The organism is Antrihabitans spumae (genome assembly GCF_043944905.1).
Classification (GTDB): Bacteria; Actinomycetota; Actinomycetes; order Mycobacteriales; family Mycobacteriaceae; genus Antrihabitans; species Antrihabitans spumae.
Genome location: NZ_JBIMSN010000057.1, coordinates 1 through 57,671 on the forward strand (window position 1 = coordinate 1; position 57,671 = coordinate 57,671).

A 57,671-nucleotide genomic window follows, 5' to 3' on the forward strand; every position below is an offset into this window, starting at 1 on the left:
CACCATTCTTTGTCTGCGACACAGTCCTCTGCCGAATTAGCGTGAAAGCGCGAGGCTAGGGATGTCTCACGAGAGGCTTAGCCGCTACAGCTCTATAAGCCCACCGTCGAGCACTCGTCGCACCAGCGTTGCGCGCTTCTGATTCTGCGGCAGGTCGCCGAGGCCGAAGATCGCGAACGCTGCCTGCAGGTGCCGTTTGACGGTCTCGACGCCGATGCCGAGTTGGTCCGCTATCTGCTGATTCGACGCTGGATTGGCGAACTTCGGGTTGTCCTTGTAGGGCTTGCACAGGGCGAAGACCACCGACAGTTGCGCTCGGGTCAGGGTCGGTGCCGCCTGGCCGCCGACCCAGGGTCGGCAAGCCCTCCGACGATGCCGCGTCCGAGGGCTCGTGGTGTCGGCTCACGTAGAACGTCAAGGTCGAATTCCCGACGAAGATGCGGTCGCCCGGATCGAGGCGCTTGCGTCCCGTGAGCCGTGTTCCGTTGACGAACGTGCCGTTCGTCGACATGCCGTTGTCGGAGATGGTCCATTGCGTGCCGATCCACTCGATCACCGCATGCAACCGCGACGCCTGAGCATCGGTCACCAGTGCGACTGTGGCGTCGGGCGAGCGTCCGATCACAACAGGTGGATCGTGGGGGGACAGCGCCAGCGTCTGCTCGGGTCCGTTTTCACACGAATAGCGCAGCACCGCTTCGGGGGGTGCAGACTCGGCCGGTGGCGAGCGATCGATGTGGTCTGTCATGGAACTCCTGCTCTCCAACGCGTGCATAGCCTAGTCGATGCCTACCGCCTGGGCATTGCACAAGACTGGCACTGCACAAGACTGGCATTGCACAAGCTCAGTCACGGAGATCGTGCAGACGATCGATCCCCATGCCGAGTCGTTCAGGCGCGTGCATACGTGTGAAGATCCTGTTCACATCGGCGGGCAGCCGGCGTTGCGTGCACAGGCTGACGACGACCATCGATGCGAACGCAAGCGGAACACTCACTGCGGCAGGTGATCCGAGTACGGCAGCCAGCCAGCCGCCCCACATTTCTTCGGGTGCGCCGCCGAGTGCAGATGCCGTCGCAGCCCCGACCGCAGTCACACCGCCGACGATCAACCCCGCTGCGGCGCCGGCAGTCGTCAGCCGCCGCCACCAGATGCCGAGCACCAACAGAGGACACAGTGTGGACGCGGCAACGGCGAACACGAGACCGACGGTCCGCGAAAGATCAAGCGACGCAACGGCAAGCGAGAGTGACAACGGCACGCCGCCTGCAAGTATCGCCGCGATGCGGAAGTCCCTGATCCGCCCGCGAAGGACGTCGGTGCTCAAAACACCCGCGACGCTGACGAGTAGACCGGACGAGGTGGAGAGAAACGCTGCGAGCGCACCGGCAGCGACAAGAGCGCCGAGCAACTGCCCCGGCAAACCAACGAGGACCGACCCTGGGAGCAGCAGCACGGCGGCGTCCGACGTTCCCGTTATCAGTAGCTGCGGCACGTAGAGCCGGGCGAACACACCGAGCAGTGTCGGAAACACGTAGAACACACCGAGCAGCGCGATGACAGCCAAAGCGGTTGTCCTGGCAGCCTTACCGTCGGGGTTGGTGTAGAACCTGACGAGCACGTGTGGCAACCCCATGGTGCCGAGAAAGGTCGCAAGAATGAGGGAGTAGACCTGGAAGAGTGCATGCGGACCACCGAAGCCGCCGCCCGGACGTAGCCAGTCTGCTCCGTTGGTCGGTGCACCTGCGACGACCGGCACGGTCGCGCCGGCCTCCAGCGTCAGCGTGGACCCAGCACTCAGTTCGTGCTCGCCGGGGAGCAGTGTGATCGGGCCGCTCATCGCTCGTCCGTCCAACACGCCGTCGACAGCGGCTCGTTCCGCTTCGCTCACGACGACAACGACATCCGTCGTGATGTCGACCGTCGTTTCTTGGCTCAGAATCGGTGGTGCGGGCGAACCCAGGTCCCGTCGGTCGTCGAGGAAATGGACGCACAGCACCAACGCCGGTATGGCGATCGCAGTGAGCTTGAGCCAGAACTGGAATGCCTGCACGAAGGTGATCGACCGCATCCCGCCGCCTGCAACGTTGGCGATCACGATCGCGCACACTGCTGCAGCACCGAGCCAGCTCGGCACGCCGAGCAGAATGTTCAATGTCAAACCCGCACCCTGGAATTGGGGGACGAGGTACAGGATGCAGACGATGACAACGACGATCATGGCGAGGCGTCGAATCTTTTCCGAGCCCAGCCGAAACTGTGCGAAGTCAGGAACCGTGTAGGCGCCCGAGCGTCGCAACGGCGCCGCGACGAAAAGTAAAAGCCCGAGATAGCCCGCAGTGAAGCCGACCGGATACCACATCGCGTCCGCGCCGTACTTTGCGATCAGGCCCGCGACGCCGAGAAACGATGCTGCGGAGAGATATTCGCCGGAGATGGCAGCGGCATTCCACCTCGGACCGACACTGCGCGACGCGACGAGGAAGTCCGACGTCGTGCGGGCGAGTCGGACGCCGTAGACCCCGATCGCAACCGTAGCGACGGCAGCGAAGAGCAGTGCGACGGCAGTGAGCGCGGGAGCTTGGGTCGCCACGTCAATCCTCGACCAGGTCGAAGAAATCCTGCTCGTTGCGCTCGGCGAGACGGACGTAGCGGTGGCCGATAACCCACAGCAGCGGATACGCGATCACACCGAGCGCGAGCCACGTCACCCGGATACCTGCGATCGACGTGGTCGCCATTGCGGGAAAAGCCGCACCCAGCAACGGAATCAGGCCGAGTGTGCACACGACGACCAGTGCAAGCCTGATTGCCAGGCCAAGCTGCGCCCTGACGAGCCCGCGAACGAGCGCGTCACCGATCGCGGTCTGCTCCTGCACCTCGACGCGGGTCCGGACCATACGGGCTCCCCGTCGATCCGCCAGGACAACCCGCTGTCGGGGCTCGCGCCCAGTCGGGCTGCTCATCGGCCCGACCACTTCTGCATCGGGTCCCTGATCAGTCGGTCCTTGAGTTGCTTGACGTGCCTTCGGCTTACGGGCAACTGCGCTTCGGGTGACGAGCCGTTCGCTCGCACGACGACGACGTAACCGGTCCCTTGGCTCCGAATACCGGTGACCAGGGGGAGCGATACAAGATAAGAGCGGTGCACCCTGACGAATCCGGCGTCGGCCCAACGGGTCTCGAGCGACGAGATCGGAATACGCACGATGTGACTACCGTTGGCGGTGTGCAGGCGGGTGTAGTCGCCTTCCGCCTCGACCCAGCCGATGGACGACCGCGGCACGATTGTCGTCATCCCCCCGAGTTCGACGGGAATCGACTCGGTGTTCTCCGTCGCGCGAGTCGGTTCCTGAGCCGTACGCGACCTCTGCGCGACGATGCGCTGCACCGATTCGGTCAATCGTGCAACTCGGATCGGCTTCAGTAGATAGTCGACGGCGCCGAGGTCGAACGCGGCGACAGCCCGATCGTCGTGTGCGGTCACGAACACGACTGCTGGGGGAGCCGCGAACTCGGTGAAGATCCCCGCCAGCTCCAGACCGTCCAGCCCAGGCATGTTGATGTCGAGGAAGACGGCGTCGATCGAGTGGGCGCGCAACACCCGCAGCGCCGTCGTCGCGTCCCGCGCTGCATGGACCCGCTCGATGCTGTCCTGCCCGTCGAGTAGGTAACACAGCTCGTCCAGTGCGGGTCGTTCGTCGTCGACGGCGAGCACAACGAGGCGATCGCCGGTTGGCGGCGAACCATCTGACCGCGATGGGTTATCTGACACAGTGCACCAACCTTGCCACGTTCACACCTCGATGCCCGGCCGAAATTTGGGAACTCGAACGAAGACTTTCGTTCCCGAGCCCGGCGCCGTCTCGACTACAAGCCCGTAGTCGTTGCCGAATGCCGCCCGAAGTCTGTCGTCGACGTTCGCGAGCCCGACATGAGCAATTTCTATCGTCGCACCCCCACCACTCCGCTCGACGGCGTCGAGAGCACCGAACCGTAGTAGGTCGGGATCCATGCCGACGCCGTCGTCCTCGATCGTGATCACGCAGTCCGTACCTTCGTCGGCGGCGACGATGGTGATCGTGCCACCCGCAACGTTGGGCGCGAGACCGTGGCGGACCGCGTTCTCGACCAGGGGCTGCAATGCCAGAAACGGCAGAACGACGTTGAGGACCTCTGGGGCAACCTGCAATTTGACCTGCAGAGAGTCGCCGAATCTGGCGCGCTCGAGCGTCAGGTAGCGGTCGATGTTGTGCAGTTCCTCGGACAACACCGTGAATTCTCCCGCCGACCTGAACGAGTAGCGGGTGAAGTCGGCGAACTCGAGCACCAACTCACGTGCGCGTTCCGGATCCGTCCGGACGAACGACGCAATCGTGTTGAGCGCGTTGTAGATGAAATGCGGGCTGATCTGCGCACGGAGTGCCAGCACTTCGGCACGGTCGAGACGAGCCCTCGACGCGTCCAGTTCGGCAAGCTCGAGCTGCCCGGAGACGTATCTCGCGACCTCGGCCACAGCGCCGAGCAGACCAGGACCCGGTTTGGACGTCGTCACGACGCCGAGCACGCCGGCGGTACCCGAGTCCTCGACGATCAGCGGCTGCGCGACGATGACCAGCACCTGCGCGTCGGCCCCACTGGTATCGGAGACGAGGACGCGGCGGCCACCGTCGACGGCCTGCCGTGCGGCTGCCTCGAACGGTCCCGCCAGTTCGGTGTGTGGCCCGGTCCAGGCCAGCACCCTGCCGTCCGTGTCGGCGATCCCGACTGCAGCGCACCCGATCAGTGCGTGCAGGTGTGGTGCAGCCTGCTCGGCCGATTCCTCGGTGAGACCACCCCGCAGAGCGCGAGCGGCAAGCGAAGCCGTCGACAATGCCGCGTGCACCGCCCGCTCGGCCGGGGTGGTAACCACACGTCTGATCCGCAGCGACACGAAAATTGCGGACGCGACGATCAGCACGAGCGCGACACTGAGGACGGTGTTGGTTGACACGCACTCATGGTCCACCATGCGCGCGCCGCCGTGCCTACATCGATCGAACTCGTTCGCGACGGTAAGGTCGTTGTTCGAGCGGGAGGCGAACGGCGCCCTGCGGAGAGCGAGTGAGTATGTCGGACCGAACGGGGTCGAAGCAGAGCAGGGCGACGCAACGCGTCCGTGCTGGAGCAGTCAGCACGTTGATCGCCACCGCGGCGGTGCTGTCGGCATCATTGCTCGCCCCCGCGACCGGTTCTGCGGTTCCGCTGGGAAGCACGGAATCCGCGCTGGGTACCGGCGGACTGAATCCGGCGCTCGCGTTGGCGTACACACTCGCCGAAACCGAAGCACACAACGTGGGCGTCCCGCTGTCCATCACGTCGGGTTACCGCACGTACGAAGAGCAGGAACAGCTCTGGATCAACGGGATCAACACCTACGGCGGTCCTGACAATGCGCGCCGCTGGGTGCTGCCGCCGAACGAGTCCTCGCATGTCGCGGGAGACGCCGTCGACGTCGGACCGATCTCCGGGGCGCAGTGGTTACAGGCGAACGGCAATCGCTGGGGTCTGTGCCGGATGTACGAGAACGAGTGGTGGCACTTCGAACTCGCCACCATCCCCGGTGGCGTCTGCCCGGCGATGCTCCCCGACGCGAGCTGGGGCTGAATCGGCGTCGCATCCCACTCGCCGATCAGGCGGTTGCTGGAACAAAAGGCGAGTAGCGACCGCGACAAGTGCCTGATCGGCCGCTAGCTCGGGCCCGGCCCTATGGTCTGCTCGAGGACGCCGAGGACGGCTGGATCTTCGATCGTCGACGGCACTGTGTAGTCCTCGCCGCCGACTATCTGCCGCATCGTCTTTCGCAGAATCTTGCCTGAGCGTGTTTTCGGCAGTGCCGTGACGACCGTGACGTCCCGGAAGGTCGCAACCGCGCCGATCTCGTCACGAACTCGCTGTACCAGCTCCGCCCGCAGCGTGTCCGGCTCGATGTCGACGCCGGCCTTGAGCACTACGTAGCCGCTGGGGCGCTGCCCTTTGATGTCGTCGTGAATGCCGATGACAGCGCACTCGGCTATCGCCGGATGGCCCGCAAGCACAGCTTCCATGCCGCCGGTCGAAAGGCGATGCCCGGCAACGTTGATGACGTCGTCGCTGCGTCCGAGCACATAGACGTAGCCGTCGTCGTCGGTGTAGCCGGAGTCGCCAGTGAGGTAGTAGCCGTCGTAGGTCGACAGGTACGACCGCACGAAACGGTCGTCGTCGCGCCACAGACCGACGAGCGTGCCCGGTGGAAGCGGTAGTGCCAGCACGATGTTGCCTTCCGCGTTGGCGCCGACGGACGATCCGGTGTCACCGAGTACGTCGAGCTGATAGCCGGGAACCGGGACGGTGGGCGACCCCGGCTTGATCGGCATCGGTTCGAGGCCGCGAAGATTCGCGCAGATCGGCCAGCCGGTCTCGGTCTGCCACCAATGATCGACGACAGGAACCCCCAGAACGGTCGACGCCCATTCGTAGGTACTCGGATCGAGTCGCTCACCCGCGACGAACAACGTCTGCAGCGACGAAACATCGTATTTCGCCAGCTCTTTCGCCTCCGGGTCGACTTTGCGGATCGCGCGCAACGCAGTCGGTGCGGTGAAGAGTGCACGCACTTTGTGCTCGCCTACAACTCGCCAGAAGGCCCCGGCGTCGGGTGTCCCGACCGGCTTTCCCTCGTAGAGCACCGTCGTGGCACCCACGAGCAGTGGGGCGTAGACGATGTAGGAGTGCCCGACCACCCAGCCGACATCGGATGCGGTCCACATGACCTGACCTGGTCCGATGTCGTAGATGTTGCGCATCGACCAGGTCAGCGCGACAGCATGACCACCATTGTCGCGGACAACTCCCTTAGGCTTTCCGGTGGTTCCCGACGTGTAGAGAACGTAGAGCGGGTCTGTGGCCGAAACCGATACCGGCGCAGCGGGTTCGGCTATGGCGAGTGCTTCGTCCCAGTCGATCCACGCTATCGCCGGGTCGGCGTAGTCCGCCGCGGAACCAGGGATCGGCTCCCGCTGCTTCACCAGAACGGTTGTGGTCGAATCAGTTTGCGCGAGCTCGAGCGCCTTCGCGACGATCGGCAGATACGCGACTGTCCTACCGGGCTCGAGCCCACCCGACGCGGTGACGATCAGTTTCGGCTCGGCGTCCTCGATCCTGGCCGCGAGTTCTTTGGCTGCGAAGCCGCCGAACACCACGGAATGCACCGCACCGAGACGTGCGCAGGCGAGCATGGCAATCGCGGCTTCCGGGATCATGGGCAGGTAGACGATCACCCGATCGCCTTTGGAGACCCCATGTGCTGCAAGCACTCCCGCGAACAACGCAACCTGCTCCAGCAGTTCCGAATAGGTGTAGGTGCGCTGCTTGCCGAGCATCGCCGAGTCGTAGATCAGCGCGGCCTGGTCACCGCGGCCAGTGGCTACATGCCGGTCCAGCGCATTGGCGCACGTGTTGAGCGTCGCGTCGGGGAACCAACGATAGATCGGGGCAGTGGAGTCGTCGAGTGCGCGTGAGGGTGGCGAGTCCCAGTCTATTGCCGCTGCCGCGTCCAGCCAGAACCGTTCCGGATCGTCCACACTCGCCCGGTACTGCTGCAGGTACTCGCCTGGACTGGCCATGAGTGAACTCCCTAACTACATCGTCGTATGCAGTTCCACGCTAGTCCCTCACGACGCTGACCAGTCATAGCGCAGCGAGTTCCCTGGTCAACGTCGCAACGGTGTAGGTGATCTGTTCTTCGGTATGGCACGACGTCACGAAGAAGCGCAGTCTCGCCAGATCCTCGGGGACAGCGGGATAGAGGATCGGGTTGACGTTGATGCCTCGCTCCAACAGCCGGTTCGACAACCGCAGTGTCTTCAGCGAATCTCCGACGATGCACGGGATGACGGGAGTGTCGAGCGTGTCGCCGGTGTCGATACCCGCTTCCTTGGCAAGGCGGAGAAACAGTTGCGAGTTCTGTCGCAACACGGTGAGCACCTCTGGTTCTTCGCGAAGTTGCCGAATCGCTGCGAGCGACGCCGCCGCGTTCATCGGCGTCATGCCGACGCTGTAGACGAAGCCGGGCGTCGTGTACTTGAGGAACCGCACGAGTTCGGCACTGCCGCAGACGTATCCGCCACATCCGGCGAGTGCCTTCGACAATGTTCCCGACCACAACTCGACGTCGGATCGATCGATTGCGAAGTGCTCACCGATACCGCCGCCGGTTGCGCCGAGGACGCCGATGCTGTGTGCTTCGTCGATCATCAGCATCGCCCGGTGCTTCTTCTTGATGGCGACGAACGACGGCAGATCCGGAATGTCGCCGTCCTGGCTGTAGACGCCCTCGATGAGGATCAGCACACGGCGATATCGGGAACGAAGTTCGGTCAACATAGCGTCGAGAGCGGCAATGTCGTTGTGGGGAAAAGGCCGACGAGTCGCTCCGGAGAGTTTGCAGCCCTGCAGAATGCTGTCGTGCGCGAGCGCGTCGTGTACGACGAGATCGTCCTCGCCGACGAGATGACCGATCACGGTGACGTTGGTGGAATGGCCACCGACGAGAGTGATCGCGTCCTCGGTGCCGAGTAGCACCGAAAGCGCTTCCTCCAACTCGCGGTGGACGGGCTTGTCGCCGGAGAGCAACCGACTCGCCGATACCGAGCTGCCGTAGCGGGCAACCGCGTCCTGCACCGCCGCAACGACGACAGGGTGCCCGGACATCCCGATGTAGTTGTAGCTGGAGAAGTTGATCACCGTCTCGCCACCGATCACGGAGGTATCGCGGGTGACACCGTCGTTGATCAGAAAGTACGGATTGCTGACGCCGATCGCCTCGCCCATCGTCAGTCTGTCGGCGAGTGCTTTCACCTCGGCGAATTCCCCGATCGTCGACTCTGGTTCCACGGTTCGGGCCGGCGGTGCGACGACTGGGTCGGGAGCTGCGACCTCGTGCAGCGGCGAGCCGTCGAGTTGGTGGGAAACATAGGCGATCACATCGTCGAGGGACCGTCCCGGTGTCAGCCAGCCGGGCTCGAAAGCCAATCCTGGAAAGGTCCGCCGCAACCCGCCGAGCAGGTCGGTGACCATGATCGAATCGAAGCCGAGTTCCTCGATCAGCGGTTTGTCGGTGATCAGCGACGAAACCGGGAATCCGCTGACTCGCGCTGCCGCCGTGCGGACCGCAGTCGCGATATCGTCGCGCTGGACCTGCGGTCGCGTGATTCGCTGTGTCGTTACCGGGTCTGTTGCCAAACCCTGGTTTTGGGCAGCCGCAGCCAGCAACGCGGTTTGCTCGCGGAAGAGTGCGATGAGCTGGTCCATAGTGGATTCCTCGATGTCGGGACGGGAGTCGAGAGTGGGGCCGCCACTGTGTGCCGATGGTTCGGGCTCGGACACCGTGCGCTGTGCCGAGTAGTCGGTCTGCATCCAGAACCGGTTCGACGTCGCGAAGTTGTAGCCGCTCAACCTCGTTCGGACCCGTGAGGGCGCGTCATAGAGTGCGTCCCACTGGGGTCGAGCCCGTCGCGGTACAACGCAGCGACGGTGGCTGCCAGTTCGGTCCCATCGGCGTCGGGTCCGGGACACGGAACGAGTTGCGCAGCAGCATTATCCGGAAAGGATCGTCGAATCATCGGAAGCAGCACACGTTTCGGCCCGACCTCGAGCAGGTGGGTCGGAGCGGTGGCCACCGCAGCGGCGACGGCAGCTGCGAACAGCACCGGTTCGCGAATGTGTTCGGTCCAGTACCCAGCGTCCATCGGTTCGTCCGGGAGCAGCATTCGACCCCGCAGCGTCGAGTACACCGGAGTGCGCGGCACGTCGAATGCGCACCCGGAGGCGATTGCATTGAATTCGGCCTGCATCGGTTCCATCAGAGGCGAATGAAAAGCATGAGACACGGTGAGTGCTCGCGATCTGTGACCCGCGGCCGCCAACGCGACGGCGAGTCTGCGCACCGCCGCCGATTCGCCGGACAGCACGACATCGCCGGGACCGTTGACCGCTGCGCACGCCACGGTCGGCTCGTCGGCAATAAGGTCGTCGACCTCGGCGCGGCTTGCCCGAACTGCGAGCATCGAACCGGTCCGGGGGAGTTGTTGCATCAGACGGGCTCGTGCCGCAACTAGTCGGCACGCGTCGTCGAGTCCGAGCACGCCCGCACGCGTTGCTACCGCGTACTCACCGATACTGTGCCCGAGCAGCCACGAAGGTTCGATTCCCAGCCCGGACAGCACGCGAGCGAGGGCGTATTCCACGGCAAAAATGGCGGGCTGGGCGAACTCGGTCCGGTCGATGTCATGACCTGCGCCGGCCAGTAGCTCGAGGAGCGAACGACCGAGCTGAGGCGACATGTGTTCGTCGACCTCGGTCAGAGCGCAGCGGAACACACTGTGACGCTCCGCTAGTCGACGTGCCATGCCCGGATACTGCGAGCCCTGCCCGGTGCAGACCCAACCCACCTTCACTCGCTGCGCGACACCGATCGAGTCGTCGAGTCGATCGACTGCACGTAATGCCGCGACCGCCTCCGCACGATCGTTGACGACGAATGCCAGCCGGTGTCGACCCGAGGATTTGACGACATTCATCGACCAGCAAAGTCGTCCGAGTCCGTCGGCAGGTGCGCTCTCGAAATCAGCCGCCAAGTCGATCGCATTACGTCGCAATCCTTCTCGGTCGTTGGAGGACAATGTCACGACGCCGAACGACGATCCTGGTTGGCCTTCCGGGACTGTCGGGGCACTCGCCAAAACGAGGTGAGCATTGGTTCCGCCGAGCCCGAAGCTACTGACCGCTGCGAAGACCTCGCCCTCCGGTAGCGGCAAGGGCTCGTCGACGATGCGAAGACCGTTGCTCGCCAAACGAAGTCGCGGGTTCTCGTCGGCCGCGAAGCGACTCGGCGGAACCATTTTGTGCTGCAGCGCCAACGCTGCCTTGATCACGCCCGCGACACCTGCGGCGCCCTCGGTGTGCCCGAGATTGCCTTTGATCGAGCCGAGTCCGCACGGCTCCGAACGTGTTGTCGCATGGAAGTTTCCGAGCGCCTTGACCTCGATCATGTCGCCGAGCACGGTTCCTGTTCCGTGTGCCTCCACGAACGCGATCCGGGCTGGATCGACGCCGGCCCGCCGATAGGTCTCGCCTATGACGGTCTGCTGGGCCCACCGACTCGGCGCGGTGATGCCGTTGCTGCGACCGTCGTTGTTGATCGCGCTCGCCTTGATCACTGCGCGAATCGGCAGCCCGTCGGCGACGGCGTCGTCGAGTCGACGCAGGACGAGCAGCGCGACGCCCTCGCCGCGTCCGATCCCGTCGGCGTTGCCGCTGAACGGTTTACAGCGGCCGTCGGGCGCCGAGAGTCCGGCTTGGGTATAGAAGACGTTGAGCGCGGGAGTGATCGCGATGTTGACCCCGCCGGCCAATGCTTGGTCGCATTCGCCTGCCCGTAGCGCCGAACACGCGAGGTGAATCGAGACGAGCGACGACGAGCATGCCGTGTCGACGGCGATGCTCGGTCCTTTCAGATCCAGCGTGTAGGAGACACGGTTTGCTGTCATGAAATAGCCGTTGCCGCTGCCGAGTTGGGGCGTGATCCGAGCGAGGTCGCTCATCTGCACGTTCCACTCGTTGGCCATCACCCCGACATACACACCCGTGTTCGAACCCGCCTGCGCCTTCGGGTCGAGCGTCGCGTCTTCGAAAGCGCGCCAGGCAGTCTGGAGGAGCAACCGCTGCTGCGGATCCATTGCCTGCGCCTCGCGCGGCGCTATCCCGAAGAACTCGAGATCGAATGCGTCGGCGTCGGCGATAAATCCGCCGGTTTCGTTGTTGACGGTTCCTGGCGCGCCGGTGTCGTCGTAGAAGTCACGCGCTCGCCAGCGTTGCGGGGGTACTGCGGTGATGCCGTCACCACCCGCCAACAGCAGATCCCACAGTGCGTTCACGTTGGGGGCCTGCGGAAATCGGCAATCGATCCCGACGATGGCGATATCGGTCATCAGACCTTCTGGTGCTGTGCTGCGTCCTCTTCGGCAATGAACGACGCCATGTCAGCGATGGTCGGATAGTCGAAAACGACAGTGGGGTCGAGGTCGAGCTCCCACCGGTCTTCGATCTCTCCGCACAGGCTCACCGCTACCACCGATTCGATCCCTAGCTCGGCGAGAGGAACATCGGGATCGATCTCCTGCGCCGGTAGCTCAACATAGAATGCCACTCTTTCGACGAGCCAGTCGACGATCGGTTCGATCGTGCGCATATCGGTATCCATCATGATTACTCCTCGAGCAGAAGGGCTGGTGACGATCACGCGACGGCGGACTGGAAGGTGTTGTCCCGCAGCGCCGCGACGACCGGATCGATGTCCTCGTACAGGACGGAATCGACCAGATCGGCCAGGAACGAAGCGTGCATCGACTTGCGTTGAACTTTGCCGCTCGTAGTGCGGTGCACGCCGTGCCGATCGACCAGGACGATGCTCGGAGCAGGCACGTCGAAGGTCCGCGCAACAGCAATTTTGAGCTGTTTTGCGAGGTCTTGGTAGGCAATATCGACGAGCGCGGTCTTGACTTCGTGAATCACGACCAGACGCTCGTGCCTGCCGGTGTCGATCGCGAGAACGACACCGGCTGCGCCCTGCAATGCCGGGTGTATTTCGCGGACCGCTTCTTCGATGTCCTGTGGATAGAGGTTGCGCCCGTTGACGATCAGCAGATCTTTCAACCGACCGGTGACGAATATTTCGGCTTCGCGGCGGACGCCAAGGTCTCCGGTCCGCAGGAACGGGCCTTCGCCGTCGATAGTTGCTTCGAACTTCTCGGCGGTTTCTGCGGGACGATTCCAATATCCTGCCGCGACACTTCCGCCGCGGATCCAGATCTCTCCGACCTGACCGTCGGATACTTCGGTGCAGGTGTTCGGGTCGACCATCCGAATGTCACAACCGATTGCCTTGCCGCTGCTGACGAGTCTGGTACCACCGGACATCGGCGCAAGCTGGTTGCGCTCCAAAGCAAGTGGATCGACGTCGAGCTGGACCGGGGCGGTCCCGACCGTGCTTGCTGTGGCCAGAAGGGTCATCTCGGCCATGCCGTAGGCCGTGAAGAACGCGTCGGCGCGGAATCCGTAAGGACCGAGCTTGTCGATGACAGCTTCCAAAGTGCGGGGTCGAATCGGCTCGGCACCGTTGAGGACAACACGTAACGACGAGAGATCCAGGCCGGCGAGTTGATCGTCGGTGATTCGGCGGGCGATCAGGTCGTAGGCGAAGTTCGGTCCGATAGTCATATTCGCGCGATAGCGGTCGATCAGCTGCAACCAGCGGACCGGCCGCTTGAGAAACGCCATCGGCGACATGAAGGCAAGGTTTCCGCCCATGTACATCGGCATGAGCAGCATTCCGATGAGGCCCATGTCGTGGAAGTGCGGTAGCCACCCGACCCCGACCAGCGAGTCGTCGCCGCCGTTCGCGATCCGCATCGATTCGCAGTTGTGCAGCAGGTTCGCGTGCGTCACCATGACGCCCTTCGGCTCGCTGGTCGAACCGGACGTGTACTGCAGGAACGCAAGTGAATTCCCGGTGACCGTCGGCATCACCCACAGATCCGGGTCAGCCATTTCTGTTGCATCCGTTGCGATTATCGCGACGTCGAGTTCCGATTGTTGCGTCCAACTCGACAGCGGGCCCGCGACAGCGGATGTCGTGAGAACGAGACGGATGTCGGCGTCGGCGAACATGGCACCGACACGAGCCATCGCGCGAGCATCGTGCGGGACGGGAGCGGGCACAGCAACGACTCCCGCGTACAGGCAGCCGAGATATGCCACGAGAAAGTCGATGCCGTCGATGTAGAGGAGGAGAACGGGATGCTTCGCGGCAGGTTGGGTTCCCAACCAGACCGCGAATGCACGTGCGTCCCGATCCATCTCACCGTAGGTGTGCGTTTCTTCGACCAGTTCGCGACCGACCTGCCTGCTGTAGACGTACTCGCGGGAGTCCCCGTACTTCGCGACCTGAGCGCGTAGGTGTGACACGAAGTCTGCAGGTTCGGCGGTAGGCACGATGCGAATCTCCTTCATCGCCGCAGGTGCGGCCTCTGCAGCCAATCCTCGCTGCAGTCGCTCGATCGAAGTAGGCACCGTGTGGGGGTGATGTGGCCACCCTTGGGCGCGAAATTCGACGACGCAGGGTGGACTACCGCGTGCGTGCAGTCAGCACCCGCGACCACGATTGGGCGAAGATTGCTACCGAAGCACCAAGCAGCACAATATCTTTCACGATGAACGAGCCGCCTGGGGAGAAGAACGGGATCGTGTGCTCGTAGGTCGTCGACGTGACGAGGAACGAGAGGGTGATCAGGAACGTCCCAATCGCGAGCAGGCCACCGATCACGCCTAACAGCGGTCGAACGAGGCCGAGGCCGATCAGTACGGCCGTCACGATCTCGATGACGCCGAACGTGTTCGACAGGGTCCGCAGATCCACGATGTCGAGTAGCCAAGCGAGCAGCGGACTTTGGCGTACCAGCGGTTCGATAGCCATCGCTTCGGCCAGTGTGAACTTCATGGCGCCGATCCAGAACAGGCTCACGATCAACCCGATGCGGGCGATCACGTTGCCGGCATTCTCGACTTTGCCTGCCAGGTCCGTGTTTTCGAGAGCACGTGGTGTCGCAGGTGCGTTGTCGATCGTCATGACGTCTCCTTCGTCGGTGTGTCGATTCGGATGCACAGTGGAGTCGAGTCGCCGATCCGTTACATATGCTTGCGACGGAAGCAGGGCCGAGCAGAGAGAGCGTCGACAACATGGCACAAATCCAGCGCTGGCGACCATCGGGGACGCGGTCGCGCGGACGCGTCGTAGCGCCTGACCTGACCATCGTCGAGCTACCCGCTCCGGGCGGTGGCGAGGATGTGCTCATCACTACCGCTGGGCAGGTTGTCACCGGTCTTGCCAACGGCGACGTCGTCCGGCTCGAGAACGGGCGGTTCCGCGTTCTCGGCAATACCGGTGGTCGTCCGCTCGGGATCGAGGAGTTGCCCGACGGCACGTTCCTGATCTGCGATCACGATCTCGGGCTTGTCAGGTTCGATCCGGCGTCGGGTGACACGGCAGTCGTAGTCGGCGACATCGCTGGGGAGCATCTGCACTTTTGCAGCAATGCGGTGGTTCTTGCCGACGGGACAACCTATTTTTCGTCGTCCTCGCCGAGCGCGAGCGTCGACGGCTATCGCGACGATGCCGTCGCGCACGTCACAAGTGGTGGGTTCTATCGGTTGAACCCTGCAGACAACACGGTGACGGTGCTGCGTGACGACCTCGCCTTCGCCAACGGTGTGGCGCTGGCTCCCGACGAATCGTTCGTTCTGGTTGCCGAGACCCTGTCCTACCGAATCAATCGCTACTGGCTGTCAGGACCTCGCGCCGGGAAGTGGGACTACTTCGTCGACGGGTTGCCTGGTTTTCCCGACAACATCAGCATCGGTAGCGACGGCTTGCTGTGGGTGTCGCTACCAGCACCGCGGCAACCGGTCCTCGACTTCCTGCTGCCGCGCAATCCGTTGCTCCGACGTGCATTGATGCTGATTCCCGAGCGCCTGCAGCCGCAGCCGGCCGACGTCGTCTGGGTGCAGGCATACGACCTGACCGGCACATTGGTACACGATTGCGAGACGAAGCACCCCGACTTCGGTTTCGTGACCGCAGTCGCCGAGCGCGACGGTGTGGTGTGGCTTTCTGCGTTGCACAACCCGAATCTCGCGAAGTTCGTCGTCGAAGATTGATCGTTCTCGGTAGGTTTACCGGCGAGTAGGTTCGGGTAAACGAGCCGAAATGCTGGACCTAACCAGGGAGCGCGATGAACGACTCGATCTTGGACCGCTCAGCGCACTCCGATCGGCAGCTGGCGAGTTTCGATCTCACGGTCGGGGCCCGGGTGCGGACGACGACGTCACACGACGACGGCGACGCACACGCGGAGGCTCCTGAATTCGTCTCCGGCGTCATCGTCGACGACTTCGGCGAAGTACTCACCCCGCATGATCACTACGGCCGCGATTGGGCACGTACCAAACGCTGGTCGATCGCGCTGGACAGTGGCCAGCTGGTATTTCGCCACGGCGAGGAACTGGTGCCCGAGCTCTGATTGTGCTCAGGCGGCTCGATACGTTGCCGCTCGATACGTTGCTTCGTAGGCCGCGCGTTCCTCGGCGCGCTTCGCCTGGTTGCGCGGACTGATCAGGTCGGTCGGTAGACCGTGGACGTGCAGCCGTCGGGCGCGGTTCTGTCCCATGTACGCAGCACAGTAGAACAGTGCCAGCAGCAAACCGAGCAATAGTGTCGCTCCGCGAAGCCACGCAGGTCCCGGCAACAGCGTGAACAGCACGAAGATCGGAACGAACGGCACCATGCCTCTGATGAGGTGGCGACGGAACGCGTGGTCGCCTGTGAGGTCGTTCGCAACCCAGTCCTGCATTGTCGCCGGGAGACGTCGGCCGAATGCGTAGCCGATCCACTGCACTGGGTTCGGGCGGGTGTCGGACATCGTCAGCTCCTCGAATTCTCTTGCGTGGTGGCACTTTCAGCGCGTCGAGCGGCGGCATTGACGCGGGTGAGGACGCTGTGTAGCTCCTCGAGATCGGGGAGCGTGACACCGAGTCGGGCGACGACCGCCGGCGGAATATCGAGCGCTTTGCTGCGAAACTCGGCGCCCGCAGTTGTCAGTTCGACGACGAGCGTGCGTTCGTCGGTCTCGCTGCGCCTGCGGGTGATCAGGTCGGCAGCCTCGAGCCGTTTCAACAGCGGCGACAGCGTCGGCGAATCGAGTTGGATGGCCTCGCCGATTTCGCGAACGGACATGGGGGAGCGACCCCACAGCGCCAGCATCACGAGGTACTGCGGATGCGTCAGCCCCAACGGCTCGAGCAGCGGTCGGTATACGCCGAGGACGGATCTGTTCGCAACCGCAAGCGCGAAGCAGACCTGCCGTTCGAGGGCGAGTGGATCGACGTCTTCGGTGGCCATGAACTAGATAATACACTAATAGTTAATGCACGAACAGTTAGGGCGCTACGCGCCTCGTGAGTCTTTTCGGAGGGTCCGCCCTCCGAAAAGACGCACGAGCGACGTAGTCGCCTTCGTCAGAATTTCTCGTAGATGATGCTCGAGATCCGGGCCTCGTCTTCGAATACAGCGCCGACGTCGGCCGCGATGTCCGTTACCGGCCCCGCGTCGTTGAGCATCAACGCGTACGCAAGCGTCCGACCGCTCTTCGTCTCGATGTAGCCGGCCAGATTCTGGGCTTTCAACTCGAGCGTCTTGCCGTCTGCGCCCGCCATGATCGTTGTTCCTGGTTTCGCCGAGACGTGGCCCTTACCTGGCAGCGTGGTTCCGCTCGTCGCCAAGGACCCGTTTTCGCCTAGGACAGGCAACGCTGCTCGAAAGGTCGACGAGACGGGACTGTCGGCCATCTTGTCGAGGAGTTGTACGAGCGCCCTCGGCGTCGCCTGACTGTCGGGCGTACCGCTGCCGTTGGTCGGGAAATCGAAGTCGGCACCGGCAATTCCGAACTTGTCCATCAACGTCTTGCGCTCCGCTGCCAATGCGGTATCGATCGTGCGAGCGCCGCTTTCGAGCCCGAAGAGGCTGAGGCACAGATTTGCGCCGAGGTTCAGGCTCACCTTCAACACAAGATTTGCCTGCTGACCGAGCGGCGCGGAAGCGTATGCAGCGACGCGCGTTTCGTCAGGATAGGGAGCGGCGCCGAGCAAACCCGAAGGGTTGACGCCGACAGCCGGAGCGGTCACCGCCACCCCGTTGCGCTGTAGCGCCTCGATGAACGCGATGCGGGCGAACGAAGACGGGTCGTCGACCCGGAAAGTGCCGACGAACGATCCGCTGTGGGTCAGCGGCGCATCGTAGCCGACGGGCAACGTTCCTGTCACCGTGCCCGCACAGCCCGGCGTGCCGACACACTCGATCAGCCCGCCGCCCGACAGGTCGACGTCGGCGGCCGTACCTGCACTACCTGTATCGACGGTGCTGTCGACAGTGAATGCCCCCGTCCTCGGCCGATACTCGAACGCCGCTCGGCGACCCGGCTCGGTCGGCGTCGCCGTGACATCGACCATGTTCTCGTTGACGACCATCGGCGTGATGAGCAAGTTGCCGTTCGGCACCCGGTACGGCTCGAACAGACGATCGTCGACGACGACGTTGCCCGTCACCGTCTTGATGCCACTCGCCGCTACCTGACGCGCGAGGTCGTCGAGTGCGTACAGGGGATCTTGCGGGGTCAGGATTGCCGATCCGAGCGCGTTGGCGTCGTTGTGATCGAAGTCCGTGTACTGCACTGTGTTTGCATCGACCCGCCGACCGCCGAAGGTGAGGTCGCCGCTGCCGACCAGTACGAGGTCACCGTTGAGCGAACCCGCCGGATCGACGTCGCCGGTGCGATAGACGGGTGTCTGCTGACGGTGATCGGAGCCGAGAGTGTCCAGTGCCAACCCGACCGAGAACAGCTTTCGGGTACTGCCGGTGAGAGACAGACGATCAGCGTTGAGGTCGTAGAACGTCTCGCCTGTCGCTACATCGGTGACGAGCAGACTCCAGGTGGCGTCGGAGTACCGCGGGCCGTCCATGATGGCAAGGATCTCGCTGGGAATGTCGAGGGTGTCCGACGACGGGTCGACGTCGTCGCTGCATGCCGTCACGGTCGCGGCCAGGACGGCAGCGACGGCGAGGGCCGTGATTCGATTGCCCGATACGGCCATTACACACGTCCTTGCTGCGCGACGGGACTGACGCGGACAATCATCCGTCGCCTCGCCGGCAGTTCGCAACAGGTCTAGTCCACGAAGCGCCGCAATAGCGTGCCCGTCGGTACCAAACGTGGCACTCTGTGTTTCGTGTCGGGCACAGGAATACAGTCGCGCGCTGAACTCCTCTCCCTCGATTCCGATGTCGATCTGCGTCGGTACCGACCGCGGAATGGGTAGTCGCAACGAACGTCCAATTTGTGAGACGCTGTCGTCTAACAATTGCCAGGGGTGGTCGCAGTGTCGCGAAACGCCTATCTCCGACGCCGCATCGAACCCGAAGGATGACTGATGGCTTCCGACGCCAAGCTACGTTCCTATCTCGAGAAGGCTGCGGCCGAATTGCACGACACCCGGCGCAAGCTCGAGGAGATCGAAGCGGCGCAATCGGAGCCGATCGCGATCGTCGCCATGGGATGTCGGTTTCCCGGCGGAATCACCTCACCCGACGAACTGTGGAGCTTCGTATCGGAGGGGCGAAGTGCGACAGCGGAATTCCCCGTCGATCGGGGCTGGGATCTAGCGGCACTCACCGAATCCGAGTCCGGTAGCGCAGGATCGTCGATTACCCGTCGCGGCGGATTTCTCCACGGCGCCGCCGAATTCGACGCATCCTTCTTCGGCATCAGTCCACGCGAAGCGCTCGCGATGGATCCTCAGCAACGACTGCTTCTGGAAACATCGTGGGAAGCGATCGAACGCGCTGGTATCGACCCGACGTCGTTGCACGGCAGCAAGACCGGTGTATATACCGGCATAGTCGGGCAGGAGTACGGACCGCGGATCTACTCCGAGCGCGACGGCTTCGCGGCCCAGCTTGCAACCGGAACGACCGTCAGCGTGGCATCGGGACGCGTTGCCTACGCGCTAGGGCTCGAGGGACCAGCGGTAACGGTCGACACCGCGTGCTCGTCGTCGCTCGTCGCAGTGCACCTTGCGGCGCAGGCATTGCGCGCGGGCGACTGTTCGCTCGCACTCGCGGGCGGCGCGACGGTGGTGTGTTCGCCGAGCATCTTCGTCAGTTTCTCACGCCTGCAGGCGCTTTCACCCGACGGACAGTGCAAGCCGTTCTCCCGGGCTGCCGACGGATTCGGTGTGGCCGAGGGTGTCGGAGTTCTCGTGCTCGAACGGTTGTCCGACGCCACCAGGCTCGGCCATCCTGTCGTCGCGATCCTTCGGGGCTCGGCGATCGGGCAGGACGGAGCGTCCAACGGGTTGTCGGCTCCCAACGGACCGGCGCAGCAACGTGTCATTCGGGATGCGCTCACCGACGCGAAACTCACAGCGGCCGAGGTCGACGTGGTGGAGGCACACGGCACCGGAACCAGGCTGGGCGATCCGATCGAAGTGACCGCACTCCTCGCAACCTACGGCGCAGCACGAAAAGCGGACGCACCGCTGCTGCTCGGGTCCATGAAGTCGAACATCGGCCACTCCCAGGCAGCGGCCGGCGTCGCAGGCATCATCAAGATGGTCGAGGCGATGCGGCACGGGACGGTTCCGCCGACGCTGCACGTCGACGCGTTGTCACCCGAAGTCGATTGGTCCTCCGGCACAGTCGAAGTCGTCACCACCCCAACACCCTGGCCCGTACCGGCGACAGGGTCCCAGTCGCCGCGCCGAGCCGGAATTTCGTCCTTCGGCATCAGCGGTACGAATGCCCACGTCATCGTCGAACAGGCGCCTGCACAGGCCGCCGCCGCTGAGCACGCGCGAACGGACGATCCCATCGTGCCGTTCCTCCTGTCCGCGAAGTCCGCAGACTCGTTGCCGGAGCAAGCAACTCGACTACTGACCCACATCGACCGCCATCCTCACCTCGACCCCGTCGATATCGCGTATTCGCTGACGACCCGACCCGCGTTCGCGCACCGAGCAGCGGTGATCGGCCGTGGTCTGCGGGACCTGCGTCTCGGCCTCACCGCCCTCGCGGCGGGAGAACCCTCCACCGCCCTCGTCCAAGGCCGAGCGACCGCCGTCGGGGGAACGGTGTTCGTCTTTCCAGGGCAGGGCTCGCAATGGGCAGGAATGGGAACCGAGCTGCTCGACACTTCGCCGGTCTTCGCGGCCGCAATCGCGGAGTGCGAGCAGGTATTCGGCGAGTTCGTCGACTGGTCGTTGACCGAAGTCCTCCGAGGCGCACCAGGCGCACCCGACCTCGACCGAGTAGACGTCGTCCAGCCTGCACTGTTCGCGATGATGGTGTCGCTCGCGAAGCTGTGGGAGTCGGTCGGTGTCCGGCCGGATGCTGTTATCGGGCACTCCCAGGGTGAAATCGCCGCGGCCCACATTGCTGGTGCGCTGACGCTGCGTGCGGCAGCTCGAATCGTGACCTTGCGCAGCCGCGCCTTGGTCGGCATCGCCGGCACAGGGGGAATGGTGTCGGTCCCACTCTCGCCGGACGAGACGACCGGACTTGTTGCCGAGTGGCACGGCCGAATCGGGATCGCCGCAGTCAACGGGCCCAACACAACCGTCGTGTCAGGAGAGGCCGCGGCGATCACCGAACTCCTCGAGCGGTGCGAGGAGCGGGAGATCCGCGCGCGGAAGATACCGGTCGACTACGCCTCGCACTCAGCCCAGGTCGACTCTCTGCACGGGTCGATCACGTCCGCCATCACAGGTCTGAAGCCCCGATCGTGCAGCATCACCTTCATCTCGACAGTCACAGGTGCTGTGGTCGACGGCAGTGCGCTCGACTCCGACTACTGGTACGAAAATCTACGCCGCACAGTACATTTCGACGACACGATCCGCGTCGCTCGCGAGCTCGGCTACGGTGCCTTCGTCGAAGTGAGCCCGCATCCCGTGCTGACCGTCGGTATCGAGGAGAACCTGGACACACTCGGTGCGGGGGAGAGCGCCGTCGTGGTCGGGACGTTGCGACGTGACGAGGGCGGTCTGCGCCGATTCCTGACGTCGGTGACCCAAGCCCAGGTCTGCGGACTCGCCCCTGACTTGGCTACCTATCTCACCGACTTCGGTGGTCGTCGGATTCAACTGCCGACCTATTCCTTTGCACGCAAACGATTTTGGATGTCTGCAGCAGGATCGGGGACCGGCGACGTCGCGAGCCTCGGTCTTGCCGACGCCGACCATCCTCTGCTCGGCGCCATGGTGGCACAACCCGAGTCAGACGGAGTCGTCTTCACCGGCCGACTGTCGCTCGCAACCCATGCGTGGCTCGCCGATCACGCCGTGCACGGCGTAGTCCTGCTGCCGGGTGCCGCGATGGCCGAGCTTGCGCTCTATGTCGGCGATCGCGTCGGCACTCCGCGCATCGAAGAACTGATACTGCAAGCGCCGCTTGTGGTTCCCGACCGCGGGGCGGTGGAACTTCAGGTTGTCGTCGGATCGGTCGACGATTCCGGCAACCGTTCCGTCCGCGTCTATTCTCGTCCCGTCAAGAGCGATTCGCTCGAGGGCCAATCCGCGTGGACACGCAACGCTGACGGCGTTCTTGCAGCCGAAGAGCCATTGCGTTCGACGGGTCTTGCCAAATGGCCTCCGGCAGGTGCCGAAAGATCCGACATCGCGGGGAGCTACGACGCACTAGCCGAACACGGCTACCAGTACGGTCCGGTGTTCCAAGGTCTTCGCGCGGCATGGCGACGTGGCGACGACATGTTCGCAGAGGTCGAGTTACCGGAAAAGGCAGGCGACGCACACCGTTTCGGTCTGCACCCCGCGTTGCTCGACGCGGCACTGCACGCGATGGCGGTGAGTCTGTCGACATCCGACGCAGGTTCCGGTTCGATTCGACTGCCGTTCGCCTGGGAAGGCGTGTCGCTACGAGCAACCGGCGCGTCGGTTCTGCGGGTCCGCATCACCTCGATCGCCGAGGACCGAGCGGCCGTCACGATGACCGATGTCGCCGGCGCCGTTGTCTGCTCGGTGGACTCGTTGACCCTGCGAGCGATCTCGCGCGACCAGCTGACCTCAGGCAACGACGACGTCGAAAGCGCACTCTTCGGACTCGATTGGTTCAGCGTCGCCGAGCCCAAAGACATGCCTGCGAACCAGGATTGGGTCGATTGGCCGGTCGAAGGCGAGGTCAGGTCTAGTGCATCGGCTGTACTGCGATGCATCGCGCCACAGCTAGCAGGGACCGACCTCACCGACGAGATTCGAGCCAGGCTGCCGGTGCTTCTCGCCCAGGTCCAGGAGTGGTTGACCGACGAGCGTTTTCGGAAAGGACGACTCGTCGTCGTGACCAGGAGAGCGATCGCTGCCGGCGGTGCCGAGGACGTCCTCGATCTTGTCCACGCGCCGGTGTGGGGCTTGTTACGGACTGCGCAGACCGAGAATCCGCGTCGGATCCTCCTCGTCGACGTAGAGGACTGGTCGCAACTCGACACCGCTGTTGCAACAGCTCTCGCCGGGGACGAACCCCAGCTGGCAATCCGGCGAGGTGGCGCATCGGCGCCACGATTGGTGCGCGGTCAGCTGGATACGGTCACCGGTGCAGAACTGGCAGGGTCGGGCGACTGGCGGCTGCAGACACTTGGGCTCGGCACGCTCGACAGAGCCAACCTTGCCGTTGTGCCGTCGCCCGAAAGCGAACGAGAGCTCGAGGCGGGTGAGGTCCGCGTATCGATCCGTGCGACCGGAGTCAATTTCCGCGACATCATGATTGCGCTCGGGCTGTATGCCGACCCACGCGCCGGGATCGGCGGCGAGGGCGCGGGGGTTGTCATCGAGGTCGCGCCGGACGTCACCAGTCTTTCGCCAGGCGATCGGGTGATGGGCATCTTCGAAGGCATCCGCCCGATAGCCATTACGGATGCCCGTTTCGTCTCGAGGATGCCGCAGGGGTGGACCTACGAGCAGGCCGCAGCGACATCAGCCGTGTTCATGACCGCGTACTACGGACTCACCGACCTCGCAGGCATCCAGCGGGGTGAACGATTGCTACTGCACGCCGCGACAGGCGGCGTCGGTATGGCGACGATTCAGTTGGCTCGACACTGGGGCGTCGAAGTTTTCGCAACCTGCAGTACCCCGAAGCGCCGCTTGCTCGTCGACCTCGGCTTCGACGACACACACCTCGGCAACTCGCGGACCCTCGACTTCGAGAAGAAGTTCCTCGACGCGACCGATGGTGCCGGAGTCGACGTGGTACTCGATTCGCTCGCAGAGGATTTCGTGGATGCATCGCTTCGCCTGCTGCCGCGGGGCGGACGCTTCATGGAGATGGGCAAGACGGATATTCGCGATGCCGACGTGATCGCCGCACAATATCCGGGCGTGCGTTACCGAGCCTTCGACCTGTTCGAAGCCGGACCCGATCGCATCCAGCAGATGCTCACCGAACTCGTCGAGCTCTTCGACGCGGGTGTCCTGCAGCCGCTACCGGTCACGGTGTTCGACGTCCGGCGGGCACCGGAGGCGTTGCGACACCTGAGCCAGGCCAAACACACCGGCAAGCTTGTCCTCACGCTGCCGACCCCCGTCGACAAGGACGGCACCGCACTGATCACCGGCGGCACCGGTGTGCTCGGTGCCCTCTTCGCGCGCCACCTCGTCACCGCATACGGCGTGCGACACCTGGTTCTCCTGAGCCGCAGTGGCCGCGCGGCCGCCGGTGCAGCAGAACTCGAAGCCGAACTGGTCGAACTCGGCGCAACGGTGCAGATCGTGGCATGTGATGCTGCCGAACGAGCTTCGTTGGACGCAGTGCTGCAGGCGATTCCGTCGGAGCATCCCCTCACGGCCGTCATCCATGCGGCGGGCATCCTCGACGACGCATTGTTCGCCGCGATGACGCCGGAGCAACTCGATTCGGTACTCAGATCCAAGGTCGTTTCGGCGTGGCACCTCCATGAGGCGACGCGGGGCGCCGATCTCGCGCTCTTCGTTCAGTTTTCCTCCGCAGCAGGAACATTCGGATCTCCGGGCCAGGCCAACTACGCCGCGGCGAACGTATTCCTCGACGCGCTTTCGCACCACCGTCTGCACAGCGGTCTCACGGCGACCTCGCTGGCTTGGGGATGGTGGGCACAGGCAACGGGCATGACCGGACATCTGGACGAGCGTGATCGCGCGCGGCTCAGTCGTGGCGGTTTCGTCGCAATGTCCTCGCAGGAGGGCCTGGCATTGTTCGACGCGGCCGTGACCCTCGGTCGACCGCTTGCGCTGCCTGCCCGAATCGACACTGCCGCAATTCGTTCGGGAGGCCAAGACCTGCCTGCGGTGTTCCGTGGCCTGGTTCGCAGCGGTAGGCGTGCGGCCGGCGCCGTAACGAACGCAGGCTCGACCGGTCTTTCGCAGCGTCTCGGTGGCCTGACTGCAACCGAACAGCAGCAGACCGTGCTCTCGCTCGTGCGCAGTGTTGCCGCAGCGGTGCTCGGGCACAACAGTCCCGATGCGATCGGACCTGACCAGCCCTTCAAGGATCTCGGGTTCGATTCCCTCGGCGCAGTCGAGTTCCGTAACCAACTCAAGACGGCAACGGGACTGGCGCTGGCGACAACCGTAGTATTCGACTACGCGACGCCGATTGCTCTTGCAGGCCATATCTGTCGCGAGATCGCACCTGCTGCAATAGATCCGGTCGAAGAGATCTTGGCGCAGATCGAGTCTCTCGCAGACAGTTGCGACGGCGTCGAACCCGACCAGCCGGACGCGGTCAAACTGTCCGAGAAGCTGGCGGCGTTGGTTCACAAGCTGGCACCGAACAGTGCGCCATCACAATTCGGCGACGCTGCTGACGACGACCTGTTCGCTCTGATCGACGGCATCGGCGATGGCCGCCCCGAACCGCTCACCGAGGCAGTGGTCCGCACCGAGGTCCGCACCGACGACGTTGTACCCGCGGCGTCACGGCGTTCGTATTGGCCGCTGACCGACTACCAGCGGGACGTGATTGCGGTCGGTTCGCGTTATCCCGAATTGCCATTGGTGCAAGCGGCAGGCTACGTCCGACTCTCCGGCCAGGTGAACATCGACCGGATTCGAGGATCGATTCGGCGCGGCTATCTCCGAAACGATGCTCTCCGGCTACGTTTCGAGTTCCGCGATCGTGACGTCGTCCAGTACGTGGATTCCGAGATCGCCCCCGCAGAGGTTGTGGACTTCGGTACTGCCACCGATCCGAGCGCTGCGAGCCTGGCATGGATGCGCGAACGTACCGACGAGGTGATGCCGCTGAACGGTCCGCTCGCGCAGAGCGCGATCCTGCTCGACGGCACCGATTCGTTCGTCGTCTACTGCCGCTTCCACCACGCGGTCGGCGACGGCTGGGGGATGAACCTTACGCTCGCACAGCTGTGTGCGGACTACCTCGCTGCCGAGCGAGGTGAGTCGCCCGACAACTCGCCGGCACCGAGCTACCTCGACATCGTCGACGAAGACCAGCGCTACCGAAATTCACCGGACTGGACTGCGGATCGCGCGCATCTGCTCGAGCAGTTTCGCGATGTCTCGCCTGCGCTGTTCCCCCGTAAGGCCTCCGTACGAACCCACCATCGGAGTCAGCGCACGATTCATATCGATCACGCTGCCGCACAACGTATCCGTGACACCGGACGATCGATCTTCGCGTACACGGTTGCGGCGATCTCGGCCTACCTGCGACGGGTGCATCGTGACGGCGACATCGTGCTCGGTGTGCCACTGCTGAACAGGCGAACTCCGGTCGAGTTGCTGACCGTCGGCGACCTGGTCAACATTCTGCCGTTGCGTGTCGACGTCGACGAGACTGCAACGCTCGGTGAGATTGCCGACAGCGTCGGCTCTGCGGTGTGGGATCTGCAAGCGCGGCAACGCTTTTCGTTCGGCGCTTTGCAGACCGCATTGCGCGAGGAACGGTCCGAGACGCAGAACCTCTTCGATGTCACCTATTCCTATGTTCCGATACCCGACACCGAGCAAACGGCGTTCCTTGGTACGGACTCGGCGCTGCTCTCATCGGGGTACTCCCTGGACGCTGTCAACATCGTGGTTCGCGACTACGCACGCGACGGGTCGTTGGACGTCGACGTGTTCTACGCCGACGACGTGTTCGACGACGACTATCCCTTCGCCACGGCTATGCGGCAGGTTTTCGCGCTGATCGAGGGAGGTCTTGCTGCGCCGAACGTCGGTGTCGGTGACCTCGAGATCCTGTCCGCTCGTGATCGTGCCGACATCGCCGCGGCAGAAGGTCCAGAGCTTGTGCCGTTCGACGAGTACGCGACCATCGACGGTGTCGTCGCTGCCGAGGTGGCGAGGGTTCCGGACCAGCGTGCAGTCGTCGCGGCCGATCGTTCGATGTCTTACGCGGACTTCGGAATCCGGGTACGGGCGCTTGCCGGAGCGCTGCGCGAGCACGGGCTGCGACCGGAAGAGTGTGTGCCGGTGCTGTTGCCGCGATCGGTCGACCTCGTCGTTGCCGTCCATGCGATCGTCGCGGCAGGAGGCGCGTACGTTCCGGTAGATCCGGAATACCCGCAGGCGCGGGTACGCACGATCCTCGCGGCGACGCGCGCGCGGATTGCCGTGGCGGAGGTCAGCTTCAGCGGCATGCTCGCCGACCTCGGCATCGCGGTACTACCAGCCACAGCGCAGCCGACGGTCAGCCGACCGGATGTGTCGACAACGAGACCGACCGATCTCGCCTATGTCATCTACACGTCCGGATCCACCGGCGTACCCAAGGGCGTGATGATCGAGCATCGCTCCGTCGTCAATCGACTCACCTGGATGCAGCGCCGATATCCACTCACAGCCTCGGACGTTGTGCTGCAGAAGACACCCGCGACCTTCGATGTGTCGGTGTGGGAGCTGTTCTGGTGGTCGTTCGCAGGCGCGTCGCTGACGGTTCTGCCTGCAGGCGCCGAGCGTGACCCTCGCCGGATCATCGAGTCGATCGCACGGGACGGAGTCACAGTCGCGCACTTCGTACCGTCGATGCTCGGACCATTCCTCGATCAACTGACGATGCAGCCGTCAGCCTTGGCATCGGTGCATTCGTTGCGGTTGGTGTTCTGCAGCGGCGAAGCGCTGACACCCGCTCTGGCAACACGGTTTCGGCAGCTCTTCGCAAGCACGACAGCTACTCGCCTGGTCAACCTCTACGGTCCGACCGAGGCGACCGTGGACGTGTCGTACTTCGACATCCCGGACGGGGACGACCGGATAGATCGGGTTCCTATCGGCAGGCCGATCGACAACATCGCGTTGCTCGTGCTCGATGCCGCCGGGCGGCGCAGTCCACTCGGTGTGCCAGGCGAACTCAACATCGCCGGAGTCGGCGTCGGCCGCGGCTACTACGGTGACCCGAGCCGGACAGCGGAGTCGTTCGTGGTCGACCCTGCGATCGTGGGCGGGCGTCGATATCGCACCGGCGACATCGTGCGCCGCCTCGCCGACGGCAATCTCGAGTACCTCGGCCGGCGCGACGACCAGCTGAAGGTGCGCGGCAACCGCGTGACGCTCGGGGAAATCGAGAATCACCTCGTCCAGTGCCCGGGTGTGCGCGCCGGCGTTGTTGTCGACGAGCAGGCACCCGGACGACCCACGCACCTGATCGCCTACTTCGTGCTCGAAGACGTTGAAGACACGACTGTGACCGGCGATTCCATTGCGTCCCAGCTCGCGGATCGGCTTCCTGCGTTTATGGTGCCGTCGGAGTTCGTTGCGCTGCAGACGCTTCCGCTGACTTCGAGCGGCAAGCTCGACCGTCGTGGCCTGCCGCGACCCGAGCGTGCCCATGGTGAATCCGAGCAGCCACGCACCGAAGTCGAGGTTGCGCTCGCAGCAGCGTGGGCGGATGTACTCGGCACCGCGACGCCGGGCAGACACGACGACTTCTTCACTGTCGGAGGCGATTCCATCCTGGCGCTGACCTTGCGTACAGCGGCAGAGCGTCGTGGCCTTGCCTTCGACATCGACGACTTCTTCGCGCGGCCGACGATCGCCGAGTTGGCCGCGAGCATAGAAACCACGATCGGGTCCGGTGGCGCCGAGACTTCGATGACAACGCCGTTCGAGCTTGTTCCGATGATCGATCGCGCCGGTGTCAGCGACGCGGAGGATGCCTTTCCCGCCACATCGCTGCAACTGGGCATGCTGTTCCACAGCCTCGAACGCTCGAACTCCACGCTGTACAAGGACGTCTTTCGCTATCGACTCGGGATGGTCTGGAACGAGCAGCAGTTTCGCGCCGCGTTCGACGAACTCGTGCGCAGGCATCCCGCATTGCGATCAGCGTTCGAGATAACGGGACTGTCGCTGCCGGTCCAGGTTGTGCGCAGGGAGGTCCCGAGCGCGCTGTCCATTGCACACGAGGGCGCTGACCTTTCGGACTACGTCGACGAACGGCGGACCTTCGACTATCGACTCGACGTGGCACCGCTGTACCAGCTCCGCGTCTTTCCTGGCGACTCGTGGGTCGACATCGTCTTCAGCTTCCATCACGCCATCCTCGACGGCTGGAGCGTTGCGAATATCGTTCGGGAGCTGTTGCAGGACTATCTGTCTCGGGCCGGATACGACCATCCGCCGGTGGACCGGCAACCACATTCGACGACCGCTCTGGCCTCCTACGTTCGGTCCGAACGGCTGGCGCAGGACGATCCGGCGTCGCGGAAGTACTGGATCGATGCACTCGCAGGCGCGACTGCGACAACGATCGAGTCGACGCGGGCGTACGAGCCCCCGCAGCGCGAGATTGTGCGGGATACGGTTGCGACGCTTCCCGATTGGCTCGGCCGCAGTCTCCGAGCGTTCGCGGTGGCGCAACGCATCCCGCTGAAGAACGTGCTGCTCACCGCCCACCTCCTGACGCTGAAGGCGATGTCGGGGACCGACGACGTCACGACGGGGCTCGTTTCGCACGCACGCCCTGGCCGAGCGGGTGTAGAGACCTCTGCGGGACTGTTCCTCAACACGATCGCGATGCGACTCGACGGGACGCGCGGTACGTGGCTGAAGGCCATCTCACAGGTAGTTCGGCGAGAGCGCGCGAGTCATCCGCACCGGCGGTATCCGTTGCGGTCGGTCATCGCGGACAACGGGGGTCCGGCTTTCGACACTGCGTTCAACTTCGTCAACTATCACCTGTTCAGCGACCTGTTCAGCAGCGCCGATGTCGAGCTCATCGAGTTCGACGCTCGGGAGGAAACGAACTTCACGCTGCTGGTGACGGCGGCGATCGATCCACGCAGCGAGGAGCTAGCCGTACGGGTAAGCGCGAGAGAGGGTTCGCTGACCTCGACTCAGCGTGAAGAGTTCGCTCGCACGTTCGTCGGCGCATTGACGACGATCGTCCGAACACCCGAAAGCGAGGTCGATCTCACGACACTGCGCGCGGTGACCGTCGTCGACCTGGTCGATGCAGCGGTGAGCCTGGCCCCCGATGCGATCGCCCTTCGCAGCACCACAACGGAGTGGACCTATCGGCAATTGGGCCGGGCAGCAGACACTGTCGCGCACACGCTGATCGCGCGTGGGCTGCCCGTAGGCGCACGTGTCGCCGTTTCGATGCCCCGGTCACCCGAGTTGATCGCTGTTGTGATCGGCGTGCTGAAAGCGGGAGCTGCTGTCGTTCCGATCGACATCGACTACCCGCAACCCCGTCGTGTGGCCATGCTCGAGCGCTGCCGACCGCAGTTCGTGATCGTTGCCCCGAATGCCGACGACGTCCGCGACCTGGGTATCGAACTCATCGACCCAGCGGTGCTGTTCGACACCGAGCACGACGATGGGACACCGCTTCCAGCGCTACACCCCGACCTCGCGGCCTACGTGTTGTTCACATCCGGCTCGACGGGCGCACCGAAGGGCGTCGTCATGCCGCATCGGGGGCTCGCGAATCTGATCGAATGGCAGCGGCACGCCGGTCCTCGCTCTGGTTGTTCGACAATGCAATTCGCTCCGATCAGCTTCGACGTGTCCTTCCAGGAGATCTTCGCGACGTTGGCAGCAGGCGCGACGTTGTATCTGGTCGAGGAAGCCGAACGCAAGGACCCGGTTGCGCTGGTCCGCGCCATCGTGCGGTCCGGTGTCGAGCGCGTCTACCTGCCGTACGTCGCTCTGCAAGGAGTCGCCGAGGCAGCCCAGGTGACGGGGGAGTACCCGACGACGTTGACCTCGCTCGTCTCGTCCGGCGAGCAGCTGCGAACGACACCGGAGATCCGTGCTTTGTGTGCGGCAAATCCGGGGCTGGTGGTCGAGAATCAGTATGGTCCGACGGAAACACATGTGGCGCTGCGGCATTCGATGTCCGGTGGGTCGGACTCGTTCCCTGCGCTGCCGCCGATCGGGACTGCGATCAGCGGTGCGACCGTCACCTTGCTCGACTCTCGCCTCAAACCGGTCCCGCCGGGCACCCGCGGCGAGATCTATCTCGGCGGACCGGTTGTGGCCCAGGGCTACGAAGCCATGCCGGGGCTCACGGCAGAACGCTTCGTTGCCGATCTGGGTGGCCGAGTCCGATATCGGACCGGTGACGTCGGCGTCGCCGTTGCGTCCGGTGACATCGTCTGGCTCGGTCGAACGGACAGCCAGGTGAAGGTGCGTGGCAACAGAGTCGAGTGTGCTGAAGTCGAGATCGCCCTCGCTGGGGCCTCCGGTTCGGCACAGGTCGCCGTGATCGCCACCAGCCTCGGCGGTGTCGATTCGACGCTGGAAGCGTTCGTAGTCCGCGATCGTGTCGACGGCGCGGTCTCCATCGATACGGCAGCGATCCAGGCAGCATTGCGTCGGCAACTCCCTTCGGCGATGGTGCCGACCCGCTACCACGTTGTCGGCGAGCTTCCCATGACTCCGAGCGGAAAGCGCGACGATGCCGCACTCCGCTTCCTCGCAGGCGAAACCGCAACGGCGCAAGGAGGATCCGACGTATCCACAGCCGAACGCGCACCGGCGGACGAGTACGAACACGCCATCGCCGAGATCATGGCCGAATTCGCCGGGTTGGCCGAACTGGGACCCGACGCGGACTTCTTCTCCGCAGGCGGTACGTCGATCGGGGCTATGCGGGTTGCGATGACCATCACTCGCCGATGGGGAGTCGAGATCCCACTCGAGGCGTTCGTCGCTGCGCCGACGGCTGCCGAGCTGGCGCAGCTCGTTCGGGCCGGCGGCACGTGTCGTGCGTTCGATCCCGTTGTACCACTTCGGCAAACCGGCACAGGCCCGCCGCTCTTCCTTGTGCATCCGATCGGCGGCAACGTGATCTGTTACGTCGAGTTGGCGAAGCACTTGGACGCTGACCGGCCCGTCTACGCGTTGCAGGCGGCGGGTTCGGAGCCTGGTTCGCAGCCTTTGACTGCCATGCCGGACATCGCGGCGTCCTACATCGCGGCGATGCGACGCGTCCAACCACATGGTCGGTACCACGTCGCGGGTTGGTCGTTCGGAGGGTATGTCGCACTCGAGATCGCGCGGCAACTGCCTGCCGACGAGATTTCCCAGGTCGTTCTCCTCGACACGATCTCACTCGACGACGGACCGCGGCCTGCAATCGACGAACGCGACCTGATCGCCTGGTTCTTCGCGGAGCTGCTCTGGTACAGCCAGGGTGCTGCAGCGGTCGAGTCCGAGCTCGACCCGTCCCTCGGCAAGGCCGACAGCGCCGAAAGCCCCGGCAGTGCCGATGGCCTGTTCGATTCGATCCTGACCCGCTCGATCGATTCGGGAATCGTCCCCGAATACAGTTCGCCACAACTGATCAAACGCCTGTACGCCATCTTCCACGCCAATTATCAAGCGACGCTGCATTATCGTCTCGAACCACTCGAGTGCGACATCGTCCTGCTGCGGGCGCGCGACGAGTTGCCACCCGACGTCGGGCGCGCGCATCGCCGCGTGGGAAGTATGTTCGCAAGTCCGACGAACGGCTGGGATCGTTGGGCAGCACGCGGACTGGAGATCGTCGAGATTCCCGGCGATCACCTCACGATGATGTCGCAGCCGCACGTCACGGCAGTCGCTGCCGAGTTGGACAGCGTTCTCGATCGATCCGACAGCGGGCTGGCCGCCACAGAAAAGGGAAGCCGATGACCGCCACTGGCAGTAGAGCATCGAACAGCGAGATTCGTCGTCCGTTGAGCCCCGTCGAACGTTGGTATTGGGTGTGCGATCAGATCTCGCCACTCAATGTGATTGCGCGCGTTCACGTCAGCGGTTCGATGGCTCCGGGACTGTTGTCCGACGCCGCTGCGGCTCTCGTTCTGGAACATCCGTTGTTGCGCGTTGCAATCGCGGCCGCCGACGACGGCAGCGACCCGGAGTTCGTCGCAGCGACCGAAGCGCGCCTGCCGATTCGTCACGTCGACGGGTCCGATCCCGCCGCATGGGAACGTGAGGTCGACCGGTTCGAACTGGCGACTTCGGTGAATTGGCGGACGGGGCCGCTGGCTCGACTAGTCGATGTCGTGTCGGGGGAGCGTGGCTCCGCAGGCGAATCGCACGACCTGGTGTTGACGATTTCGCACATCATCGCCGACGGCACAACAGCTTTGGCCCTGCTGCAGCGCGTTGTCGAGTTGGCGGCTCTGCTCAGCGATGACGACGACCGGACAGTCGAGTCGGTTGCGCGGCCACGACCCGCGTTGCCGTCTCCCGAGGGGATGTTGCCTCGAAAGTTCGTTGGTGCACCAGGGTTTGCGCGCGTTGTCGGCGCAGGCGTCGTCGATCAGGCAGTTGCTGCAGCGGCCCGCGCGAACCGCTTGCAACCGGAAGTCCCCGTCGCGGCGCACGAGCGGATCACCCGGTTGACTCGCCGATCGCTGACCGCCGAGCAGGTTGCCGTACTGCTCGAAAGCTGCCGTAGGGAGGGCGTCACCGTGCACGGCGCACTGAGCGCGGCGGTGGCGGCCGCCGTGGGTCGCATCGTGGCACCGGACGGCGGCAAGGTGTGCATCGGTTCGCCCATCGACTTCCGCGGCGAGCTCGAGCCGCCCGTACCTGCTGACGCTGCCGGCGCGTACGTGGCAACCGTACCGACCTACGTCGACGCAGGCAGCGACGTCGACTTCTGGACCACCGCGGGCAGAGTCAACCGAGAACTCGACCGCCGCAAACGGTTTCGACAACATCTCGCCTTGATCGCGACCCTGAAACTTGTTGCACCGAAGTCGGTCGGTGCGAGCGAGCGAACTGTCGCGTTGGTCGACAGTCGTGGTCCAGGAAACGTCTGCATCTCCAACATCGGACGTTACGATTTCGCGGACCGGATCGGCCCGTGGGCGCTGTCGGGTGCCCATTTCATCGCGGGAGTCTCGATCAGTGGATTCTTTGTCGTGACGGTCAATACCAGCCACGACACGCTGCATCTGAACTTCACCTACATCGACACGGTGGTTTCCGAAGACCGTGCCAATCGGCTGGCGGACGATTGCGTGCGGACCCTACTCGGCGCGCTGGACAACACCGGATCGGCCCGAACAGCGCAGCCAAGACCTGTCGCAGCAAAGAGAAGAGGCAATCGAATGTCGGACAATCGTGGCGCGGTGGTAGTGACCGGGGCATCGTCGGGGCTCGGTCGAGAAACCGCACTCGCGCTGGCACGCTCCGGGTTTGTCGTCTACGCAGGCGTCAGGCGTGAGGAAAGCGCAGCGGAGCTGCAAAAAGAGTTCCCAGGATCCGAACTTCGTCCGCTTCTGCTCGACGTGACGTCGGCGGACTCGATTCGGCGCGCACACGACCGCATCGCAGCAGAGATCGATCCGGGTGGCCTGGTCGGAGTGGTGAACAACGCCGGCATCTGTGTGTCGGCGCCTCTCGAGTGTGTCTCCATCGAGGACTTTCGAGCCGAGCTCGAAGTAAATCTCGTCGGGACCGTTGCCATGACGCGACAGTTCCTGCCGTTGCTCCGCGCGTTCCCGGCAGACCCGTCGGGCAAGCTCGCTGGTCGGATCGTCAACGTCAGCTCGGGGGTCGGCCGGCTCGCAGCACCGTTTCTCGGCGCCTATGCCGCCTCGCAGTTCGGCAAGGAAGGTGTGTCGGACTCGCTGCGCCGCGAACTGGCCCCGCTCGCCGTCAGCGTGTCGCTGATCGAGCCTGGTGCGATCCTTACCCCGATCTGGGGCAAGCTGTCCGACACTGCCGAACGAATCCTCGGCGAGGCGAAGCCCGACGTTGCGGATCTGTACCGCAACCGCTTCACCAGCTTCGTCACCGCGAACGAAGAACGCGCAAACGCGAGCCGGACCAAACCCGCCGATGTGGCGAAGGCGATCGAGCATGCGCTCACGGCCAGTCGTCCGAAGGCTCGCTATCGGGTCGGCATCGATTCGTGGGCGTCGACCATCGCGTCGCGGGTGCTGCCGGATCGGGTGCTCGACTTCGTGATGGCAGCGGGAATCTCAGCCGGCGAGAAGCATTTTGCCGCCGTCGACTAGGAATTCGCTGCCGCTGACGCGGGGCCGAGCGATTGCCGCCCTCGTCGTCCTGTGCCTCGCCGAGTTGCTGGTCGTCATCGACAACACGATCATCAACATCGCGTTACCCACACTCGGGCGGGAATTGCGTACCGGGGTCAGCGGCCTGCAATGGTCGGTCGATGCCTACACGCTGACCTTCGCCGGATTCCTGCTCGCGGCAGGCAACCTCGGCGATCGTTACGGTCGCCGCCTCGTGCTCTACATCGGCATCGTCGGGTTCGGTGCAGGGTCGGCACTTGCAGCCAACACGGACACGCTCGGTGAACTCGTCAGCGCTCGCGCAGTGATGGGTGTCTTTGCGGCGGCGGTCTTTCCGGCAACGCTGGCGTTGGTCGTGGCGATCTTCACCGAACCACGCCAGCGTTCGATCGCGGTCGGTATCTGGGCAGGTGTTGCCGGCATCGCAATCGTGGGCGGGCCGGTCGTCAGCGGTTGGTTACTCGCCCATTTCAGTTGGCATTCGGTGTTCTGGGTGAACGTTCCCGTTGCCCTCATCGCTCTCGTGGGCACCTGGCTGTGGGTCCCCGAAGTCAAAGTTGCTGTGCCACATCGGCTCGATGTGCCTGGGTTGTTGTTGTCGATCGCCGGCGTTTCGTTGCTGGTGTGGGCGATCATCGAGGCACCGCGTCATGGCTGGACGTCGTGGCAGACCGCGGTCGCAGCACTCGCAGCCACGATCGGTCTGCTGGCGTTCGTCGTTCGGCAGTTGCGGACAGCGGATCCACTCCTCGATGTGCGATTGTTCCGAATCCGGCGATTCTGGGTTCCGGCAGCGGCCATCTCGGTCGGCTTCTTCTCCCTGTTCGGCTTCATCTTCTTCTTCACGGTGTACTTCCAGGCCATCCGTGGCTATTCGACGTTGGAGACCGGTGTTCGCGCGCTGCCATACGCAGTCGGTATCGCGCTGGCTGCTCCGATTGCCATGACGATCGGCCGCAGAATCGGGACTGCGCTCCCCGTCGCGCTCGGTCTCGGCTTCATGTGTGTCGGCTTCGCCGTCGCCAGCAGCGCCGACGAGCTCACCGCATATCCAACCGTCATCCTCCCGGCGACCATCGTCATGGGTGCAGGCCTCGCGTTCGTTCAGGGTCCTGCGACAGAACTGCTGATGTCCAACCTTGCCGAGGAAGATATGGGCGTCGGCGCGGCGGTCAACGACACCACTCGTGAGGTCGGTGGGGCGTTGGGTGTCGCGGTGTTGGGTTCGATGCTGTCCTCGGTGTATTCGGGTGCGATCAGGCCGCAACTCGACGGCACCGCACTTCCGAAAGATGCTGCGGACATAGCGATCTCGTCGGTGTTCGGTGGTCTCGAAGTCGCGGCGCGAATTCCCGTGCCAGAACTGCAGGCGCGCGCGTACACCGCGGTCCGCGAGGCTTTTCTCGACGGTATGGGCGCCACCTCATGGACGGCTACAGCAGTGACCGGGGTCGGAGCGGTTGCAGTCCTTGTCTTCCTGCCCTGGCGCGAGGGCAGACACCAGAGCATCGACGTACCGATCGAAACAGAGAAGGCGGGCGGATGAAGGCCATTGTGATCGGCGCCGGTATCGGCGGTCTGACGACCGCAATTGCACTGCGCGAACGAGGGATAGGCGTCGAGATACTGGAAGCCGCACCACAATTGCGTATGACGGGCACCGGGTTGGGTCTCGGCCCCAACGCAGTCGCGGTGCTGGCAGCGCTCGGGATCGACCTGGCAGATGGTTCGGTCGGGCAGGTGCTCGAGCACTTCGAGCTGCGTACCGACAAGGGAAAGCTTATGCGGCAGTTGCCGATCCGGGACATCGTGACCGAGCTCGGCACCCCGTTCGTCAATCTGCACCGCAACGATCTGATCGCCGTTCTGCGGGCGGCGGTAGGCGATGTCGCGATCACCTTCGGCGCGGCGGTCGAACGCTACGACGTCACCGTAGACGGCGTGAGCGTCACCTGTGCGGATGGCCGTACGGCGAGCGCAGATGTGCTCATCGGCGCGGACGGCATTCGTTCGGTCGTCCGGGCGCAGCGTGCAGGAAGCGAGACGATCAACGAGTACGGCTACGTCTGCTGGCTGGCCACGATTCCGTTCGAACACGAACACCTTACGACCGGTTATGCCGGTCACTATTGGGGGCGCGGCCAGCGCTTCGGGTTGATCGACATCGGTGGGGGCAACGCCTACTGGTGGGGTACCAAGAATCTGGGGATCGTCGGTTCCAGGTCGTGGCAGGGCAGCACCTCCGACGTACTTGCTGCGTACGACGGTTGGGCGAGCGAGGTCAGCGACGTGATTGCCGCGACGCCCGACTCGGCGGTAGTCGCGGTGCCTGCCCAGGACCGGAGTTTCGTCGACACCTGGGGCGAGGGGCCGGTGACGCTGGTCGGCGACGCTGCCCATCCCATGCTGACCAGTCTTGCCCAAGGTGCGGGTTCGGCTATCGAAGACGGCTACGTGCTGGCGCACTGCCTTGCTACCACGGCCGACCCGACGCTCGCTCTTCGGCGGTACGAGGACGCCCGTCGAGAGCGCACCCGGACCCTCGTCGCGAATTCGCGCCGCTTGAGCCGCATCGAGCAGATCGACAATCCGGTCGCGTCGACACTGCGAAACTTCGGAATCAGATACACACCGATGTCGGTGGTGAAGCGCCAGAACATGGACCCGCTGCGGTTCGACCTTCCCGTAAACTGACACGTGTTCTAATTGTTCTCTACGTCGAAAATGTGGAGGGCAGAACAGTGGGCCGATTCAGCCGAGCCGAGTTGAGTGACGCACTCCGCCACTACGGTGCGCACGTCGATCGGTGTTCCGCATCGGGGGACTGGCGCCCGTTCGCGGATCTGTTCACTGTCGACGTCGAATACATCGAGCACGCTTACGGCATCCTGCACGGTCGGGAAGCTGTTCGGTCCTGGATCGTCGACGTGATGGCACCGTTTCCCCAAATGCGACTCACGCACGCGTGGGAGGCGTACGACGAGGAAAACGGCGCCATCGTCGTCGGCATCGACAACGTGCTCGACCACCCGACCGAGCCGGGCGTCGAGTTCGGCTTTATCAACGTTTCCCGGATGACGTACGCGGGCGACGGCGTGTTCTCGGTGCAGGAAGATGTCTACAACCCCGCGCGCGACGCTCCTCGCGTGGTCGGCGAATGGCTCCGAGCAGGCGGAAAGCTATTGTGCCAACCGCGACTTCGGATGAAGCACGTTTTCGTGACCCCGCCGGTGAAGGTCGTCGGCCAGGCGACGTGACGCTACTGGAGTGACAGGCAACTCTGCAGAGTCTGGAAGTCGGCGGCGACGCCGGGGCCGCCGGTACAGGTCGGCCCGGTTACGCCGTCGATGGTGACCTTGGCGCCGGGGCCCGCGATACCGAGCGAAAGGCCTGGTCGAACTCCAAGGGCTGTAACCTCGGCGCCCGGACCCATCGCGATCGCTGCGGGGCCGGACAGGTTCTGCGCAAGTGCGGATGCGGTACCGCCCGCGGTTGCGATGGCGAGAGCCAGTCCTGACGATCCGGCCGCCGACGTCGCCACGCCATCGGTGCCGTATGCGGCCGCAGCGCTACCCGGCACGGCTGTTGCAGAACAACCGGACACATTCGAGCTGTTCGTGACCAAGCCGGCCCCGGCCGACTGACATCCGGTCGGAGCGGCCGCAGCGGTCGTCGGGATTGCCAAGGCGGCTGCGGCTGTGGCAAGTCCTCCGCCAACGATGATTGCGCGGTCGATCGAGCCCTGTGTCGAGCCATTCCACTCTCCTATACAAGTTTGCGATCCAGCGGCAGCGCTGGGTCGCATAGAGAGCGGTACCCAATCGGGGCCACGATCATGCGCCTGGGGCGAACCTGCCGTCAGGAAACATCCGTCCATGGCGTGAAACCGCTGATCTGAAGAGGGACTTCTTGCCTGCGACAGTGACACGAACCGACATCGTATAGGCCTGTTGACCTTGCTCTCGGTACACCGTCGACGTGATCGCATAGGTGCTGCCGTCGGCGACCAGCTCTCGAGTCGTCGACGACGAATTGTCGTCGGCATAGACCAGTTCGGCGTAGGTCGTCCCACGTTGCCACGCATCGAGTTGCTCGTCCGCCAGCCGACCGGCCACCTGCTTGTCCATGAGGGCAGCGTAAGCGAGTCGGCTCACTGATTCGCGGTATCGGAACCGGAGGCATTTCTGTAACGTGTTACAGATGGCGTTGGAGCAGACAGAGGCAGAACATCAGGCCGAGCTCGCCCGGCCGACCTCCTCGATACGTGACGTCGGCCTACTCCGAAGGGAACTGCAGGACTGGCTGACGGATCGCCTCGGCACGGCTGCGGATCCGGTGGTCGACAATGTGGTGATCCCCGCCGCCAACGGCATGTCGAGCGAAACGATCGTCTTCGACGCCACCTGGCTGGAGAACGGCGAGCGGCAGCTCCACCCGTTGGTTGCGCGGGTCGCTCCTGGCGAGACGACGATGCCGATCTTTCCGACCTACGACATGGCCGCCCAGTTTCGAACGATGCGCGCCGTCTCCGACAACTCGTCGGTGCCGGTTCCGACCACCTATTGGTCGGAGTCCGATCCAGCAGCCCTGGGCGGTCCGTTCTTCGTCATGCAGCGGATCGAAGGTCAGGTTCCACCGGACGTGATGCCCTACAACTTCGGGTCGTGGGTCACCGAAGCAACCGACGACGAACGTGCACGGCTGCAACGCAACACCGTCGGCGTGCTCGCGGATCTGCATGCAATCGACCTGTCGCACTTCGACTTTCTCGGATCACCGCCGCCGGTCGCCGAAACAGCCATGCGTGATCACATCGCCGCACAACGCACGTACTACGAGTGGGCGACCACAACCGGACCCCGCTCACCGCTGATCGAGCGGTGTCTCGACGAGCTGTCCCGCACCTGCCCGACCGACGGCTCGCCAACCGTGTTCTCGTGGGGCGACGCGCGAATCGGGAACGTCATGTATCGGAACTTCGAGCCTGTCGCCGTATTGGATTGGGAAATGGCATCGTTCGGCCCCCGCGAACTCGATCTCGGGTGGCTGATCTTCCTGCACCGATTCTTCGAAGATCTGACGACGCTCGCAGGTATGCCGGGACTGCCGGCTTTCCTTCGGCGTGACGACGTTGCTCACACGTACCGCGAACTATCCGGACACACCCCGCACGACCTGGACTTCTATGTCTTTTTCGCCGCGGTGCGGCAGGCAACGATCATGCTCCGTGTGCAGAGTCGAGCCATTCATTTCGGCCAAGCCGTCGTGCCCGACAATCCGGACGAGATGATCCTGCACCACGCGACGCTGGAAAAGATGCTCGCCGGAACCTACTGGACGGGTATCGCCTGATGCTGTCGCCGATGGACGACTTCCCGATACATCAAGTAGCGCAACCGATTCGCCAGGTCGCGACGTCCGACCGGAACTTCTACGACCGCTACTATTTCAACTGCTACCCGGTCGGGGGAGAGCTGTTTCTCATCGTCGGGTTCGGCCAGTACCCCAATCTCGGCGTCGTCGACGGGTTTGCGGTACTCCGACGCGGTGACGATCACATCGTCTTCCGAGCCTCGAAAGCCCTCGGTGCAGATCGGTCCGACACAACAGTCGGTCCGCTACGAATCGAGGTTCTCGAAGGCTTGCAACGACTTCGGGTCGTACTCGAAACCGGTACCGCCGCAGACCTCGCCTTCGACTTGACCTTCGACGCGAACGTTCCAGCGTTCGAAGAGCCGCGGCACTTCCGCCGCCAACTCGAGCGCGTCACTTTCGACACCGCGCGTTTCGTCCAGACAGGAACGTGGACAGGAGAATTGACGGTCGGCGACGACACGATGGCGGTATCGCCCGAGACCTGGCGCGGCAACCGGGACCGGTCGTGGGGTGTTCGACCGGTCGGTGAACCCGAACCGGCAGGAAGGCGCGCTGTCGACGGCGTGCAGAACTTCTTCTGGATCTACTCCGTGATGGCATTCGACGACTACTCGGTGTTCACCTTCGTGCAGGAGGACGAGCGGGGCAGACGAATCGTCGAAGACGCCACCAGGGTCTGGCCGGATCGAGAGCCCGAATGGCTCGGCCGACCGGAGCACGAACTCGAATTCGCGACTGGAACAAGGGATGTGACCGGCGCCGTGTTGAAGTTCGTTCCTCCGGTGGGGGAGCCGATCACCGTGCGATGTGAACTGTTGCTCGCCAACTACATCGGAATCGGCACCGGCTACGGACTCGACGCAGACTGGCGACACGGCATGTGGCAGGGCGACCTCGTCGTCCAAGGGCTCCGCAAGACAGTCTCCGAGATAGACCCCGCATTGCGGATGTTCTGTCCGGTCGATCACCTGGCGCGGTTCGAACTACTCGAGGGCGGGCAGACCCACAGCGGGACCGGTCTCTTCGAGGTCGGCGTGATCGGGCCGCACGACAAATACGGCTTCACCGGCTTCGTCGACGGCAAGAGTTGACACGCGGCGGCGATCGAACCCCGCTCCAGTAGTGTTGCGTGTCATGGCAATCGGGGAGATGGTTGGATTTCGAAACACGAGGTCGCGGGTCGGTGCCGCCACAGCAACCGCGGTACTCGCGGCGTGTCTCGCCGCAGGTGGACCATCTGTCGCGCATGCGGTTCCGACGTCGTGTGCCGCAGGTTGGGGAGCCACGACGCTGGCGTCGGGTCTGGGGTGGATCGAGAATCTGGAATCCGACGGCAAAGGCGGCTTCTTTCTCACCGGCGCCGACAACGGCGAGATCTATCACGTGAATTCGGAGCGACAGGTCACAACGCTGTTGCGTGGGCTCGACAAGCCCGCAGGGATCCGTTTGATCGGCGATCTGCTGTATTTCGTCACTGGCGACGATCCGACCCGGACCGTTGCCGACGGCACCTTGCAACGTCTCGATCTGGGCACCGGTGAAGTTACTGTCCTGGTCGAAGGGTTGTTCGGCCCCAACGGATTGCTTCTCCTGCCGGATGGCGATCTGCTCATCTCACGGCTCGATATTCTCGGTCCACCAACTGGCATCACACGCTACCGACCCGCGACCCGTGCCGTGACACCGTCATGGTCGAAAGTCCAGCGTTCCAACGGCCTTGCGCTCTCCCCGGACGGAAAGGCGTTCTACACAGGCGACGTCACTTCGACGATCATCCGAATACCCCTCGATGCACCTGACACGTCGACGGTGGTGTCGACCGTGCCTAATCTGATAGCGCTCCCCGACGATATGCAGGCAACTGCCGACGGCAGTCTGTTCGTTGCCGACCATTTGGCAGGCGCGGTCTATCGAGTCGATCTCGCCACGGGGGAGTCGTGCAGCATTGTCACAGGGCTGACGAAGCCGAGCCCGATTCGGATTCCACCAGACGGCCCGACTTCGGTGCGCATCGCGGCGGACGGTGACGGCTGGGCGCTGTACGTCACCGCGTTCGACGGCACGCTCCGCAAGTTCGTTCCGCCAGCCGATGTTGACCTGACGCCAATAGGGGTGGAAGCCGGTTAACGTGTGAAGCGACCCTGGAGGTGAGAGTGCAATACCGACCGGACTCGGCAGAGTTGCTGACAACGCTGGCCGACCTTCTCGACGACGTCCTCCTGCCCGCGTTGCCGAGTTCGCTGCAGCATCGCGCCAGGGTCGCGGCCAACATCGTTCGGATTCTCGAACGCGAACGACGGCTTTCACCCGATGCCGATCAGCAGGCGCGAGCTCGTTACGGCGCACTCCTCGGTCATGACGGTTCGGTAGGCGAACTTGCCGCGGAGCTCGGTGTGGTGCTCAGAACCAACACCGACCACGACCTCGAACGCGACGCCTGGCACGCGCTGGTCGACGTAGCGAAAGCCGATCTGGCCATCGCCAAGCCTGGTTACGACTTGTGGGAGGGCGAGTGAGCCAGAGCGGGACCGAGGCGGCGCACGACACCGTCGCAGGTATCGAACGTTTCCTCGGAGACCAGTTCGGTGGGACGTGGACAGTATCGAACCTCGTACCGGTCTCCGCGGGCGCGCGCAGGCGCAACGTCGTTCTGGATGCGGTCACGTCAGGTGAGCACCTGCGGCTGGTCGCCACGATCGTGCCGACGAACATCGAACTGGTTCCCATCACCGCAGAAGCCCGCATCCGGGAACTTGCGCGCGACAACGGTGTCCCGGTGCCACGAATCCACGCGGTCTGCACAGACCCGACCTACGTCGGAGCATCATTTCTACTGTCCGAACGCGTCGACGGCGAAACTGTTCCGCGCCGAGTTCTGCGGCTCGTCGACGCCGAGGGAATCGGCAACCGTATCGCCGAGCAACTCGGCGTCGCGATGGGTCGGCTGCACGGTATCGATCCAGCGGTCGCCGGCTCCTTCCTGGCGACGAACACGCCGATCCCGCCTCGGCCGCACTGGCCGAACTCGATTCGGCCGTCGACCTGCTGCTCGCCGACAGGCCGGTGTTCGCCTTCGCCCTGCGTTGGCTCGACCAGAACCTCCCCGGACCACCGCCACGCCGGACGGTTGTTCACAACGACATTCGCAACGGCAACCTCATTGTCGGGCCCGACGGTCTTCGTGCCGTTCTCGACTGGGAAGGTGCGCGATGCTGGGGCGACCCGATGCGCGACACCGCGTGGGCAGCCTTGCGGATGTGGCGTTTTCGGGAAGACACTCGCGAAATCGGTGGTTTCGCAGATCGTTCGGTTTTCGTCGCCGGCTACGAATCAGTCGGCGGGCTCTTCGATCCCGATCGATTTCATTGGTGGAAGGTGTTGTGCACGTTGTGGTGGGGCGTCGGATTGGCCAGTCAGGCCGCGGCACATCTCGACGGTAGCGTCCGCGACATCGTGATGGCCGCGAGTGGTCGACGTGTGCCGGAAATCGAGTGGGATCTGTTGATGCTCACCAAACCCTGATCGGAGCACATCGGACATGGACCTCGACCTGCCAAGCGACCTCCTCGCCTATCTCGCCGAGCTGGACGACTTCATCGAGCGCGAGATCGTTCCGCTCGAACAATCCGACGACAACATGCGCTTCTTCGACCACCGTCGCGAGGATTCCCGAACCGACTGGGAGCGAGGCGGTTTGCCAACAGTCGAGTGGGAGGCGTTGCTCGCGGAAGCTCGCAGGCGCGCCGACGCCGCCGGACACTACCGCTATCCGTTTCCGGCCGAGTTCGGCGGCAGAGACGGAACGAACCTCGACATGGCTGTTATCCGTGAGCATCTCGCCCGGCGGGGTCTCGGGTTGCACTGCGACCTGCAGAACGAGCATGCAATCGTGGGCAACAACGTCGGACTGCTGCTGATGCTCGAATACGGTTCCGCGCAGCAGAAGTCCGAGTGGATCGACCGACTGGCCTCCGGCACCGCCGGTTTCGCGTTCGGGATCACCGAACCCGAACACGGTTCCGATGCGACACACATGGAGACCAACGCGATTCGCGACGGTGACGAGTGGATCATCAACGGCGAGAAGACCTGGAATACGGGCGTGCACGTCGCTGCCGCAGACCTTGTCTTCGCGCGAACGAGTGGCCGACCGGGCGATGCGGTCGGCATCACGGCTTTTCTGGTTCCGATGACGACGCCTGGCTTCGTGGTCGAGGAATACCTGTGGACGTTCAACATGCCCACCGACCATGCTCGGGTCTCCCTCACAGACGTGCGAGTGCCGCACGACGCGATCTTCGGCGGCGAGGGACACGGACTTGCCGTCGTGCAGCATTTCTTCAACGAGAACCGCATACGTCAAGCTGCGTCCAGTCTCGGAGCGGCCGAGTACTGCATCGACCAGTCGATCGAATACGCCAAGCAACGCAAGCCGTTCGGCAAACCACTTGCCGCAAACCAGGCGATCCAGTTCCCGATCGTCGAGCTGCGAACCCAGTGCGAGATGCTGCGCACCCTGATCCACAAAACGGCATGGCTGATGGATCGTGACGGTCCGTTCTCGCAGTCGGCGCAGGTGTCGATGTGCAATTTCTGGTCGAACCGGTTGTGCTGCGAGGCGGCCGATCGTGCCATGCAGATTCACGGGGGACTCGGCTACTCGCGCCACAAACCGTTCGAGCACATCTATCGACACCATCGCCGATACCGCATCACCGAGGGCGCCGAGGAAATTCAGATGCGGCGCATTGCAGGCTATTTGTTCGGGTTTATGCCCTCGGGAGCGCCGAAAGGTGTCGACCGTTGAAGGAACTCGAGAAGGCTACAAATCGTGAAGACTTGGCCACCCTCTAGGGGGTGCAACTCTTCACGATTCGCGGCGACGCGTTGTCCGTTCTCGATCCGAACTGCTGCACCTGAACGTTCACGACCTCGTCAGCAGGGTGGCGCGGGTGATCAACCCCATCACCAGTGCCCAGAATGCAGAGCCGATACCGGCGATGGTGACGCCCGACGCGGCAATCACGAAGGTGACTGCAGCGGCTTCGCGGCCTCGCTCGTCGCGCAGACATGCTGCCAACGAGGACGCGAGCACCCCGAGCAGGGCAAGGCCGGCAACGGTTTCCACGATCCCGGTCGGCGCTGCGCCGACCATCGTGACGAGCGCCGCGGACCCCAGACCGAGGACGAAGTAGGTCAGACCGGCCGAGACGGCGGCAATCCACCGCTTCTTCGGATCGGGGTGTGCGGCTGGCGCCGCGGCGAGTGCGGCGCTGATGGCCGCAAGATTGACGGCGTGCACGCCAGCAGGCGCGGTGACGGCAGTGCCGATGCCGGTCACCGCCATCGACGACCGCCACGGAACGGTATAGCCGTAGGAGGCAAGCACAGCGCTGCCAGGAATGTTCTGCGACGCCATGGTGACGATGTAGAGCGGCAGCGCGATACCGATCATCGCCTGCCACGTCCACTGCGGTGTCGTGAGGATGATCGAGGGCCCGAGGCGTGATGTGTCGACGTCGGAATCGCCGGTGATGATGCTGATGCCGATCACAACCGCGGCGGCGCCGAACGCCGCTGGAACGGCCCACCGGGGTGAGAAGCGCGTAACCAGCAGCCAGACCACAACGACCGGTGCGATGACAGCAGGATTGTCGGCAAACGCGGTCACCGGTTCGACACACAACGGGAGGATCACCCCGGCGAGCATCGCCTGCGCCAACGACACCGGGATGGACGCGATCAACGAACCGAGCTTGGACCAGATTCCGGTCGCCACGATGGCAAGACCGGTGACGACGAACGCGCCGATCGCGGCAGGCCAGCCGCCCGCGACAACGCCCGTCCCGGCGAGCAGCGCCGCACCCGGTGTCGACCACGCAAGGGTGATCGGCATGCGGTAGCGCCACGCGAGGAACACGATTCCCACTGCCATCACCAGTGACATCGCGAAGAGGCCTGACGCTGCCTGAGCAGGCGTCGCACCGACCGACCGCAGACCTGCCAGGACCACGGCGAACGAACTGGTGAACCCGACGAGCGCTGTGACTACGCCTGCGCTGATCGGCTGAGACCGCTTGATGGTCGACGCAGTGTCATCCCGCAGAGTGTCATCCCGCCCTGTGTCATCCTGCACGAACGACGAGTCTGCCACCCGACCTCAGTCCGTCGAAACGGCACCGAAGGCACCGGCACGCGCCGCTTCGTCGATCCGGTTCCGGTCGTAGTGCAGCAACTCGGTGAGCAACTCCTCGGTGTGCTCGCCGAGAAACGGTGCCCGGCGCACATCGGGGCGCGTCGAACCGACTCGCACCGGTGACGCGATGGTCGACATCGCTCCGAACGTTGGATGCTCCGTCTCGACGATCATTCCGCGCGCGACGGTTTGCGGATCCGCCAGCGCCTGTTCGACCGAATTGACCTCGCCGACGGGTACACCCGCATCCCGTAACAAGGTCAGCCAGTCCGCACGCTGCCGGGTCCGCAAGATCGAGTCGATGATCGTGCTGAGTTCGTTCGCATTTCTATGACGATCGGCGAAGGTTCGGAACCTTTCATCGGCTGCCAGTTCCGGACGACCGAGTGCCGCCGCGAGGCGTTGCCAGAATTTGTCTTTCGGACACGCGATGACGAGCCAGCCGTCGGCGGCTTCGAACGTGCCGAACGGGACGAGCGACGGGTGTGCCGAACGGCTGATGCGTTGCGGTTGGTAGCCCTCGTTGAGGTGCCAGACGCCGAGGTAGCTGAGCATGCTGATCGCCGTATCGAAAAGGCTGACGTCGCAGTCCATGCCGACACCGTCGCGCCGGGCAGCAAGCAGACCCGACGTCAGGGCCAACGCAGCGACGTAGCCCGTCGAGAAATCGACGAGTGAAAGGCCGGACTTCGTCGGCGGTCCGTCCGGTTCGCCCGTCACATCCATCCAGCCGGCCATACCTTGCACGATGTAGTCGTACCCGGGCTCACGCATCCGTGGTCCACTCATCCCGAAACCCGACAGCGAACAGCAGACGATCGCTGGGTTGAGGTGGGCAACATCGGCGTAGCGCCTGCCGAGGGCGGCGGGCACGTCGCCGCGCAGGTTCGAGTAGATCGCGTCGGCACCGACGACAAGCTCCGAGAAGACGGCCCTGCCTGCCGGCACGGCCAGATCGAGTGCGAGCGACTTCTTGTTTCGGTTGAAGCTCTCGAAGTAGAGCGAATCGCCGTCGACGACATAGGGCGGAACTGTTCTCGAGACGTCACCGCCGGTGTTCGGGTCTTCGATCTTGATTACTTCGGCACCGAGATCAGCGAGATGCAACGAGCCGAACGGTCCGGCGCCGAACTGTTCGATCGCGAGAATCCGGACCCCTTCGAGAGGACGTGGCATGTCGCGTTTCCTTCCAATGGTCGTGTGACCAGCATCTTGTGAGATCCTCTGTTCGGCTGACACCGCGCGGCGCTGATTGCATGCTCATCGAGTGTGCTGTGACGTACCGGTTGCCGGTCGGCCTCGTGTGGTAACCCGCACACGAGGCTGCCATACTCGGTGCCCTGTTCGGTCGTGGCCGGCGCGTGGCTGATCTTGGTTGGGCAGTAGGCGGGGGGCCTGCTGACCGGCGCGGATCAGGTGTGCGGGTTCGCGACACTGAGAAGAAGTAGGTTATGAGCAACGGAGATTCGCGGCGCGCTCAACGGCCCCCCAAGGGCGCGCGGGACAGAGTTCGAAGTCGCACCGGTCGAGGTGTGAAGACTCTTCCGCAGCTACTGACGACGGCTGTCGAGTCGTCACACGGCAATATCGCCGTTGTCTTCGACGGCCGAATCTTCACTTACGGCGACATCGACGACCGCTCGTCTCGACTCGCCCGCGTCCTCATCGAACACGGCGTCGGACCAGGCGACCTCGTCGCGGTCGGTCTGACGCGATCGGTGGAGTCCGTCGTTGCGGTGTGGGCAATTGCGAAGGCCGGTGCAGCGTTCGTCCCTGTCGATCCACACGCGCCGCAGTCTCGGATCGAGTTCCTTCTGCAGGATTCCGCGATCGAACTCGGCATCACAGTCGCCGCCCACCGGAACTACCTGCCCGGCGACGCGGTGTGGATAACCCTCGACGACGACGCGGACGCAGCGCGCATAGCCGCCGCGCCCGGCCATCCGGTGTCCAATCGGGAGCGACTTCGGCCGGCGCGTGTCGACGACCCCGCCTACGTGATCTTCACTTCGGGGTCGACCGGCAGGCCCAAAGGTGTGGTGGTCACCCATACCGGACTCGCCGGATTGGTGTCGGCCGAGCTTGCGCACTACGGCGTCACGTCAGCGTCGCGGGTACTGCACGTCTGCGCACCGACCTTCGACGTCTCGGTACTGGAACTTCTGCTGGCGTTCACGTCCGGTGCGGCGTTGGTGATCGCTCCTTCTACGGCGTTCGGCGGCGACGAACTCGCGGAACTGCTCGAGACCGAAGCTGTAACCCATCTGCTGATCACGCCCGGCGCCCTAGCGACGGTGTCACCGGACCGACTGGACAACCTCACGGCTGTCGTCGCGGTCGGTGACACGTTCGGCCCGGAGCTGGTAGCCAGATGGGCGCCGGGGCGCTCGTTCTTCAACGGCTACGGACCAACCGAAGCCACCATTCTGGCGGTGCGAAGTGCACCGATCGCGGTGGGTGCACCGATCACGATCGGCATGCCGATACCCGGTGTCGTCGGACTTGTACTGGATCGTCGACTGCGGCCGGTTCCTGCCGGTGTGGTCGGCGAGCTGTATTTGGGTGGACCCCAACTTGCCCGTGGATATCAGGGCAGGCCGGCCTTGACCTCCGAACGGTTTGTCGCCAATCCGTTTGCCACGGCAGGGGAGGATCTCGCAGCAGCGGGCTCGCGCCTGTATCGCACGGGAGACCTGGTACGGCAGAACTCGGACGGGAACCTGGAGTATCTGGGGCGCAGCGACTTTCAGGTCAAGATTCGTGGTCAGCGGATCGAACTCGGCGAGATCGAAAGGACACTGCTCGCCGACGAATCCATCGGGCAGGCTGTCGTCGTCGCCCACTCCGACAGCGGCGGCCCCCAACGCCTCGTCGCCTACGCGGTCGCAGCGGCAGGCAGCTCACTGGACCAGGATTCCGTGCTGGCCGCCGCGGCGGCTTTTCTGCCTGCCTACATGGTTCCCGACATCGTGGTGCCGTTGTCGACACTACCGCTGACGGCGAACGGCAAGGTCGACCGAAAAGCGTTGCCTGCGCCTGTATTCGCGAGCGAAGTCGAATATCGCGCTGCCGAGAGCGATGTCGAGCAACTCCTCGCAGAGGTGTTTGCGGATGTGCTCGGGGTCGACAAGGTCGGCCTCGACGACTCCTTCTTCGCCCTCGGTGGCGATTCGATCGTCTCCATTCAATTGGTCTCGCGCGCCAAAGCTCGTGGACTGCACTTCACACCGAAAGATGTGTTCGAACACAAGACGGTTGCCGGATTGATCGAGGTTGCAACCCGACCCGAGTCTGCCGATGTCGTTGTCCTCGAGGAACTTTCCGGTGGCGGCATCGGGTGGCTACCGTTGCCGCCGAGCGCCGCCGCACTAGTGGCGGGCGCGGACGATCTGTCGCGTTACAGCCAATCCGTCGTGGTCGAGTTGCCGCTCGGCATCACGTCCGCGGAGCTGACGACGATATTGGCCGCTGTCGTCGACCGACACGACATGTTCCGGTCGGTGTTGGTTCGAGACGATGCTCGTGGCTGGGGACTGCAGACCTCCGCACCTGGAACCATCGCTGTGGCTGGACTCGTCACACGAGTACGGGCAACGCAAGATGACGCGACCGAAGTCGCTTCGGCCGAAATCCGTGCTGCCGCAGACCGACTCGATCCGACATCGGGGCCGATGGTCCAGTTCGTCTGGTTCGACGGTGGTACCGGCCGATCCGGCCAGCTTGCAATTGTGGCGCACGACTTGATCGTCGATGGTGTGTCGTGGCGAATTGTGCTGCCGGACTTGGCTGTTGCTGCCGAACACGTGGCAGCAGGCCGCCGACCGACCCTGGAGGCCGTGCCAACGTCGATGCGACGGTGGGCCCACGCCCTGGCCGACGACGCCCTGACACCTGCTCGCGTCGCGGAATCGGCATGGTGGCGTTCGGCACTCGCGGTTCCGGATCCGCTCCTCGGACCTCGTAGCTTCGACCAGAGCATCGACGTTGCCGCCGCCGTCGCACGGCTCGAGGTCGCGGCTCCCGCCGACATCACCGACGCCGTGCTGAAGGTGGCACCCACGCTTTTCGGTGGGGGAGTGAACGACGGCTTGCTCGCTGCGCTGGCAATTGCGTTGGCGGCGTGGCGCGCAGAACGCGGGGTGCACGAGCAATCGGCTCTGATTCAGCTCGAAGGTCATGGTCGTGAAGAGCAGGTAGTGCCAGGCGCAGACCTCGCGCGAACCGTCGGACCCTGCACGACAGCGTTTCCCGTCGCCTTCGACCTGTCGACCGTCGATGTCGACGATGCGCTACGCGGCGGACCCGCGGTCGGCCGAGCCATCAAGGTGGTCAAGGAAACGTTGCTCGCAGTCCCAGACAAGGGCCTCGGCTACGGCCTGCTGCGCTACTGCAATACCGAGACGGCAACCGAGCTGGCCCAATTGCCAGACGGCCAGATCAGTTTCAACTTTCTGCCCCACGTGTCGCAGACGAAGTCGCCGGACAGCACAGTTGCCCCATGGACGCCGACGGATGTGCTCGGCGCCGCCGAAGCTCACGGCGACTCGGACATGCCTGCAGGCAAAACGGTCGACATCGACGCAAGCGTGTCCGACACCGCGTCGGGCACCGTGCTGTCAGCTACCTTCACCTACGCATCGAAGCTGCTGTCGCACAACGACGTCGAGCGTCTCGCTGAATTGTGGATCGAAGCGCTACGTAATGTGGCACTCCACTGCCGGACACCCGGCGCGGGTGGACTGACCCCGTCGGACGTAACTCTCGTCTCGGTGGACCAGGCCGATCTCGAACGATTCGAAGCCAGCTACGAGGGCGTCGTCGACGTCTGGCCGTTGGCACCACTGCAGTCGGGGTTGCTGTTCCACGCGATGCTCGCCGCAACCTCGGTCGATGCCTATTCGATCCAGGCTGCACTGCAGCTGAGCGGCACGGTCGACGCACCGCGATTGCGGTCCGCGGCACAGGGTGTACTCAACCGGTATCCGACGCTGCGAACAGCTTTCGTCACAACCGACAGTGGCACGCCGGTGCAACTTGTGCTCGACCCGGTTGCCGTGCCGTGGCGTGAGGTCGATCTTTCCGATCTCGATCCGGCGCAGCGCGACGACGCGCTGGCAACGTTGTCGACGCAGGAGCGGACCACCCGCTTCGATGTCACTACGCCGCCGTTGATTCGCTTCGTGCTGGTACGGCTGACCACGACCGAATCCGCGCTCGTGGTCACCAACCACCACATCCTGCTCGACGGCTGGTCCATGCCGCTGCTGCTTGCAGATCTGCTGACCCTCTACGCGGCGAACGGCGACACCGCCGCTCTGCCGAGGGTACGTCCGTACCGTTCCTATCTGGCCTGGCTCGCCGAGCAGGACGCAGCCACGTCCATCAGGAGCTGGACCGATGCGCTTCGGGGCGCCGAGCCGACCGTGTTGGCGCCGGTGGATCCGCGGCGTGAGCTGAGCGACCTCGGTGACAGCGTCACCATCGACGTGGCCGACTCGTTGACCGCGACCCTGAATGCCCGCGCAGCGCAGTGGGGACTCACGCTCAACACCGTCGTGCAGTCCGCGTGGGGGATCCTGCTCGGCCGCCAACTCGGTCGAGACGACGTCGTATTCGGTGCAACGGTATCCGGCCGTCCGCCTGCGCTGGCAGGCGTCGAATCGATGGTCGGACTTTTCATCAATACTCTTCCCGTTCGGATCCGCTTCGATGCGAACGAGACGATCGAAGCACTTCTCGAGCGGGTCCAACGCGAACAGACAGCGCTGCTCGAGCATCACTACTTGGCACTGCCGGATATCGTCGCCGCGACGAGGGGGGAGATCGCGTTCGACACCTTGACGGTCTTCGAGTCCTATCCGGTCGACACCCGCGGACTAGCCGAACATGCCGATGCCATTGCAGGCCTTGCCATTACCGACGTGCAGACCGATGGCGCGACCCACTACCCGCTGACGCTGATAACAACGGTCGACAACGGTGTCCAACTGCATCTGCGCTATCTCACCGACATCTTCGATGCCGAGACCGTCGAGACGTTCGCGCAACGGCTCGTTCGTATTCTCGAGGCGTTTGCGCACAATCCGTCGAACGCAGTCGGCGACATCGACGTGCTGGACAACGCCGAGCGCGGCGAACTGACCCAGATCGCCGGACCGCCAGGTACCGACCCTGCACCGTTGCACCGACTGCTCGCGGCAGCGGTGGCAGCAAACCACGACGGTATCGCCGTCCGCTACCAGGGCCGCGAACTCACCTATCGAGATCTCGACCGGCGGTCCAATCAGCTTGCTCGTGAACTGATGTCACGCGGCGCGGGCCCGGAATCCTACGTCGCGTTCGCGTTGGAAAGATCCATCGCATCGATCGTCGCGACGTGGGCAATAGCTAGAACTGGCGCGGCGTTTGTGCCCGTCGACCCGTCCTACCCCAGCGACCGCATCGCACACATGCTCGCCGATTCCAACGCGATCGTGGGATTGACGGTCCGCGCGCACCTCGATGGCCTCCCGCAGACGCTGCCGTGGCTCGATCTCGACTCCCTCGAACTCGACGATCTGCTGTCGCGACATTCACCGGATGCCATCGCCGACAACGAATTTGCAGCGCCGGTGCGATCCGAGCACCCGGCGTACATGATCTACACCTCCGGCACCACCGGCGTGCCGAAGGGCGTCGTCGTCACCCACGGCGGTCTCGCGAACTTCGCAGCAGAGCAGACAGCCCGTTACGGCCTCACTGCGAACGCAGTCACGTTCGCGTTCGCATCACCGAGCTTCGACGCTTCGGTGCTCGAACTGCTGCTTGCCGTCCCCGCCGGAGCAACGATGGTCGTTGCACCGCAGGACATGTACGGCGGCGAGCAGGTCGCACAACTGCTTGCGGCCGAACGAGTTACGCATGCCTTCTTCACGCCGGCGGCACTCGCGACGATCGATCCTTCGGGGCTGGTCGAGCTGCGTGTCGTCGTAGCCGGCGGCGAAGCCTGCCCGCCGGAGTTGGTGACACAGTGGACTCGACCCACGTTCTTCAACGGCTACGGGCCGACGGAGACAACGATCATGACCAACATCAGTGCGCCACTGCTGCCTGGTCGTCCGGTCACCATCGGTGGCCCGATTCGAGGCACCCGTTCACTGGTTCTCGACGCGCGCCTGCGTCCTGTTCCGATCGGAGTCGTCGGCGAGCTCTACCTGTCGGGACCGCAACTCGCGCGGGGCTATCACAGCAGGCCGGGACTCAGCGCCACCAGGTTCGTTGCCGATCCGTTCGCGGGGGACGCGTCAGGACCTGGAAATCGGCTGTACCGCACCGGCGATCTGGTGCGCTGGACCCCCGATCTCACGCTCGAATACCTCGGCCGGTCGGACTCACAGGTGCAACTCCGAGGATTCCGTATCGAGCTGGGCGAGGTCGAATCGTGCCTACGCCTCATCGACGGTGTTGCGCAGGCGGTTGCCGTTGTCCGCACCGATCCGCAAACTGGGGACAAGCTGGTCGGATACGTGGTCGCCGAGCCTGGCGCGCAACTCGAACCCAGCGGGCTGCAGGAGCACGTGGCCGGGTTCCTCACCGGCTACATGGTGCCCGACATCGTCGTCGTGCTGGACGCGATGCCACTCACACCGAACGGCAAACTGGACCGTAAAGCTCTGCCTGCGCCGACATTTGCCGGCGAAACGGAGTTCCGCGCGGCCGAATCCGACGTGGAACGCGTCCTGGCCGAGGTCTTCGCCGAGGTGCTCGGAGTACCTCGGGTCGGACTCGACGATTCGTTCTTCGCGCTCGGTGGCGACTCGATCGTCTCGATTCAGCTCGTGTCCCGCGCGAAGACCCGCGGAGTGACGATCACGCCGCGTGACGTCTTCGAACACAAGACGGTCGCCAGACTAGCGGTGGTGGCAACGGCGGTAGGAGCCGCCGAACCGACACTGCTGCAGGAACTTTCCGGCGGCGGTGTCGGCCCGATGCCACTCACCCCGATCGTTCGTTCGATGGTCGACGCACCGGGCGGGTTCGGCCGCAATTGCCAGACGATGGTCGTCGATCTTCCCGCAGGAATCACCCGACCCCTGCTCGTCGCGACCATCGGCGCCGTCGTAGATCACCACGACATGCTCCGATCGAGGCTCGCTCCGGCCGAGGGCGAGGTGGTGACAGGCGCACCCGGCAGTGTCGACGTTGCACAACTGTTGACGCGCATGGACATTGCAGTCGATAGTGACGCGAATTCGATCGGCTCTGGGGCATTGGACGCTGCGATGGGCAGACTCGATCCCCTAGCGGGTGTCGTGGTGCAGTTCGTGTGGTTCGACCGTGGTAGCGACCGCGCCGGCCAGTTGCTGATCGTGGCGCATCACCTCGTCGTCGACGGAGTGTCCTGGCGAATTCTCCTGCCCGACTTCGCAGTCGCATGGGCACAGGTGACCGCTGGACAGGTACCGGTCCTTGCACCCGTTGCGACCTCGATGCGGCGGTGGGCGCACGCGTTGCGCGAGGTGGCAACATCAGCGGATCGCATCGCCGAGTTGGCCTGGTGGCGTTCGGCATTGGCCGGGCCGGATCCGCTGTTCGGCGCGCGACCGTTCGATCCTGTGATCGACGTCGTCGCAACGGTCGAACGGATTCAAGTCGCAGTACCGCCCGATGTTACTGCGGCACTGGTGAAATCGATTCCCGGGCTGTTCCACGGCGGCGTCAACGACGGACTGCTCGCGGGGCTCGGCATCGCCATTGCACAGTGGCGACGCGAACAAGGCGTATTCGAGTCGTCGGCGCTGGTGCAACTCGAAGGCCACGGCCGCGAAGAGGGTGTCGTTCCGGGAGCGGAGCTGTCCCGCACGGTCGGCTGGTTCACCACGGTGTTCCCCGTTCGCTTGGACCTTGGCGACATCGACCTCGACGATGCCCTCGCCGGTGGTGCCGCTGCCGGTCGTGCGGTGAAGGCGGTCAAGGAATCGTTGTTGGCGATCCCCGACAAGGGACTCGGCTACGGGTTGCTGCGCCACGTGAACACCGACACCGCAGCCGAACTCGCCGCTTTGCCCGACGGCCAGATCAGCTTCAACTACTTCGGTCAGGTACTCCTCGGCGAACAGGAAGAAGCGAGCAGTGTCGCGTGGGCACCGTCGTCCACGCTCGGCGCGTTGACCGCTCCCGGCGACGCCGATGCCCCAGCCAACAAAATCGTCGACATCAACGCCGTCGTGACCGACTCCGGTGACGGTCCTGCTCTCGGTGCCACGTTCGCCTATGTGTCGACTCTGTTGTCGCGCAACGATGCCGAGCGATTGGCAGAGCTGTGGGTCCAGGCATTGGCTGGGTTGGCAGCTCACGTTCGCGCACCGGGCGCCGGCGGGCGGACACCGTCCGACCTCTCGCTGGTGGCGATCGACCAAGACGAACTCGAGCTGCTCGAGTCGCGCTACCCGAGGCTCGCAGACGTCTGGCCGCTGACGCCGCTGCAGTCCGGTCTGCTTTTCCACGCTTTGCTCGCCGAGACGACCGTCGACATGTACTCGGTGCAGGTCGTGCTGAACCTATCGGGCGTCGTCGACGTCGAACGTCTTCGCGTCGCCGCGCAGGTGTTGCTCGACCGCTACCCGAATCTGCGCACCGGATACCTCCCGAACGACAGGGGAGAGGTCCGCCAGATCGTCGTCGACGATCTCGAGGTGCCATGGCACGCAATCGATCTGAGTGCGATCGAGGACAACGCGGAACGCGATTCGGCGTTGGCCGATGTACTCGCGACAGATCAGGCGACCAATTTCGACATGGCCGCGCCACCGTTGGTCCGGTTCACTCTCGTGACCGTCACAGCGGACACGTACCGGCTCGTCATGTCGAATCACCATGTGCTGCTTGACGGCTGGTCGATGCCGCTGCTGCTCAAGGATCTCCTGGTGCTGTACGCGACCAGAGGTGACACAACGTATCTCGAACGTGTGCGCCCGTACCGCTCCTACCTGAACTGGCTGGCGGAACAGCATCCGGCAGCGTCACTGCGGGTGTGGGCAGAAGCTCTCGACGGCGTCGAGCCGACGTATGTCGCACGGGCGAACGCGGGCACGGCAGTCACAACGAGAACCGAACGGGTCGAACTCTCGCTCGAGCCCGAGCCGACAGCTCGGTTGACGGCACTCGTCGGGCAACTCGGCGTCACCCTCAATACTGCGACCCAGGCGGCGTGGGGTGTGCTGTTGGGCCGAACGACAGGACGCGACGACGTCGTGTTCGGCACAACGGTGTCAGGGCGGCCACCGCAGCTGCCGGGCGTGGAAACCATGGTCGGCCTGTTCATCAACACACTGCCCGTACGGGTTCGACTCGATCCCGACGAAACTGTGGAAAGTCTGCTGGTCCGCCTGCAGCACGAGCAAGCGGCACTGCTCGACCATCAGTACGTCGGACTCGCCGACATTCAGCGCGAGATCGGGGTCGGCGGTCTGTTCGACACGTTGACCGTCTTCGAGTCGTATCCGGTCGACACCGCCGGACTCGCGGAGACCGCCGGTGCGATCGACGGGATGAGCATCGACGGCGTCGACTCCAACGATGCGCCGCACTACCCGATGTCGATCCTGATCTCAGGAGGACCGCAGCTCCAGATCTCGTTGGAGTATCTGCAGTCGATGTTCGACGCTCCAACCGTGGCCGCGGTCGCCGAGCGGTTCCTGCGAATACTGTCCTCGTTCGCGGACGACGCATCGGTGCTGTTGGGGGACATCGATATCGCCTCCCCGCGGGAGCACGCTGAGCTGCTGGCGGCAAGCGGTCGGGAGGTCGCGCCGCTTGTCGAGCCCGCGACGTTGGGCGCCCTGTTCGATGCAGCGGTGCGGCAGTCGCCGCACTCCACGGCATTGGTTTTCGACGGAACATCGCTCACCTATGGCGACCTCGGCGCGCGCTCGAACAGGCTTGC

At 64.1% G+C, this 57,671-nt stretch carries 32 protein-coding genes and 2 pseudogenes (1 of these 34 running past the window's edge); 15 read left to right on the forward strand and 19 right to left on the reverse strand.

Annotated elements, in window-relative coordinates; genetic code table 11:
- Window positions 1–84: 84 nt before the first annotated feature.
- The 6 genes and pseudogenes from ACHIRB_RS13295 to ACHIRB_RS13320 all read right to left on the reverse strand — a co-directional run bounded on the left by ACHIRB_RS13295 (window position 85) and on the right by ACHIRB_RS13320 (window position 4,994).
- Window positions 85–303: a helix-turn-helix domain-containing protein gene (locus ACHIRB_RS13295; RefSeq protein ID WP_395124567.1), complete on the reverse strand. Its 219-nt coding sequence runs from the start codon at window positions 301–303 to the stop codon at window positions 85–87.
- A 163-nt stretch (window positions 304–466) separates the two neighbouring features.
- Window positions 467–775 (reverse strand): annotated as a pseudogene (locus ACHIRB_RS13300) (FHA domain-containing protein); the annotation flags it as partial.
- A 70-nt stretch (window positions 776–845) separates the two neighbouring features.
- Window positions 846–2,594: a sodium/solute symporter gene (locus ACHIRB_RS13305; protein ID WP_395124506.1), complete on the reverse strand. Its 1,749-nt coding sequence runs from the start codon at window positions 2,592–2,594 to the stop codon at window positions 846–848.
- Between the two features lies 1 nt (window position 2,595).
- Window positions 2,596–2,967: a DUF485 domain-containing protein gene (locus ACHIRB_RS13310; RefSeq protein WP_395116155.1), complete on the reverse strand. Its 372-nt coding sequence runs from the start codon at window positions 2,965–2,967 to the stop codon at window positions 2,596–2,598.
- A complete protein-coding gene (locus ACHIRB_RS13315) occupies window positions 2,964–3,776 on the reverse strand; it encodes a LytR/AlgR family response regulator transcription factor (protein WP_395124507.1) in 813 nt (270 codons plus the stop codon). The genes ACHIRB_RS13310 and ACHIRB_RS13315 overlap by 4 nt, the downstream gene beginning before the upstream one ends.
- A 21-nt stretch (window positions 3,777–3,797) precedes the next feature.
- A complete protein-coding gene (locus ACHIRB_RS13320) occupies window positions 3,798–4,994 on the reverse strand; it encodes a sensor histidine kinase (RefSeq protein WP_395124508.1) in 1,197 nt (398 codons plus the stop codon).
- Between the two features lie 116 nt (window positions 4,995–5,110).
- On the opposite strand from ACHIRB_RS13320, the gene ACHIRB_RS13325 reads away from it, so the two are divergent.
- A complete protein-coding gene (locus tag ACHIRB_RS13325; protein ID WP_395116215.1) occupies window positions 5,111–5,647 on the forward strand; it encodes a M15 family metallopeptidase in 537 nt (178 codons plus the stop codon).
- Between the two features lie 83 nt (window positions 5,648–5,730).
- Here ACHIRB_RS13325 and ACHIRB_RS13330 read toward each other — a convergent pair whose 3' ends face one another.
- The 6 genes from ACHIRB_RS13330 to ACHIRB_RS13355 form a co-directional block, all read right to left on the reverse strand.
- Window positions 5,731–7,644, reverse strand: coding sequence for a propionyl-CoA synthetase (locus ACHIRB_RS13330; protein ID WP_395116159.1), 1,914 nt, complete (start codon window positions 7,642–7,644; stop codon window positions 5,731–5,733).
- A 64-nt stretch (window positions 7,645–7,708) separates the two neighbouring features.
- Window positions 7,709–9,475: an aminotransferase class I/II-fold pyridoxal phosphate-dependent enzyme gene (locus ACHIRB_RS13335; protein WP_395124509.1), complete on the reverse strand. Its 1,767-nt coding sequence runs from the start codon at window positions 9,473–9,475 to the stop codon at window positions 7,709–7,711.
- Complete coding sequence (locus tag ACHIRB_RS13340) at window positions 9,472–12,009, reverse strand: type I polyketide synthase (RefSeq protein ID WP_395124510.1); 2,538 nt, start codon at window positions 12,007–12,009, stop codon at window positions 9,472–9,474. The genes ACHIRB_RS13335 and ACHIRB_RS13340 overlap by 4 nt, the downstream gene beginning before the upstream one ends.
- Complete coding sequence (locus ACHIRB_RS13345; protein ID WP_395116163.1) at window positions 12,009–12,284, reverse strand: acyl carrier protein; 276 nt, start codon at window positions 12,282–12,284, stop codon at window positions 12,009–12,011. The genes ACHIRB_RS13340 and ACHIRB_RS13345 overlap by 1 nt, the downstream gene beginning before the upstream one ends.
- 32 nt (window positions 12,285–12,316) lie before the next feature.
- Window positions 12,317–14,149, reverse strand: a complete 1,833-nt coding sequence (locus ACHIRB_RS13350; RefSeq protein ID WP_395124511.1) for a fatty acyl-AMP ligase — start codon at window positions 14,147–14,149, stop codon at window positions 12,317–12,319.
- A gap of 55 nt (window positions 14,150–14,204) precedes the next feature.
- Window positions 14,205–14,705 carry a DUF417 family protein gene (locus tag ACHIRB_RS13355; RefSeq protein WP_395124512.1) on the reverse strand — a complete coding sequence of 167 codons (501 nt, stop codon included), beginning with the start codon at window positions 14,703–14,705 and terminating at the stop codon, window positions 14,205–14,207.
- Window positions 14,706–14,815: 110 nt separating this feature from the next.
- Here ACHIRB_RS13355 and ACHIRB_RS13360 point away from each other — a divergent pair, with 110 nt between their 5' ends.
- Both ACHIRB_RS13360 and ACHIRB_RS13365 read left to right on the forward strand, forming a co-directional pair.
- Window positions 14,816–15,793 carry an SMP-30/gluconolactonase/LRE family protein gene (locus ACHIRB_RS13360; RefSeq protein WP_395124513.1) on the forward strand — a complete coding sequence of 326 codons (978 nt, stop codon included), beginning with the start codon at window positions 14,816–14,818 and terminating at the stop codon, window positions 15,791–15,793.
- Window positions 15,794–15,867: 74 nt separating this feature from the next.
- The gene (locus tag ACHIRB_RS13365; RefSeq protein WP_395124514.1) at window positions 15,868–16,155 is read left to right on the forward strand and encodes a hypothetical protein; all 288 of its coding nucleotides are present in this window, start codon (window positions 15,868–15,870) and stop codon (window positions 16,153–16,155) included.
- A 6-nt stretch (window positions 16,156–16,161) separates the two neighbouring features.
- On the opposite strand, the gene ACHIRB_RS13370 is transcribed toward ACHIRB_RS13365, so the two are convergent.
- The 3 genes from ACHIRB_RS13370 to dacB form a co-directional block, all read right to left on the reverse strand.
- Window positions 16,162–16,554, reverse strand: coding sequence for a DUF5313 family protein (locus tag ACHIRB_RS13370; protein WP_395124515.1), 393 nt, complete (start codon window positions 16,552–16,554; stop codon window positions 16,162–16,164).
- Window positions 16,555–16,556: 2 nt separating this feature from the next.
- Entirely contained in the window at window positions 16,557–17,033 is a 477-nt protein-coding gene (locus ACHIRB_RS13375) for a MarR family winged helix-turn-helix transcriptional regulator (RefSeq protein ID WP_395124516.1), read from the reverse strand.
- 116 nt (window positions 17,034–17,149) lie between these two features.
- Entirely contained in the window at window positions 17,150–18,781 is a 1,632-nt protein-coding gene (dacB, locus tag ACHIRB_RS13380) for a D-alanyl-D-alanine carboxypeptidase/D-alanyl-D-alanine endopeptidase (RefSeq protein WP_395124517.1), read from the reverse strand.
- Window positions 18,782–19,117: 336 nt separating this feature from the next.
- On the opposite strand from dacB, the gene ACHIRB_RS31220 reads away from it, so the two are divergent.
- From ACHIRB_RS31220 to ACHIRB_RS13410, 5 genes are read left to right on the forward strand one after another with little or no spacing between them, the layout of a single operon-like run.
- Window positions 19,118–32,812, forward strand: a complete 13,695-nt coding sequence (locus tag ACHIRB_RS31220) for an amino acid adenylation domain-containing protein (RefSeq protein ID WP_465254673.1) — start codon at window positions 19,118–19,120, stop codon at window positions 32,810–32,812.
- Window positions 32,809–35,154, forward strand: coding sequence for an SDR family NAD(P)-dependent oxidoreductase (locus ACHIRB_RS13395; protein ID WP_395124519.1), 2,346 nt, complete (start codon window positions 32,809–32,811; stop codon window positions 35,152–35,154). The genes ACHIRB_RS31220 and ACHIRB_RS13395 overlap by 4 nt, the downstream gene beginning before the upstream one ends.
- Entirely contained in the window at window positions 35,138–36,721 is a 1,584-nt protein-coding gene (locus tag ACHIRB_RS13400; protein ID WP_395124520.1) for an MFS transporter, read from the forward strand. The genes ACHIRB_RS13395 and ACHIRB_RS13400 overlap by 17 nt, the downstream gene beginning before the upstream one ends.
- A complete protein-coding gene (locus ACHIRB_RS13405; RefSeq protein WP_395124521.1) occupies window positions 36,718–37,869 on the forward strand; it encodes an FAD-dependent monooxygenase in 1,152 nt (383 codons plus the stop codon). The genes ACHIRB_RS13400 and ACHIRB_RS13405 overlap by 4 nt, the downstream gene beginning before the upstream one ends.
- Before the next feature lie 47 nt (window positions 37,870–37,916).
- Window positions 37,917–38,432, forward strand: a complete 516-nt coding sequence (locus ACHIRB_RS13410; RefSeq protein ID WP_395124522.1) for a nuclear transport factor 2 family protein — start codon at window positions 37,917–37,919, stop codon at window positions 38,430–38,432.
- A 2-nt stretch (window positions 38,433–38,434) separates the two neighbouring features.
- Here the strand turns inward: ACHIRB_RS13410 and ACHIRB_RS13415 are convergent, their stop codons facing one another.
- On the reverse strand, window positions 38,435–39,052 hold the full coding sequence (locus tag ACHIRB_RS13415) for a DUF6764 family protein (protein WP_395127703.1): 618 nt from the start codon (window positions 39,050–39,052) through the stop codon (window positions 38,435–38,437).
- On the reverse strand, window positions 39,009–39,302 hold the full coding sequence (locus ACHIRB_RS13420; protein ID WP_395124523.1) for a hypothetical protein: 294 nt from the start codon (window positions 39,300–39,302) through the stop codon (window positions 39,009–39,011). The genes ACHIRB_RS13415 and ACHIRB_RS13420 overlap by 44 nt, the downstream gene beginning before the upstream one ends.
- A 73-nt stretch (window positions 39,303–39,375) precedes the next feature.
- Here ACHIRB_RS13420 and ACHIRB_RS13425 point away from each other — a divergent pair, with 73 nt between their 5' ends.
- From ACHIRB_RS13425 to ACHIRB_RS13450, 6 genes and pseudogenes are all read left to right on the forward strand, one after another.
- Window positions 39,376–40,527: a phosphotransferase family protein gene (locus ACHIRB_RS13425; RefSeq protein WP_395124524.1), complete on the forward strand. Its 1,152-nt coding sequence runs from the start codon at window positions 39,376–39,378 to the stop codon at window positions 40,525–40,527.
- The gene (locus ACHIRB_RS13430; protein WP_395124525.1) at window positions 40,527–41,642 is read left to right on the forward strand and encodes an Rv3169 family protein; all 1,116 of its coding nucleotides are present in this window, start codon (window positions 40,527–40,529) and stop codon (window positions 41,640–41,642) included. Before ACHIRB_RS13425 ends, ACHIRB_RS13430 begins: the two co-directional genes overlap by 1 nt.
- 43 nt (window positions 41,643–41,685) lie before the next feature.
- Window positions 41,686–42,678 (forward strand): SMP-30/gluconolactonase/LRE family protein, encoded by a 993-nt coding sequence (locus tag ACHIRB_RS13435; protein ID WP_395124526.1) that lies wholly within the window; start codon window positions 41,686–41,688, stop codon window positions 42,676–42,678.
- A 26-nt stretch (window positions 42,679–42,704) separates the two neighbouring features.
- Window positions 42,705–43,067: a DUF6285 domain-containing protein gene (locus ACHIRB_RS13440; protein WP_395124527.1), complete on the forward strand. Its 363-nt coding sequence runs from the start codon at window positions 42,705–42,707 to the stop codon at window positions 43,065–43,067.
- Window positions 43,064–44,073, forward strand: a pseudogene (locus ACHIRB_RS13445) (phosphotransferase family protein). Before ACHIRB_RS13440 ends, ACHIRB_RS13445 begins: the two are co-directional and overlap by 4 nt.
- A gap of 16 nt (window positions 44,074–44,089) precedes the next feature.
- Window positions 44,090–45,358, forward strand: coding sequence for an acyl-CoA dehydrogenase family protein (locus ACHIRB_RS13450; protein WP_395124528.1), 1,269 nt, complete (start codon window positions 44,090–44,092; stop codon window positions 45,356–45,358).
- 117 nt (window positions 45,359–45,475) lie between these two features.
- Here the strand turns inward: ACHIRB_RS13450 and ACHIRB_RS13455 are convergent, their stop codons facing one another.
- Together ACHIRB_RS13455 and ACHIRB_RS13460 are read right to left on the reverse strand one after the other, a co-directional pair.
- Window positions 45,476–46,687: a benzoate/H(+) symporter BenE family transporter gene (locus tag ACHIRB_RS13455; RefSeq protein WP_395112693.1), complete on the reverse strand. Its 1,212-nt coding sequence runs from the start codon at window positions 46,685–46,687 to the stop codon at window positions 45,476–45,478.
- Between the two features lie 24 nt (window positions 46,688–46,711).
- Complete coding sequence (locus tag ACHIRB_RS13460; RefSeq protein ID WP_395124529.1) at window positions 46,712–47,923, reverse strand: CaiB/BaiF CoA transferase family protein; 1,212 nt, start codon at window positions 47,921–47,923, stop codon at window positions 46,712–46,714.
- Window positions 47,924–48,279: 356 nt separating this feature from the next.
- Here ACHIRB_RS13460 and ACHIRB_RS13465 point away from each other — a divergent pair, with 356 nt between their 5' ends.
- On the forward strand, window positions 48,280–57,671 hold the beginning of the coding sequence (locus tag ACHIRB_RS13465) for a non-ribosomal peptide synthase/polyketide synthase (RefSeq protein WP_395127705.1). 11,743 nt of this gene lie beyond the right edge of the window; only the first 9,392 of its 21,135 coding nucleotides appear in the window; the start codon lies at window positions 48,280–48,282; its stop codon lies beyond the right edge, outside the window.

Bases quoted from the DNA above. Each gene is read 5' to 3' on its own strand.
- ACHIRB_RS31220 (WP_465254673.1), top strand. From the start codon at position 19,118: ATGGCTTCCGACGCCAAGCTACGTTCCTATCTCGAGAAGGCTGCGGCC.
- ACHIRB_RS13345 (WP_395116163.1), bottom strand. From the start codon at position 12,284: ATGATGGATACCGATATGCGCACGATCGAACCGATCGTCGACTGGCTC.
- ACHIRB_RS13330 (WP_395116159.1), bottom strand. From the start codon at position 7,644: ATGGCCAGTCCAGGCGAGTACCTGCAGCAGTACCGGGCGAGTGTGGAC.
- ACHIRB_RS13340 (WP_395124510.1), bottom strand. From the start codon at position 12,009: ATGACCGATATCGCCATCGTCGGGATCGATTGCCGATTTCCGCAGGCC.
- ACHIRB_RS13405 (WP_395124521.1), top strand. From the start codon at position 36,718: ATGAAGGCCATTGTGATCGGCGCCGGTATCGGCGGTCTGACGACCGCA.
- ACHIRB_RS13415 (WP_395127703.1), bottom strand. From the start codon at position 39,052: ATGGACGGATGTTTCCTGACGGCAGGTTCGCCCCAGGCGCATGATCGT.
- ACHIRB_RS13425 (WP_395124524.1), top strand. From the start codon at position 39,376: ATGGCGTTGGAGCAGACAGAGGCAGAACATCAGGCCGAGCTCGCCCGG.
- ACHIRB_RS13395 (WP_395124519.1), top strand. From the start codon at position 32,809: ATGACCGCCACTGGCAGTAGAGCATCGAACAGCGAGATTCGTCGTCCG.
- ACHIRB_RS13370 (WP_395124515.1), bottom strand. From the start codon at position 16,554: ATGTCCGACACCCGCCCGAACCCAGTGCAGTGGATCGGCTACGCATTC.
- dacB (WP_395124517.1), bottom strand. From the start codon at position 18,781: ATGGCCGTATCGGGCAATCGAATCACGGCCCTCGCCGTCGCTGCCGTC.
- ACHIRB_RS13360 (WP_395124513.1), top strand. From the start codon at position 14,816: ATGGCACAAATCCAGCGCTGGCGACCATCGGGGACGCGGTCGCGCGGA.
- ACHIRB_RS13460 (WP_395124529.1), bottom strand. From the start codon at position 47,923: ATGCCACGTCCTCTCGAAGGGGTCCGGATTCTCGCGATCGAACAGTTC.
- ACHIRB_RS13435 (WP_395124526.1), top strand. From the start codon at position 41,686: ATGGCAATCGGGGAGATGGTTGGATTTCGAAACACGAGGTCGCGGGTC.
- ACHIRB_RS13375 (WP_395124516.1), bottom strand. From the start codon at position 17,033: ATGGCCACCGAAGACGTCGATCCACTCGCCCTCGAACGGCAGGTCTGC.
- ACHIRB_RS13450 (WP_395124528.1), top strand. From the start codon at position 44,090: ATGGACCTCGACCTGCCAAGCGACCTCCTCGCCTATCTCGCCGAGCTG.
- ACHIRB_RS13355 (WP_395124512.1), bottom strand. From the start codon at position 14,705: ATGACGATCGACAACGCACCTGCGACACCACGTGCTCTCGAAAACACG.
- ACHIRB_RS13310 (WP_395116155.1), bottom strand. From the start codon at position 2,967: ATGAGCAGCCCGACTGGGCGCGAGCCCCGACAGCGGGTTGTCCTGGCG.
- ACHIRB_RS13430 (WP_395124525.1), top strand. From the start codon at position 40,527: ATGCTGTCGCCGATGGACGACTTCCCGATACATCAAGTAGCGCAACCG.
- ACHIRB_RS13325 (WP_395116215.1), top strand. From the start codon at position 5,111: ATGTCGGACCGAACGGGGTCGAAGCAGAGCAGGGCGACGCAACGCGTC.
- ACHIRB_RS13365 (WP_395124514.1), top strand. From the start codon at position 15,868: ATGAACGACTCGATCTTGGACCGCTCAGCGCACTCCGATCGGCAGCTG.
- ACHIRB_RS13420 (WP_395124523.1), bottom strand. From the start codon at position 39,302: ATGGACAAGCAGGTGGCCGGTCGGCTGGCGGACGAGCAACTCGATGCG.